The 56513-nt window shown below is 66.8% G+C and carries 51 protein-coding genes, 1 tRNA gene and 1 riboswitch (1 of these 53 running past the window's edge); of the genes, 13 read left to right on the top strand and 39 right to left on the bottom strand.

Translation table 11 applies throughout. From position 1 onward, the window contains the following. From argG to ACFFJ6_RS10155, 6 genes are all read right to left on the bottom strand, one after another. Positions 1-497, bottom strand: the start of a protein-coding gene (argG, locus tag ACFFJ6_RS10180; protein WP_378387171.1) for an argininosuccinate synthase. 841 nt of this gene lie to the left of the window's left edge; only the first 497 of its 1338 coding nucleotides appear in the window; the start codon lies at positions 495-497; the stop codon falls past the left edge of the window. 89 nt (positions 498-586) lie between these two features. Beyond that, positions 587-1363: a phosphatase PAP2 family protein gene (locus ACFFJ6_RS10175; RefSeq protein WP_378387169.1), complete on the bottom strand. Its 777-nt coding sequence runs from the start codon at positions 1361-1363 to the stop codon at positions 587-589. A 47-nt stretch (positions 1364-1410) separates the two neighbouring features. Beyond that, positions 1411-1941, bottom strand: coding sequence for a hypothetical protein (locus ACFFJ6_RS10170; RefSeq protein WP_378387167.1), 531 nt, complete (start codon positions 1939-1941; stop codon positions 1411-1413). Positions 1942-2140: 199 nt separating this feature from the next. Then, on the bottom strand, positions 2141-3334 hold the full coding sequence (gene rlmN / locus ACFFJ6_RS10165) for a dual-specificity RNA methyltransferase RlmN (protein ID WP_378387165.1): 1194 nt from the start codon (positions 3332-3334) through the stop codon (positions 2141-2143). A 249-nt stretch (positions 3335-3583) separates the two neighbouring features. Continuing rightward, positions 3584-4177: an invasion associated locus B family protein gene (locus tag ACFFJ6_RS10160; protein WP_378387163.1), complete on the bottom strand. Its 594-nt coding sequence runs from the start codon at positions 4175-4177 to the stop codon at positions 3584-3586. Between the two features lie 155 nt (positions 4178-4332). Further along, positions 4333-5169, bottom strand: a complete 837-nt coding sequence (locus ACFFJ6_RS10155; RefSeq protein WP_378387161.1) for an SDR family oxidoreductase — start codon at positions 5167-5169, stop codon at positions 4333-4335. 232 nt (positions 5170-5401) lie between these two features. Between ACFFJ6_RS10155 and ACFFJ6_RS10150 the strand changes: the two genes are divergently transcribed. Then, complete coding sequence (locus tag ACFFJ6_RS10150) at positions 5402-6376, top strand: NADPH:quinone oxidoreductase family protein (protein ID WP_378387159.1); 975 nt, start codon at positions 5402-5404, stop codon at positions 6374-6376. 144 nt (positions 6377-6520) lie between these two features. Here ACFFJ6_RS10150 and ACFFJ6_RS10145 read toward each other — a convergent pair whose 3' ends face one another. After that, positions 6521-8659 (bottom strand): FAD-dependent oxidoreductase, encoded by a 2139-nt coding sequence (locus ACFFJ6_RS10145; protein ID WP_378387157.1) that lies wholly within the window; start codon positions 8657-8659, stop codon positions 6521-6523. A gap of 196 nt (positions 8660-8855) precedes the next feature. Here ACFFJ6_RS10145 and ACFFJ6_RS10140 point away from each other — a divergent pair, with 196 nt between their 5' ends. Continuing rightward, positions 8856-9482, top strand: a complete 627-nt coding sequence (locus tag ACFFJ6_RS10140) for a TetR/AcrR family transcriptional regulator (RefSeq protein WP_378387155.1) — start codon at positions 8856-8858, stop codon at positions 9480-9482. 21 nt (positions 9483-9503) lie between these two features. On the opposite strand, the gene ACFFJ6_RS10135 is transcribed toward ACFFJ6_RS10140, so the two are convergent. Next, complete coding sequence (locus ACFFJ6_RS10135) at positions 9504-9878, bottom strand: YkvA family protein (protein WP_378387153.1); 375 nt, start codon at positions 9876-9878, stop codon at positions 9504-9506. An 80-nt stretch (positions 9879-9958) separates the two neighbouring features. Further along, positions 9959-10264, bottom strand: a complete 306-nt coding sequence (locus tag ACFFJ6_RS10130; RefSeq protein WP_378387714.1) for a 4a-hydroxytetrahydrobiopterin dehydratase — start codon at positions 10262-10264, stop codon at positions 9959-9961. 172 nt (positions 10265-10436) lie between these two features. On the opposite strand from ACFFJ6_RS10130, the gene ACFFJ6_RS10125 reads away from it, so the two are divergent. Then, positions 10437-11867 carry a TAXI family TRAP transporter solute-binding subunit gene (locus ACFFJ6_RS10125; protein ID WP_378387151.1) on the top strand — a complete coding sequence of 477 codons (1431 nt, stop codon included), beginning with the start codon at positions 10437-10439 and terminating at the stop codon, positions 11865-11867. Positions 11868-12080: 213 nt separating this feature from the next. Here ACFFJ6_RS10125 and ACFFJ6_RS10120 read toward each other — a convergent pair whose 3' ends face one another. Together ACFFJ6_RS10120 and ACFFJ6_RS10115 are read right to left on the bottom strand one after the other, a co-directional pair. Continuing rightward, the gene (locus ACFFJ6_RS10120) at positions 12081-13526 is read right to left on the bottom strand and encodes a PepSY domain-containing protein (protein ID WP_378387149.1); all 1446 of its coding nucleotides are present in this window, start codon (positions 13524-13526) and stop codon (positions 12081-12083) included. Between the two features lie 2 nt (positions 13527-13528). Then, positions 13529-15805, bottom strand: coding sequence for a TonB-dependent receptor (locus tag ACFFJ6_RS10115; RefSeq protein ID WP_378387147.1), 2277 nt, complete (start codon positions 15803-15805; stop codon positions 13529-13531). A 106-nt stretch (positions 15806-15911) separates the two neighbouring features. Continuing rightward, a riboswitch (cobalamin riboswitch) is annotated at positions 15912-16109 on the bottom strand. A 577-nt stretch (positions 16110-16686) separates the two neighbouring features. Between ACFFJ6_RS10115 and typA the strand changes: the two genes are divergently transcribed. The 5 genes from typA to ACFFJ6_RS10090 all read left to right on the top strand — a co-directional run bounded on the left by typA (position 16687) and on the right by ACFFJ6_RS10090 (position 22711). After that, positions 16687-18510: a translational GTPase TypA gene (gene typA / locus ACFFJ6_RS10110; protein WP_378387145.1), complete on the top strand. Its 1824-nt coding sequence runs from the start codon at positions 16687-16689 to the stop codon at positions 18508-18510. Positions 18511-18627: 117 nt separating this feature from the next. Further along, the gene (locus ACFFJ6_RS10105) at positions 18628-19881 is read left to right on the top strand and encodes a flavin monoamine oxidase family protein (protein ID WP_378387143.1); all 1254 of its coding nucleotides are present in this window, start codon (positions 18628-18630) and stop codon (positions 19879-19881) included. A 163-nt stretch (positions 19882-20044) separates the two neighbouring features. Beyond that, positions 20045-20554, top strand: coding sequence for a GNAT family N-acetyltransferase (locus ACFFJ6_RS10100; protein ID WP_054163022.1), 510 nt, complete (start codon positions 20045-20047; stop codon positions 20552-20554). 98 nt (positions 20555-20652) lie between these two features. Then, the gene (ppa, locus tag ACFFJ6_RS10095; RefSeq protein ID WP_378387141.1) at positions 20653-21198 is read left to right on the top strand and encodes an inorganic diphosphatase; all 546 of its coding nucleotides are present in this window, start codon (positions 20653-20655) and stop codon (positions 21196-21198) included. Positions 21199-21229: 31 nt separating this feature from the next. Next, positions 21230-22711, top strand: coding sequence for a M20 family peptidase (locus ACFFJ6_RS10090; RefSeq protein ID WP_378387139.1), 1482 nt, complete (start codon positions 21230-21232; stop codon positions 22709-22711). A gap of 115 nt (positions 22712-22826) precedes the next feature. Here the strand turns inward: ACFFJ6_RS10090 and folD are convergent, their stop codons facing one another. The 3 genes from folD to ACFFJ6_RS10075 all read right to left on the bottom strand — a co-directional run bounded on the left by folD (position 22827) and on the right by ACFFJ6_RS10075 (position 24446). Then, complete coding sequence (gene folD, locus ACFFJ6_RS10085; protein WP_378387137.1) at positions 22827-23714, bottom strand: bifunctional methylenetetrahydrofolate dehydrogenase/methenyltetrahydrofolate cyclohydrolase FolD; 888 nt, start codon at positions 23712-23714, stop codon at positions 22827-22829. Positions 23715-23802: 88 nt separating this feature from the next. Then, positions 23803-24126, bottom strand: coding sequence for a DUF167 domain-containing protein (locus tag ACFFJ6_RS10080; RefSeq protein WP_378387135.1), 324 nt, complete (start codon positions 24124-24126; stop codon positions 23803-23805). 29 nt (positions 24127-24155) lie between these two features. Beyond that, positions 24156-24446: a YggT family protein gene (locus tag ACFFJ6_RS10075; RefSeq protein ID WP_054163027.1), complete on the bottom strand. Its 291-nt coding sequence runs from the start codon at positions 24444-24446 to the stop codon at positions 24156-24158. Between the two features lie 201 nt (positions 24447-24647). Between ACFFJ6_RS10075 and ACFFJ6_RS10070 the strand changes: the two genes are divergently transcribed. Then, positions 24648-24723: transfer RNA gene (locus tag ACFFJ6_RS10070), tRNA-Ala, on the top strand. Between the two features lie 308 nt (positions 24724-25031). On the opposite strand, the gene ACFFJ6_RS10065 is transcribed toward ACFFJ6_RS10070, so the two are convergent. From ACFFJ6_RS10065 to ACFFJ6_RS10035, 7 genes are all read right to left on the bottom strand, one after another. Further along, positions 25032-25844, bottom strand: a complete 813-nt coding sequence (locus tag ACFFJ6_RS10065) for an enoyl-CoA hydratase (protein ID WP_378387132.1) — start codon at positions 25842-25844, stop codon at positions 25032-25034. A 72-nt stretch (positions 25845-25916) separates the two neighbouring features. Continuing rightward, a complete protein-coding gene (locus ACFFJ6_RS10060; RefSeq protein WP_378387130.1) occupies positions 25917-26417 on the bottom strand; it encodes a nuclear transport factor 2 family protein in 501 nt (166 codons plus the stop codon). A gap of 84 nt (positions 26418-26501) precedes the next feature. Continuing rightward, a complete protein-coding gene (locus ACFFJ6_RS10055) occupies positions 26502-27281 on the bottom strand; it encodes an SDR family NAD(P)-dependent oxidoreductase (protein WP_378387128.1) in 780 nt (259 codons plus the stop codon). 185 nt (positions 27282-27466) lie between these two features. Beyond that, positions 27467-27946, bottom strand: coding sequence for a tellurite resistance TerB family protein (locus ACFFJ6_RS10050; protein ID WP_378387126.1), 480 nt, complete (start codon positions 27944-27946; stop codon positions 27467-27469). Positions 27947-28066: 120 nt separating this feature from the next. Further along, complete coding sequence (locus ACFFJ6_RS10045; protein ID WP_378387124.1) at positions 28067-29476, bottom strand: adenylate/guanylate cyclase domain-containing protein; 1410 nt, start codon at positions 29474-29476, stop codon at positions 28067-28069. 50 nt (positions 29477-29526) lie between these two features. Beyond that, positions 29527-30906: a cytochrome P450 gene (locus ACFFJ6_RS10040; RefSeq protein WP_378387122.1), complete on the bottom strand. Its 1380-nt coding sequence runs from the start codon at positions 30904-30906 to the stop codon at positions 29527-29529. A gap of 84 nt (positions 30907-30990) precedes the next feature. Continuing rightward, positions 30991-32364, bottom strand: coding sequence for a hydrolase (locus ACFFJ6_RS10035; RefSeq protein ID WP_378387120.1), 1374 nt, complete (start codon positions 32362-32364; stop codon positions 30991-30993). Positions 32365-32517: 153 nt separating this feature from the next. On the opposite strand from ACFFJ6_RS10035, the gene ACFFJ6_RS10030 reads away from it, so the two are divergent. Then, the gene (locus ACFFJ6_RS10030; protein ID WP_378387118.1) at positions 32518-34206 is read left to right on the top strand and encodes an MFS transporter; all 1689 of its coding nucleotides are present in this window, start codon (positions 32518-32520) and stop codon (positions 34204-34206) included. A gap of 3 nt (positions 34207-34209) precedes the next feature. Here the strand turns inward: ACFFJ6_RS10030 and ACFFJ6_RS10025 are convergent, their stop codons facing one another. The 4 genes from ACFFJ6_RS10025 to ACFFJ6_RS10010 form a co-directional block, all read right to left on the bottom strand. After that, the gene (locus tag ACFFJ6_RS10025) at positions 34210-34428 is read right to left on the bottom strand and encodes a hypothetical protein (RefSeq protein WP_378387116.1); all 219 of its coding nucleotides are present in this window, start codon (positions 34426-34428) and stop codon (positions 34210-34212) included. Between the two features lie 142 nt (positions 34429-34570). Continuing rightward, entirely contained in the window at positions 34571-34912 is a 342-nt protein-coding gene (locus ACFFJ6_RS10020; RefSeq protein WP_378387114.1) for a phasin family protein, read from the bottom strand. Between the two features lie 119 nt (positions 34913-35031). After that, on the bottom strand, positions 35032-35436 hold the full coding sequence (locus ACFFJ6_RS10015) for a hypothetical protein (protein WP_378387112.1): 405 nt from the start codon (positions 35434-35436) through the stop codon (positions 35032-35034). An 81-nt stretch (positions 35437-35517) separates the two neighbouring features. Then, entirely contained in the window at positions 35518-35862 is a 345-nt protein-coding gene (locus tag ACFFJ6_RS10010; RefSeq protein ID WP_378387110.1) for a hypothetical protein, read from the bottom strand. A gap of 594 nt (positions 35863-36456) precedes the next feature. On the opposite strand from ACFFJ6_RS10010, the gene ACFFJ6_RS10005 reads away from it, so the two are divergent. Next, the gene (locus tag ACFFJ6_RS10005; protein WP_378387108.1) at positions 36457-37371 is read left to right on the top strand and encodes a PepSY domain-containing protein; all 915 of its coding nucleotides are present in this window, start codon (positions 36457-36459) and stop codon (positions 37369-37371) included. Between the two features lie 118 nt (positions 37372-37489). Then, on the top strand, positions 37490-37900 hold the full coding sequence (locus ACFFJ6_RS10000; protein WP_378387106.1) for a flagellar basal body rod protein FlgC: 411 nt from the start codon (positions 37490-37492) through the stop codon (positions 37898-37900). A 186-nt stretch (positions 37901-38086) separates the two neighbouring features. Here ACFFJ6_RS10000 and ACFFJ6_RS09995 read toward each other — a convergent pair whose 3' ends face one another. From ACFFJ6_RS09995 to ACFFJ6_RS09965, 7 genes are all read right to left on the bottom strand, one after another. Further along, a complete protein-coding gene (locus ACFFJ6_RS09995) occupies positions 38087-39142 on the bottom strand; it encodes an ABC transporter ATP-binding protein (protein ID WP_378387104.1) in 1056 nt (351 codons plus the stop codon). Continuing rightward, a complete protein-coding gene (locus tag ACFFJ6_RS09990; RefSeq protein WP_378387102.1) occupies positions 39139-40137 on the bottom strand; it encodes an ABC transporter ATP-binding protein in 999 nt (332 codons plus the stop codon). Before ACFFJ6_RS09990 ends, ACFFJ6_RS09995 begins: the two co-directional genes overlap by 4 nt. Before the next feature lie 2 nt (positions 40138-40139). Continuing rightward, positions 40140-41054, bottom strand: a complete 915-nt coding sequence (locus tag ACFFJ6_RS09985; protein ID WP_378387100.1) for an ABC transporter permease — start codon at positions 41052-41054, stop codon at positions 40140-40142. Continuing rightward, positions 41051-42031 (bottom strand): ABC transporter permease, encoded by a 981-nt coding sequence (locus ACFFJ6_RS09980; protein WP_378387098.1) that lies wholly within the window; start codon positions 42029-42031, stop codon positions 41051-41053. Before ACFFJ6_RS09980 ends, ACFFJ6_RS09985 begins: the two co-directional genes overlap by 4 nt. Positions 42032-42055: 24 nt before the next feature. Continuing rightward, entirely contained in the window at positions 42056-43603 is a 1548-nt protein-coding gene (locus ACFFJ6_RS09975) for an ABC transporter substrate-binding protein (protein WP_378387096.1), read from the bottom strand. 145 nt (positions 43604-43748) lie between these two features. Then, entirely contained in the window at positions 43749-44684 is a 936-nt protein-coding gene (locus ACFFJ6_RS09970) for a CobW family GTP-binding protein (protein ID WP_378387094.1), read from the bottom strand. Beyond that, positions 44681-46324, bottom strand: a complete 1644-nt coding sequence (locus ACFFJ6_RS09965; protein ID WP_378387092.1) for an amidohydrolase — start codon at positions 46322-46324, stop codon at positions 44681-44683. Before ACFFJ6_RS09965 ends, ACFFJ6_RS09970 begins: the two co-directional genes overlap by 4 nt. A gap of 326 nt (positions 46325-46650) precedes the next feature. On the opposite strand from ACFFJ6_RS09965, the gene pdxR reads away from it, so the two are divergent. Next, the gene (pdxR, locus tag ACFFJ6_RS09960; RefSeq protein ID WP_378387090.1) at positions 46651-48102 is read left to right on the top strand and encodes a MocR-like pyridoxine biosynthesis transcription factor PdxR; all 1452 of its coding nucleotides are present in this window, start codon (positions 46651-46653) and stop codon (positions 48100-48102) included. Between the two features lie 65 nt (positions 48103-48167). On the opposite strand, the gene ACFFJ6_RS09955 is transcribed toward pdxR, so the two are convergent. From ACFFJ6_RS09955 to ACFFJ6_RS09925, 7 genes are all read right to left on the bottom strand, one after another. Then, positions 48168-48563 carry a Na+/H+ antiporter subunit G gene (locus ACFFJ6_RS09955; RefSeq protein ID WP_378387088.1) on the bottom strand — a complete coding sequence of 132 codons (396 nt, stop codon included), beginning with the start codon at positions 48561-48563 and terminating at the stop codon, positions 48168-48170. 5 nt (positions 48564-48568) lie between these two features. Continuing rightward, a complete protein-coding gene (locus tag ACFFJ6_RS09950; protein WP_378387086.1) occupies positions 48569-48838 on the bottom strand; it encodes a K+/H+ antiporter subunit F in 270 nt (89 codons plus the stop codon). Beyond that, entirely contained in the window at positions 48835-49323 is a 489-nt protein-coding gene (locus ACFFJ6_RS09945; protein ID WP_378387083.1) for a Na+/H+ antiporter subunit E, read from the bottom strand. Before ACFFJ6_RS09945 ends, ACFFJ6_RS09950 begins: the two co-directional genes overlap by 4 nt. Beyond that, a complete protein-coding gene (locus ACFFJ6_RS09940; protein ID WP_378387081.1) occupies positions 49320-50861 on the bottom strand; it encodes a monovalent cation/H+ antiporter subunit D in 1542 nt (513 codons plus the stop codon). The genes ACFFJ6_RS09945 and ACFFJ6_RS09940 overlap by 4 nt, the downstream gene beginning before the upstream one ends. Continuing rightward, on the bottom strand, positions 50858-51205 hold the full coding sequence (locus ACFFJ6_RS09935; protein ID WP_378387079.1) for a Na(+)/H(+) antiporter subunit C: 348 nt from the start codon (positions 51203-51205) through the stop codon (positions 50858-50860). Before ACFFJ6_RS09935 ends, ACFFJ6_RS09940 begins: the two co-directional genes overlap by 4 nt. Next, on the bottom strand, positions 51206-54058 hold the full coding sequence (locus tag ACFFJ6_RS09930) for a monovalent cation/H+ antiporter subunit A (RefSeq protein WP_378387077.1): 2853 nt from the start codon (positions 54056-54058) through the stop codon (positions 51206-51208). A gap of 255 nt (positions 54059-54313) precedes the next feature. Next, entirely contained in the window at positions 54314-56233 is a 1920-nt protein-coding gene (locus ACFFJ6_RS09925) for an FAD-binding monooxygenase (RefSeq protein WP_378387075.1), read from the bottom strand. Positions 56234-56513 lie beyond the last annotated feature (280 nt).

Below are 56513 nucleotides of genomic sequence, written 5' to 3'. Positions count from 1 at the left end.
AGTTCGTCGATGAACTGCTGATCGAGCCACGGCTTGTAGATGCGTAGCGACGGATTGGTCAGCAGCCCGTAACGATAGAACCGCTCGATGTCGTTGCCCTTGTAGGTCGAGCCGTCGCCCCAGATGTTGACGCCGTCTTCCTGCATCGCCGATACCAGCATGGTGCCGGTGACGGCGCGGCCGAGCGGGGTCGTGTTGAAGTAAGCGATGCCGCCGGTCGAGACATGGAACGCGCCGGCCTGGATCGCCGCGATGCCCTCGTGGACGAGCTGGGTGCGGCAGTCGACCAGGCGGGCCTTCTCGGCGCCGAACTCCATCGCCTTGCGGGGGATCGCGTCGTAATCGGCCTCGTCGGGCTGCCCCAGGTTTGCCGTATAGGCGAACACCTTGGCGCCCTTCTGCTTCATCCACAGCAGCGCCGCGCTGGTGTCGAGCCCGCCCGAGAACGCGATACCGACGTTTTCGCCTTTGGGCAGGCTTTTCAGGATGGTGGTCATGGAGCTTCCAATCGACAGAGGCGGGTTTCGGCTGCGCGCATACCAAACTTCGTGCCGCCGGGCACGCGTTTAATCGCTGGTATCGCGGTCTAGACGGCCGGCGCGGGGCCGACGTCGTGGCCGCGGCGCTTTTGCCGCCAACGGTACAGCGGCCAGAATGCGCGCGTCAGGGCTGCATCGATCGCCGCATCGCTGGTCCGGCTCCAGGCCCAGCGGTAAATCAGGGCATAGAGCAGCCAGATCACCAGGAAGGTGACCAGCCCGGCGATCGCCACGTCGGTGAAAAAGTGCCCGCCGAACGCCATGCGCAGGCCGCTGGTGACGGTGCCGAACACGAAGGCGGCCGCATACGCATAGGGCCGGACCGAGGGCGGCGTCAGCGCCGCGGGCGCGAAGGTCCAGTAGGCGGTGGCGCCCTCGCCGGAGAAGAACGAGCAGTTCTTCGGGCAGGCGCCGCGCGGATCCCACCACGCCTTGAATGGCCACGGGCCGTTGAATTCGGCGACCGCGGCCGGGCGCGGCCGGCCCCAATGGGTCTTGAAGGTCAGATTGGTGAGGATCCCGGCCGCCAGAATGATGCTGATCAGCAGGAACGCCATGGTGCGGCCCTTGACCAGCAGCGGCCTGTCGGGCCGCACCATCTTGACCACGAAGGCGACCAGCGACGGCGCCGCGAACGCCCAGGCGATCCACATCGCGGCATCGCGCGAGAACGCCGCGAGGCCGACCGAGCTCATCGGGAAGCGCTTGGTGGCGGGATCGTAGAACAGCGCCGCCAGCTGCATGTCGAGCTCCGGATAGAGCCCGAACAGCAGGCCGATCACGGCGAACAACGCCAGCGCGATGAAAAGTCCGGTCCGGTTCATGGCGGGGGTTTAGCCGAGGCGGTGGGGGATGAAAAGCCGGCGCGACGCTACGCTGCAGGGGGCGGCGCGGCCGGCGGCGTCGGCTGCGAGGGCGCAGATTGGGAGCGCCCGGGGGGCGCCTGCAGCGGCGCGCGCGAACGCGGCGGATCGCGCCACAGCCCGGCATTGCGGCCCGCGATCAGCCAGTACACCAGGCCGCCGACGATGCCGGCGCCGGTCATGATTTCGAGATGCCGCCGGACGATGCCGTCGAAATGCAGCGTCGCCGGATCGAACGGCACCAGCCCGAGATAGCAGCCGACCCCGACCAGCCCGCCGCCGATCGCATAGGCCAGCGCGCTGCGGATCGAAAACGCCTCGGTGACCAGCACCACGATCAGGGCCGGCACCAGCGCGAAGCCGGACACGAAGATGAAGCCGAAGCCGAGCACGATGTTCATCGTGTCCTGATCGAGCGGCGCGTCGGTGACGGCGCTGATCTCGGGAAACAGCATCGCCCCGACCACGATGACTCCCGCGGCGATGCTCGCGAACAGGAAACCGAACGCGATCGCAAACAGATGGCCGATCAGGGACATGATGCACCTTCGCGTGTCGGCAAAACGTGGATGGCCGGGACGAGCCCGGCCATGACGGCGGTTATTAGTTGCCGCCAACGCCAAACAACCAGCGTCATTGCCGGGCTTGACCCGGCAATCCATCCTCTTCGAATTCGAAGGAGATGGATGCGCGGGTCAAGCCCGCGCACGACGGCCGGGGATGAGGCAAAGCCGCCCATCAGTCCGTCATCGCCATCGCGCGCAGCGCATCGCGCTCGCGGACCGACAGCTTCTCCGTCTCGGACTTCAGCTGCCCGCACGCCGCCAGAATATCGCGGCCGCGCGGGGTGCGGACCGGGGACGAATAGCCGGCGTTGAAGACGTATTCCGAGAACTTCTCGATCTGGTCCCAGTCCGAGCACTCGTATTTCGAGCCGGGCCACGGGTTGAACGGGATCAGATTGATCTTGGCCGGAATGCCCTTGAGCAGTTGCACCAGCCGCCGCGCATCGTCGAGCGAGTCGTTAACGCCCTTCAGCATCACGTATTCGAAGGTGATGCGGCGCGCGTTGGAGGCGCCCGGATAGTCGCGGCACGCCTGCAGCAGTTCCTTCAGCGGATATTTGCGGTTCAGCGGCACCAGTTCGTCGCGGAGCTCGTCGCGGACCGCATGTAGCGAGATCGCCAGCATCACGCCGATTTCGTCGCCGGTGCGCTTGATGTTCGGCACCACACCCGAGGTGGACAGCGTCACCCGCCGCCGCGAAATGCCGATGCCCTCGTTGTCGGTGACGATCAGCAGCGCGTCGCGCACCGCGTCGAAATTGTACAAGGGCTCGCCCATTCCCATCATCACGATGTTGGTGACGAGGCGGTTGCCGTTCGGCGTTTCGCGATCGACCCAATCATTGAGCCGGTCGCGCGCCACCATCACCTGACCGACGATCTCGCCGGGCGTGAGGTTGCGCACCAGCCGCTGGGTGCCGGTGTGACAGAACGAGCAGTTCAGCGTGCAGCCGACCTGGCTCGAGACGCACAGCGTGCCGCGGTCGGTCTCCGGGATGTAGACGCACTCGACCTCGTGGGCCTTCTGTAAGTCGTCGCCGCTCGGCAGCCGTAGCAGCCATTTGCGGGTGCCGTCGGCGGAGATCTGCTCGGCGACCACTTCGGGACGATCGACGGTGAAATGCTCGGCGAGCTGCGCACGCATGTCCTTGGAGACGTTGGTCATCTCCGCGAAATCCTTGGCGCCGCGGACATACATCCAGTGCCAGAGCTGCTGCGCCCGCATCTTGCGCTGCGGCGGTGCGACGCCGATGCTGCCGAGCTTGTCGGCGATCTCGGCCCGCGACAGCCCGACCAGCGAGGGCTTCGCCGGCGGCACGTAGGTTTCGAGCGGGGTCTTTTCGAGCGGCGCGGCGGCGAGGGTCATGGCGGTCCGGTTCAGGCGGGCCGGTCGGCCCGCAACAAGCACAGCATCCTCAGCCCGAGGAGCGGCCGAAGGCCGCGTCTCAAAGGATGAGGTCGGTCACACTCTCAGGGTATCGAGAAGCCCGCTCACGCGGGCTCCGCACCATGAGGTACCGACGCGGGGCATCCGCGTCTCAAAATCATCTGTCAGATAAGCGTTTTCGACCGTTCTGCAAAGCCGCGAATCGCAGCAGAAGCCGATCGGGCAGCCTCAGCCGCCGCAGTTCTGCGCGACTTTGTCGAGCGCCTGGGCAAGCCCCTTCAGCGAAAACACGTCGGTGGTCGCGGTTCCCTTGGCGGAAACGCCCTTCACGGTGACTTCCGGCGCCTTGCGCAGCGCCTCGACCAACCGGTCTTCCTCGGCGGCATTCTTGATCCAGATGCCGTCGCCCTGGGTGTACATCGCGAACGACGCGCCGCCGACTTCCATGGTGGATTCCGAGCCCGGCTTCAGCGGATAGCCGATCATCACCGAGACTTCGTTGACCACCTTCTCGGCCGGACGGGTCGAGATGAACGCATAGGCCGGGTCGCGTGGCCGGCCCGCAGGCGTGGTCTTGGACGACGACGGCTTGGCGAGCACGAAGCAGACCTTCTTGCCGTTGGGCGCCGCCATGTAGGCGCCCCAGGTGCCGAACTGCCCGATCAGGGTCGGCTCGGCCCCGACGACGCTGCCGGTGGCCGCGGGCCGGGCCTCGGAGGTCGACGACTTTCCCTTGGACGCAGGAGCCGCCATCGCAACGCTTGTCGCGCCGCAGCCCACCAGTCCCGCCATCGCGGCAATCAGCATTCGCCTCAGGTTCATGGGCAAGTCTGGTCCCTTATCATTGTGACTGCAAAATGGCTTGCGGCCAGGGGCTGTTCACACCATCCGGAATAGCCGGGCCGGACGATTCGGAAAAGCCGCCGAACCGCCGCTTTGCCGCGGTTTTGCGCCTCTCGCGGGTCGCTGCCGTACCTTCAGGACTTCACGCGGGCGGCGCGATGCGCGGACCAGTCGGCGTCGCTCCAGGCGAGCAGATCCTCGGCGCCGGACGAGCGCAGATGCGCGCCGCCGTCCTGCACGACCATCTCGCCGGTGATGAAGCCAGCGCGATCCGAGATCAGGAAGCTGGCGAGATCGGCAAGCTCGTCGTGGCTGCCGACACGGCCGACGGGTGCGCGCGAGGCCGGATCGGCACTCCGCCCCTGCGGCTGCAACTGCGCGGAAGCGCCGGGCGTCGGAAACGCGCCGGGCGCGATCGCCACCGTGCGGATGCGCTTCGGCCCCCATTCCACCGCGAGGCTCTTGGTCATCGCCAGCAGCGCCGACTTCGCCATCGCGGACGGCACCGTGAAGGCGCGGCCGGTGATGGTCGAGGTGGACAGAATGCTGAGCACTACGCCGGGCCGTTCCACGTCGATCCAGCGGCGACCGGCGCCGAGGGTGCAGTACAGCGCGCCGTGCAGCGTCGGCGCCAGAATCGCATCGGCGGCGCGCGCGGACAGATGCTCGGTCTGGGCGATGAAGGTCGCGGCCGCGTTGTTGACCAGCACGTCGAGCGGCGCCTCGCGCCAGATCGCATCGAGCATCGCCTCGACCGCGTCGGCATCGCGGACGTCGCAGCGATGCGTCGTCACATCGGTGCCGCGCGCGCGCAGCTCTGCGGCGACGTCCTGCAGCATCTGCTCGCGCCGCCCGCACAGCACCAGCGATGCGCCGAGCGCTGCGAACCGCCGCGCCATCGCGGCGCCGAGCCCCGAGCCACCACCGGTGATCAGAATGCGTTTGCCGGCGAGCAGACCTTCTTCGAACATCGAGCGCCTCCCTGATAAACCGCTTTGCGGAATTCGTGCGGACTTCGTCGCACTCGATGTTGTCATGCCCGGACTTGATCCGGGCATCCATCATCTTCGAAACCGGATGGATTGCCGGGTCAAGCCCGGCAATGACAGCACCGCAAATGGCGCGGCCCGAATCCGATTGTCCGTCGCCGCCAAATCCGGCAAGAACGACCGACAAACACAAACCTCGCACCCGGGTGGATACATGAAGGCAATTCTCTGCTCCCAATATTGCGGTCCCGACGAACTCGACTATGCCGAGGTTCCTGATCCGGTCGCGGGCCCCGGCGAAGCGGTGATCGCCATCAAGGCGGCGGCGTTGAATTTCTTCGACATCCTGATGATCCAGGGCAAGTACCAGATCAAGCCGCCGTTTCCGTTCTCGCCGGGCGCCGAGGTCGCGGGCGTGATCGAGAGCGTCGGCGAAGGCGTTACCGATCTAAAGCCCGGCGATCGCGTCGCCGCGTCCTGCGGCCACAACGGCGCGCGCGAGAAGATCGCGCTGCCGGCCGCGGCGATCGTCAAGATCCCCGACAATCTCGACTACGACCGCGCCGCCGGCATCTTCATCATCTACGGCACCGCGCTACATGCGCTGGAAGATCGCGCCAGCCCGAAGCCGGGTGAGGCGCTCGCGGTGCTCGGCGCCGCCGGCGGCACCGGCCTCGCCGCCTGCGAACTCGGCAAGCTGATGGGCCTCAAGGTGATCGCCTGCGCGTCGTCGGACGAGAAGCTGGAATTCGCCAAGCAGCACGGCGCCGAGCTGACGCTGAACTACGCGAAGGAAGACCTCAAGGAAGGCCTGAAGAAACTCACCGGTGGCAAGGGCGTCGACATCGTGTTCGATCCGGTCGGCGGCAGCTACGCCGAAGCGGCGCTGCGCTCGATCGCCTGGGAAGGCCGCTTCCTGGTGATCGGCTTTGCGGCCGGCGACATTCCGAAGATGCCGCTCAACCTCGCGCTGCTGAAGGGCTGCGACATTCGCGGCGTGTTCTGGGGTGCGTGGACGCGGATCAATCCGGAGAAGAACCGCGCCAATCTCGAGAAGCTGGTGAAGTGGGCCGCCGAGGGCAAGATCTCCTCGCACGTCGACCGCACCTTCCCGCTGGCGCAGACCGCCGACGCGCTCAAAGTCCTCGCCGGCCGTCAGGCGATGGGCAAGGTCATTCTGCATCCCTGAGTAACTAACCAGGACCGATCAGGAGGATGGGCGAAGACGCGCAGCGCCCGCGCCCCGAGTGATCGTCAGTCAAGGCTGAAGAGGGTGGGCACGGTTCGCCTTGCCCACCCTCCGGTTCCTACGAACGAACGACAAGACGCGGGCTCACGCCGGCGTCAGTTCTCGCCTCGCCGCGACGGCGGGAGTGCCGACATCGACCTTCGCCCGCGCCAGCAGTCCGGGCACCAGCGCCTCGGCCGCATGCGCGCCCGAGATCACTACCGCCTCAATACCGGCACCGATATTGCCGCCGCCGGCGATCACCAGATTGCGCAGCGGCGTCTTCGAGCCCTTGAGCTGGCCGGCCGTGGACATGCCGTAGATCGACCCGGCGCTCGCCCAGTCGTAGCGCGCGTAGGTCACCGGGCTGGCATCGGTGCGATACACGATGTGGTCCGACAGGTTCGGGATCACCCTCTCGGCCGCGGCGATCATGCGGTCGCCGAACTCGCGCTTGCGTCGCAGATAATCCTCCGACTGCCGCCACGCTTTATAGTCGCTGCCGCCGCCCTCCGGGGGAAACCAGCTCTGCGCCTCGGCGTGCGGCACCAGCGCGATCAGCGACAGGATCGCATGGCCTGGCGGCGCGGCGGAGGGATCACACTTCGACATCATCGCGATGCCGAGCTTCATCGGCGCGTGCAGATGCGTCGAAGGGCCGAGATCAGGCACGACATCGACGCCGAGGTGCACGCTGAAGCAGGAATTCGCCGGCGCCGCTTCGGCCATCCACGCGCGAACATCGCGCGGCAGCACCGTAGTCGGCACCAGGTCCAACAACGTACGCTTTAGATCCGCGTTCGCCACCACGGCGCGCGCCCGAACGGCTTCACCATTGGCAAGCACCACGCCGACCGCGCGGTCGTTCTCGACCAGGATCTGCTTCACCGCCGTCTTCAGCCGCACCTCGCCGCCGCGCGCTTCGATCGCCTCGACCAGCGCATCGGCGACCACGCCCGAGCCGCCGCGCGGATAGTAACCACCGTGGAAGTAATAGCCGAAGATCGGCACCATGCGGGCGCAGCTGAACGACTCGCTGCCGTCGCCGATATAACCGGACAGGCCGTTGATGAAAGCGAGCGCCGCCGGGTCCTGCACATGCGTGGCGACCAGCTCGGCGAACGGCCGGTTCATCCATTTGTAGGCATGCGGATGCTGCCGCGGAAACGCCAGCAGTTCGTCGAGCGTCGCCGGCGGACCGGGAATGCCGCCATTGGCATCGCCGGTCGCGAACATGTCGTCGAGGATCGCCTTGATCTCACCAAACAGCGCCGCGATGCCGGCCGCACTGTCCGGAAACCGCGCGCCGAGCGCGCGAACATAATCGCGCCAGTCCGGCGGCACGTCGATTGCCCCGGCTTCGGTGTGAAAGCTCTGCGTCACCCGCTCCCAGACGATGCGGTCGGCGACGCCCAGCCGCTGCAGCAGGCGATTGAACGGCCCGCCCGGCTGCACACCGGAGAAATCATGCGGACCGGCGTCGAAGCGATACAGCACCGGCTTGCCGAGGTGATGGGCCTTGCGCAGATAGCTGTGACAGTAACCGCCGGGGACGACGTGCTGTTCGAACACCCGCACCTTCAACCCTGCATCGGCAAGCAGCGCCGCCGCGGTCAGGCCGCCGATGCCGGCGCCGATCACCGCAACGTCGCAATCGGCTTCGCCCTTGGCGTCAAAGGACGGCGCCGGCCAGCGATAGCTTTCCCGCGACGCCGCCATCCGCTGCAGCACGAGGCGGATCGCGAGCTTCGGACCGAAGATCGAGATCAGCGCGCCGACCGTCACGATCGCGGTGATCACTTCACTCGGCGCGCCAATATAGCGACAAGCCGCGATCGCCCCGAACAGCACCGCCCACAGCGCGGTGATCGCAGCATTCACGACGAAGAATTGCGGGGTGGCGGCCGCCTCCGGATGCGCCGCGCGGGAGTAATCGGCCGTCCAAGGGCGCCGTGCCGCCAGGCTGAGCACACTGATCGCCGACAGACCCGCGAACGACAGCCACAACGCATGGGCGGCAGCGATCTCGGCGTCGATCAGCTGCAGCGCGGCGAGGCCGGCGAACAGCACCAACCCTCCGGCTTCCAGCACGAACAACTCACGACGCCGCGCTCGCCACAGATTGCCGATCAGCGAGAGCGCCAGCCCGCTCCAGATCGCGGCTTCCGGCCGATGCATAGCCAGCAGCGCCCAGAACAGCGCGAACGGCGCCAAAACGAGCTTCACCGTCAGAAAGGTTTTCATCGCAGCCTCGTCGCCTCGTCGCCTCGTCGCCTCGTCGCCTCGTCGCCTCGCCCAAGTAGCGGCCGACGGCTCCTCGCGGATCAGTGGGGTTGAAACGGGCCCCGCCGATCGGTACCATCGGGTACCAGTGCTTATAGCACAGTTGGTACCGTTTGGTACCAGATTCTTGCAACCTGCGGCGAACGAAGCCAGGACGTTGACGCAAAACGAAAAAACAGAAGATCCGCGGCGCGCCGCGATCCTGCAGGCGGCGTTCGACGTGTTCGTCGAGAAGGGGTTCGACGCCGCCACCACGGCCGAGATCGTGCGCCGCGCGCGGACCTCGAAGCGGACCCTCTACGCCTTCTTCGCCAGCAAGCAGGATATCCTGACGGCGCTGGTCCGCTACGGCAGCCAGAAGATGCAGCCCTCGCCGGACCTACCCGAGCCGCAGGACCGCGCGCAGTTTCTCGCCGTGCTGGAGCTGTTCGGCCGCGGCTTCCTGACGGAATTCCTGCATCCGGAGCGCACCGCGATGTATCGCCTGGCGATCGCCGAAGCCGGGCGTGGCGGCGCCAGCGTAGCCCGGGAGCTCGACGTCCACGGCCGTCAGCCGGTGATGCGGGCCGTGACGCGGTTCTTCGATCAGGCCGCGGCGCGCGGCATCATCCGCCACGACGACATCGCGACGCTGATCAGCGTGTTCTTTTCGGTACTGATCGGGTTCGCGCAGCTGCAGACGCTGCTCGGCACCGAGCCGCCGCTGACAGGCGATGCGATCGCCCAGCGCGCCGCGCTGGCGAGGCGCGCGACGGAACGGATGATGGAACCTGCCGGAACGTGAAGACGGACGCCGTCCGTCTGATCAGGCCTCGTCCTGCAGGCCGCGCTGAATTGCGGCGTGGGCCGCTTCGCGGTGGGCGGGGGTGATGTTGCTGGCAACCATGCGCAGCGCCGCCGCCAGGATCGCCGCGTCATCGGTGAAGCCGAGCACCGGCAGGATATCGGGCACGAAATCGAACGGCAGCACGAAATACGCGAGCGCGCCGAGCAGCGCGACCTGGACATGCCGCGGCGTCTGGCGGTCGAACGCGCAGTAATAGGCCGCGAGAATATCCTCGGCGAACGGTAGATGCGCCGCGACGCGCTTGATCTTGTGCCAGAACCGGCGGCGTAGCGTCTCTGGATCCTGCGCGAGCTTGTCGGCCGGCTCGAACCCCACACTATGTTCCGTCGTCATCGTGTCCCTCCGCCCCCGCGGAATTCACCTGAACGCTGCAGAATGTGGGGTTTGGCCGTGGCTCCCGCAAGCGGCCGCATTCAGGCGGCGCCGAGCTGCGCCGCGATCGCGTTCATGGCCTCCGCGAGCGCAATATCGCGGCGGGTGATGCCGCCCGCATCATGGGTGGCCAGCACAACCTCGACGGTCTTGTACACGTTGCGCCATTCGGGATGGTGATCGCTCTTCTCGGCGATGAGCGCGACCCGCGTCATGAAGCCGAAGGCTTCGTTGAAATCCCGAAAGGTGAACGTGCGGGAAATCGCCTCGCGCCCCTCGGTCTCGCGCCAGCCGCCCAGCGTTTGCAGCGCCGCCTGCCGCTCCGCCGTCGTCAATCGCTCCGTCATCTCGCCGCTCCTCACGCCAACGTTATCCGCCACGGCCCGGCCGTGCCGAGTTCGCCACAAATCCAAGGCCCAATGCATGGGCCGCGCCGCCGTTCACCATATCGCTGGTGACGCGCGGAACGGAACTGACACCAGCCGCATTGGAACTGCTAATATGGGGGTCTGACCGGGGATGGAGCACATGCGATTGTTCGCCCGGTCGACGGACGAGACCGAGCCGGTGGACCCTTTGCTGCACTCCGCTCCGCGCCCCGTGCGCCGGAGAATGACGCTGATTTCGCTGGCCGCGATTCTCGCGCTGGTGGGCGCTCTCAGCGCCGCCTATTACTTCGCGATGCGCCCGGCGACGTTGAAAATTGCGGTCGGGCCGCAAGGCAGCGACGATGTCCGTCTGATCCAGGCGCTGGCGCAGGTGTTCTCGCGCGAACGCAACACCGTACGGATGCGCTCGGTCGTCACCGACGGCCCGGCGGCCAGCGCGTCGACGCTGCGGACCGGCGGGGCCGACCTGGCGGTCATCCGCGGCGACCTGCCGGTGCCGCGCAACGCCCGCTCGGTGGCTGTGCTGCACAAGAACCTCGCCGTGCTATGGGCGCCCGGACGCGCCGGCGGCAAGCGCAAGACGGCGGCGGGCATCACTGAAATCACCCAGTTGGTCGGCAAGCGGGTCGGCGTGATCGGCCGCACCGAGGCCAATGCCGGGCTTTTGCGGGTGATCCTGCAGCAATACGGCGTCGATCCCGCCAAGGTGGAAAGCGTGCAGCTCGCGGTCAGCGACGTCGCGGACGCGGTGCAGAACCGCAAGGTCGACGCATTCCTGGCTGCCGGCCCGCTGAACAGCAAGGTGATCAGCGAGGCGCTGGCCGCGACGGCGGCGTCGGGCCGCGAGCCGGTGTTCCTCGGCCTCGACTCATCCGAAGCTCTCGCGGCCAATCATCCAACCTACGAGTCCGCGACGATTCCGGCCGGCGCCTTCGGCGGCGCGCCGGTGCGACCGAGCGACGACGTCAAGACGATCAGCTTCTCGCACTATATCGTGGCGCGCGACGGCGTGCCCGACAGTACGATCGCGACGTTCACCCAGCAGCTGTTCACGGCGCGGCAGACCGTGATGACCGAGAACCCGCTGGCCGCCAAGATCGAGACGCCGGACACCGACAAGGATGCGGTGATCCCGGTGCAGCCCGGCGCCGCCGCCTATGTGGACGGCGACGAGAAGAGCTTCCTCGACCGCTACAGCGACCTGATCTGGTTCTCGCTGATGGGCCTGTCGGCAACGGGTTCGATCGGCGCCTGGTTCGCCAGCTATCTGCGTAAGGACGAGCGCAACACCAACGTCTCGCAGCGCGACCGGCTGCTCGACATGCTGGCGACCGCGCGCCGCTGCGACTCCTGCGACGAGCTCGACGCGATGCAGACCGAGGCCGACGCCATCCTGCGCGACGCGCTGAACTGCTACGAGAACGGCGCGATCGACAGCGCGGCGCTGACCGCGTTCAGCATCGCGCTGGAGCAGTTCCACAACGCCGTGGCCGACCGCAAGATGCTGCTCGCCGCTCTACCGCCCGCGCCGATCCGCCCGGCGCGGCCGCAGGTCGTCTAAAGCGGTTCATCCAGTAATTGCAACAATCCGGCGTTTCGGCACTGAGCCCTCATCCCGAGAAGCCCGGCGAAGCCGGGCGTCTCGAAGCATGGGGCCACAGAGTGCCGATGGCCCATGGTTCGAGACGGCGCTGCGCGCCTCCCTCACCATGAGGTTTTCGTTGTGTCACGCGCAGCAACTCATCAAGCAGAAACGCTGTAGGACGACGCCGGCTCAGCGCACGAGCCTGCGCCATCCGATCACGATGCCGCTGGCCGACACCAGCAGCCCTGCCAGCGACAACACGATCACGACGACGTCCCACGCCGGCCGATGCGCGATCAGCGGCGGCAGGTCGAAGCTGTGCAGCGCGTTGAACAGCCAGCGGCGGACCCGGGCGCTGCGGTCGCTCCAGCCGAGGATCTCGCCGGTGGCCGGATCGACATAGACCCAGCTCTGCGCCGCGTCGTCGAAGCCTGCGCGCAGCACCGGCAGCACGCGCGTATGATGATGCGCGTACCAGTACAGGTCCGGTTGCTCCAGCCGCTGCTGCAGCGTCATGGCCGCGTCCGGCAGCAGCCGCGCGGCGGCCGCGAACAACCGGTCTTCCGACGGCGTTCGCGCCGCGCCGCTGAGCGGATCGACGGTGGTCTGCGATCCGTCGCGATGCGCCAGCAACATCAACGCCGAGCCGTCGACCCAGACAAAGCGGGCCTCGACCACGCCGGCCCGGTCGCGCGTCGGCAGGGTCACCTTGATGGTCGGCGCATCGTGACCGGCATAGCGCTGCAGCGCTTCGCTGCGATCGCCGCGACTGGCGAACCAGCCGAACGGATTCATCGATAGCCAGCCCGAGAACATCCAGGTCAGCACCACGACGCCTGCGACCAGGCCACCGACATGATGCCAGGCCATCCAGCCGCGATACGGCGTGACGCGGCCGGACGCGTAGCGCCGGCGCAGGCCGGCGCGGAGCAAGCCGATCCAGATGCCGCTGACCGCCGTCCCCATGCAGATGCCGGAGATCCACATCACCACCTGCCGCCACAGCGGCGCGTCCTGGCGCAGCAAGGTCAGATAGATCCAGTGCGGGATCGCGCCGAGCCAATTCCAGACCCGCTCGTGCCGCGTGGTGTCGAGCACGATTTCGCCGCTGCGCGACGACACGTAGAGTTCGGTGCCGGCCCCATCGCCGAGATCGACCAGATACAACGGCCGGTCCGGATCGAACCGCGCCGTCACGCTCCATTGGTCGCGCTCGACCGTGCCGAGCAGGCGCGGCGCCACCGCGGCGGGATGATGCCGCGCCACCGCGAGCGCCCGATCGGGCGTGACGTCGGTGATCGCCCGGCCGGTCACGGCCGAGATCGTCTGCCGCGGCCCCTTCCAGCCGGCGAGCCGATACACCGGCTCGTCGCCCAACATCGCGAGCCGCAGCTCGCGCGGATAGCGCGACAGCCCGGCCGCCGCCATCGCCTGGTCGGGCGACAGCAGGGCGCGTGACCAGGCGATATCGGGCAGCGCCGCGCGCCGTTCGGTCGTCGTCAGACTCGGGAAGGCGACGTACATCATCACCACGCCCGAGACGAACCAGATCGCGAACAGCACGCAGCTGGCGATACCCAGCCAGCGGTGGCCGAGATACAGCCACCGCTTCAGCCGCCGCACGGCGGAGCGCATCGTCAGAACTTCACGTTATACGACAGCTCCGCAGTGCGCGGCATGCCGAGCAACCACTGCGAGGTGTTGCCTGAGGTCGCATAGACCGTGTCGAACAGATTGTAGACGCGCAGCGCAAACGTCTGCTGCGCGTCCGGCTTCCACATCAGCCCGGCGTTGACGACATTGTAGGCCGGCCGCACCAGCGTGTTGGCATTGTCGGCCCAGGTATCACCGACGAGTTGCACGCCCGCGTTGGCCGACCAGCCCGGCGCGAACGCCCAGGTCGCCCAGATGTTGCTGACCACTTGCGGCACGTTGGCCGGCACGTTGCCGGCATAGTTCACCGCCTTGCCGCCGACGACCTGGACGAAGTCGTCGTATTTGGCGCGCAGCACCGCGACATTGGCGTCGAGCCGCAGCGTCTCCGTCACCTTGAAACCCGCCGAGGCCTCGATGCCGCGCGAGGATTGCTGGCCGATCTGCAGCGGGTTGGTGTTGGCCGGATTTTGCGGGTCGCGCGCCAAGAGGTTGTTCTTGACGATCTGATACGCCGCCAGCGTCCATTCGGCGCGGCCACCGGCGAGCTGCTGCTTGACGCCGATCTCCACCTGCTTGCCGGTCGACAGCGCGAAATCGCGGTTGACGCCCGTCATGGTGATCAGGTTGGTGACCGGATCGACCGCGGTCGAATACTGGCCGTAGAATGCCAGATCCTTGATCGGCGTGTACACCAGACCGGCCCGCCAGCTCGGAGCCGAGTAAGTCTTTTCGAAACTGTTGGAGGGCGTCAGGAAGTCGGTGCGCTCGACGGTCGGATGGTCCGATCGCACGCCGCCGACCACCGCCAACTGATCGGTGAGGCTGAGACGGTTTTCGGCGAACAGGCCGTACTGCATCGTCTGCGTATGGAAGCTCGGCCGCGTCGGGCTCACCGGCAGGAAATAGCCTGGATCGAAATTGTAAGGCGTGACCGAGGACGTGCCCGCATAGGGCGAGTTGTTGGTGTGGGTGAAGGTGATGCGATTGACGTCGAAGCCGGCGACGAACTCGTTGGCGAGGCCGAACAGATGGCCGCGCAGCGTGGTGTCGAAGCGGTTGCCGACCTGCTCCTGGTCGTGGAAGATCTCGATATAGGAGCTGCGGTTGATCTGCCCCGTCGCCGGATTGAACGCGTAGCTCTCGACGTCCTTCCAGTGCCGGTGTGTGCTGAGATAATAGGTGACGTTCTTCACCGAGACGCCTTCGGCGACGTCCCATTCGGTCTTGAGCTGGGTCCAGTTGTCGCGATAGCGGATCGACGCGTCGCCGACATTGTAGTTCTGGAAGCGCAGCGACTCGTCGAGCCGGCCGTTCACCAGCGGCGTGCCGAAATAGCGCGACGGGCTGCGGTCGGCGTAGTCCTCGCTCAGCGTGAAGGCGAGATTGTCGGCCGCCTGCACCCGGATCGAGCCGGACACCGCGACGTTCGAGGTCTTGTCACGATCGACCCAGCCGTCCGACATGTTGCCGATCGCGGCGAGCCGGTAGCTGACGTTCGGATTGATCGGGCCGGCCGAATCGACTGCAAGCCGCCGCGTCAGGTTGGTATCGAGCGAGAGCTCGGCCTCGTTGCGCGGCAGCCACGACGGCTTCTTCGGGATCACGTTGATGGCGCCGCCGATCGCGCCCTCGCCGTACATCACCGAGGCCGGGCCGCGCAGCACTTCGATGCGCTGCGCCGTCCAGGTGTCGAACGGGAACGTCATGGTGCCCGAGCCGACATACATCCGGGTGCCGTCGTACAGCGACATCACCGTGCCGTTGCCGGTGAAGCCGCGGGTGTTGAAGGCGAGCCCGCCATTGCCGGGCGCGGGGCTCGCGGTGAAGCCGGCCGCGTTCTGCGTCACCGCATCGATCACGTTGTGCTGGCCGCGCTCGGCGATGGTGTCGGCGGTGATGATCTCGACGCTGGCCGGCGTCTGCAGCGGCGTCAGATTGAGCCGGCTCGCACTGGAGGCCGGGGTGCCGAGATTGAAGGTCGGCGCCGCGGCGGTGCTGGCCGTGGCCGCCTGCGTTGGTGTGGGGGCCGGCGCCGGTGCCGCGGCGGAACGCGCGGCCGGGCGACGCTGGCGCGATGAGCCGGCATTGGCGGCCGCGCGCGGCTTCGACGGCTGGGCGCTCTGGCCTTCGACCACGATCGGATCGAGCCCGCGCGTGGCGGTCTGGGCATGGCCGGCAGCCGGCCAGATCAGGGAAATCAAGGCAACGGACGACAGGAGGCGCCGGTTACGCCCGGCGGCGTTGAGAACGGGAGTCATGAATTTGCTCGCGGCAAACGTGGCACGTCACCGCGAACGAGGTCTGACCGCAGCGTTGGACGCTGCAGCTCGACACCCATCAGGACACCCCGCCCGATGTGCTCGCGTGTGACCACGAACGACGGCAGGTCTCCTGGCTCGCGGGTCGCTGCCTTTCGCCGCCTTCCCGGGCTTTTGGCCCAGTGGCGCTTGGCGAAAGGCTCGCCGCTCACAGTTGCGGGGGCAGCCGCGGATTCGGATTCCTGAAAACCCTCACCGCATTCCCTATTGATCCCTTGCGGGAACCGTCGCCGGCTACCGTAGGGGGCGGCGTGGCGGGCTGTCAACGCGGACGCTGACGCGATCCCCATGCGGGCCCGCAGGAGCGCTGAGATTGATTTCGGTGGCGCGGGTGCGCGCGTGCGAGGGAGCTCGGACTTAACGGAGTCCGGCACAAGGTCGATCATGGGAAGCCTTCAGGAGAGGAATCCAGGGTATGTAATGTTATAACGTTACGTATTTTTCGGCAAGTCCCCACCACGAGTCGCCCCCGGAGCTGTCAGGAAAAGCGGGACTTCGGGTCAACGCAGAGCAGCGCGGCAATACCTTTGGAGCGCACCTCGATCAGCGCTCGGGGAATGGCCCGCAGGGGCCGCGCAAGCCTTGGACGGCGCACGAGAAATCATAAAAGTCCCGACCGTCATTGATTTTTCGCGATTTTTGAGTATATTGCGTCGCAACGCGTGCAAGTGCCCGGCCCTCATTTGGCCGGGCCTGTTTTTTGGAATTGCCCCGCGCGTTTCAGACATCGGCAGACTGCGGCGCGCCTCCGGCGCATCCCGTGGTGTGCCTGCAATCGCGCTGATGCTTGGCAACCGGCCGCAGGACCCGACAGAGAGCCCATGAACCTCCGTAACATCGCCATTATCGCCCACGTCGACCACGGCAAGACCACCCTCGTCGACAAGCTGCTGCAGCAGTCCGGCACCTATCGCGACAACCAGCGCCAGGTCGAACGGGCGATGGACTCGAACGATCTCGAGCGCGAGCGCGGTATCACCATTCTGGCCAAGTGCACCTCGGTGGTGTGGGGCGAGACGCATATCAACATCGTCGACACCCCCGGCCACGCCGATTTCGGCGGCGAGGTCGAACGCATCTTGTCGATGGTCGACGGCGTGATCGTGCTGGTCGACGCCGCCGAAGGCCCGATGCCGCAGACCAAGTTCGTGGTCGGCAAGGCGCTGAAGCTCGGCCTCAAGCCGATCGTCGCCATCAACAAGGTTGACCGCTCCGACGCGCGCGTCACCGAAGTCGTCAACGAAGTGTTCGACCTGTTCGCAGCGCTCGACGCCACCGACGAGCAGCTCGACTTCCCGATCCTGTACGGCTCGGGCAAGAACGGCTGGATGTCGGACAAGCCGGACGGCGATTCGAGCGAAGGCATGAAGCCGCTGTTCGAGCTCGTGCTCAAGCACGTCCACCCGCCGGTGGTGGAAGACGGCCCGTTCCGCCTGCTCGGTACCATCCTCGAAGCCAACCCCTACCTCGGCCGCATCATCACCGGCCGCATCGCGTCGGGCACGTTGAAGCCGAACCAGGCCGTCAAGGTGCTGTCGCGTGACGGCAAGCTGGTCGAACAGGGCCGCATCACCAAGATCCTCGCGTTCCGCGGCCTCGAGCGCGTGCCGCTCGACATCGCCGAAGCCGGCGACATCGTCGCAATCGCGGGCCTCACCAAGGGCACCGTCGCCGACACCTTCTGCGATCCGGCGGTCGACACCCCGATCCAGGCCCAGGCGATCGATCCGCCGACCGTCTCGATGTCGTTCATCGTCAACAACTCGCCGCTCGCCGGCACCGAAGGCGACAAGGTCACCAGCCGCCTGATCCGCGACCGCCTGATGCGCGAAGCCGAAGGCAACGTCGCGCTGCGCGTCGTCGAATCCGCCGACAAGGACGCGATGGAAGTGTCCGGCCGCGGCGAATTGCAGCTCGCGATCCTGATCGAGAACATGCGCCGCGAAGGCTTCGAGCTGTCGGTGTCGCGTCCGCGCGTCGTTCTGACCCGCGACGAAAACGGCCAGCTGCTCGAGCCGGTCGAGGAAGTCGTGATCGACGTCGACGAGGAATTCTCCGGCGTCGTCGTGCAGAAGATGAGCGAGCGCAAGGCCGAGATGATCGAGATGCGGCCGTCGGGCGGCAATCGTCTGCGCCTGGTGTTCTACGCGCCGACCCGCGGCCTGATCGGTTACCAGGGCGAACTGATGACCGACACCAAGGGTACGGCCATCATGAACCGGCTGTTCCACAACTACCTGCCGTATCGCGGCGAGATCCAGGGCCGGCGCAACGGCGTCCTGATCTCCAACGATCAGGGCGAGGCGGTCGCCTACGCGATGTTCAAGCTGGAAGATCGCGGCCCGATGATGATCGAGCCGGGCTGGAAGGTCTACAAGGGCATGATCGTCGGCGAGCACACCCGCGACAACGATCTCGAGATCAACGTGCTCAAGGGCAAGCAGCTCACCAACATCCGCACCACCTCGAAGGACGAGGCGGTCCGCCTGACCCCGCCGATCCGCATGACGCTGGAAAAGGCGCTGGCCTATATCGAGGACGACGAGCTGGTCGAGATCACGCCGAAGTCGATCCGGCTGCGCAAGCGCCTGCTCGACCCCAACGAGCGCAAGCGCGCCGAGAAGAGCAAGCAGGCGGTCGCCTGATCTTTAGGAACCTTCGCGACTTCCGAATACTCAATGCCCGGCCACGTGCCGGGCATTGTCGTTTCCGGCGCGTTCCACGACATCGAAGTGCCGTGACGCGCATGTTAAGATCGACCCATGTCTGAGCAGAATTTCCCTTCCTCCATCGACGTCGCCATCATCGGCGCCGGCGCCGCCGGGCTCGGCGCGGCGCGCGCGCTGGAGCAATCCGGCCTGTCGGTGATCGTGCTGGAAGCGCGTGACCGAATCGGCGGCCGCGCTTTCACCCGCATGGTGACGCCCGAGATCGCATTCGACGTCGGCTGCGGCTGGCTGCATTCGGCGAATGAGAACTCCTTCGTCGGCATCGCCAAGCAGCTCGGCATCGCCATCGACAAGACGCATCCGCCGTGGGGCGAAGCGAGCTTCGGCGACGTGTTTCCGAAGCGCGAGCGCGCCGCCTTCGGCAAGGCGATCGACAAGTTCTACGACCGCGTCTGGCGCGCGTCGAAGAAGAAGGCCGACGCACCGGCCGCCACCCTGCTCGTGCCAGGCGATCCCTGGAATCCGATGATCGACGCGGTGTCGACCTATGTGAACGGCGCCGAACTCGATCGCGTATCGATCCACGATCTCGAAGCCTATCGCGACACCGGGATCAACTGGCGGATCCGCGAGGGCTACGGCTCGCTGGTCGCCGCCTATGGGGCGCCCTGCCCCGTGGTGCTCAACTGCGCGGTCGAGCTGATCGACCACAGCGGACTGAGCATCAAACTCACAACCACGCAGGGCACGCTGACGGCCGGCAAAGTGATTATCACCGTGCCGACCAATCTGATCGCCGACGAGACGATCCGGTTCACACCCGAACTACCAACCAAGATCGAGGCTGCGCGCAACCTGCCGCTCGGCGTCGACGACAAGGTGATGCTGAAGCTGTCCGACCCCAACGGCTTTCCAGCCGACGGCAATCTGCGCGCCGCGACCATGCGCACCGCGATGGGGACCTATCACTTGCGGCCGTTCGGCCACGACTGCATCGAAGGATTCTTCGGCGGCCGCTTCGCCCGCGAGCTGGAAGACGCCGGCGACGGCGCCTTCGCGGCGCAGGCGATCGACGAGATCGCCGAGCTGCTCGGCAACGACATCCGCCGCAAGCTGACGCCGCTCGCGGAGTCGCGCTGGGCCCACGATCCATTCGCGCGCGGCGCTTGCTCCCACGCGCGGCCCGGCCATGCCGGTGCCCGCGCGGTGCTGGCCGCGCCGGTCGACGGCCGGCTGTTCTTCGCCGGCGAAGCCACGTCGCCGCAGTTCTTCTCCACGGCCCATGGCGCACGCGATTCGGGTGAACGGGCCGCGCGCGAACTGCTCGACCCGACACCGGTATCGTAGCGCATCACCGCATTGTTCATACTGCGGCGCGGCAATGCTCGCGGTTGTGCGGCTGTTCGATTTCGGAACAGATACGTCTCGTGTGGTGCAGAAAGTCCACATGTTAACCGATAATTAAGGTTGGACCTTGAAGCCGGGGCCCTGACTTGCTTTGATCGGCGTCATGAGCACAACGCTGATCGAGGTTCGGCCGGCCAGGGCTGCGGACGCTTCCGCGGTCGCGGCCACCCATGACGAGGCCTGGCGCTCCGCCTATCAGGGCATCATCCCTGGGGCCGAGCTGGAAAAGCTGATCAATCGCCGCGGCCCGACGTGGTGGGACTCGGCGATCCGGAAGGGCAGCCGTGTCAGCGTGCTGTGTTTCGGCGACAAGGTCGCCGGCTACGCCAATTACGGCCGCAACCGCGCCCGCAGCCTGCATTTCGACGGCGAGATCTACGAGCTTTATCTGCGGCCGGAATTCCAGGGTCTCGGTTTCGGCGGCCGGCTGTTTGCCGCCGCGCGCCGCGATCTGGTGCAGAGCGGCCTCAAGAGCATGGTGATCTGGGCCCTGTCCGAAAACGAGCCCGCGACCGAGTTCTACCGGGCGCTCGGCGGCCGGATGGTGGCGCGCTCGTCGGAGCGGTTCGGCGAGAAGTCGCTCGACAAGGTGGCGTTCGCCTGGAGCAACTGACGTTATTTTCGCCCGGCACCGGCGACGTTTGCGCTGGCGAACGGCCCGGGCTCGGGCTATTCGGGATGCCCCTGTAATCTTATCACCCGGAGTACCCGATGCGCCTCGACGCAATTCCCGTCGGCGTCAACCCGCCTCATGATGTCAATGTGATCATCGAGGTCCCCGTCGGCGGCGAGCCGATCAAATACGAAATGGACAAGGACGCCGGCACGCTGGTTGTCGACCGGTTTCTTTATACCGCCATGCGCTATCCGGGGAACTACGGCTTCATTCCGCACACCCTGTCGGACGACGGCGATCCCTGCGACGTGCTCGTCGCCAACACCCGCGGCATCGTGCCCGGCGCGATGATGAGCGTGCGCCCGGTCGGCGTGCTGTTCATGAGCGACGAGGCCGGCCACGACGAGAAGATCATCGCGGTGCCGTCATCGAAGCTGACCCAGCGCTACGACCGCATCAAGACCTATTCCGACCTGCCCGACATCACCCTGCAGCAGATCCAGCACTTCTTCGAGCACTACAAGGATCTCGAGCCGGGCAAATGGGTGAAGGTGCTGCGCTGGGGCGGCGCCGACGACGCCCACAAGCTGATCCTCGAAGGCATCGAGCGCGCCAAGGCCGCCAAAGCTTCCAAGGCTTGAGGCGCCTGCAGCGGACACCAGGGAGACTGCGATGCGCCGTCTGCTGAAATGGGTCCGCAATATCGTGGCGATCGCGCTGGTCGCGGTCGCCGCCCTCGCGGCGGTGCTGGCCTACAACGCCTACCGGCAACCCTCGCGCCAGATCGCGGTCGACGCCGTGCCGCCGATCGCCGTCGATGAATCTGGCGCGGCGCAGCGGCTGGCGGAGGCGATCCGCTTCCCGACCATCTCCAACTTCCTCAATCCCGAGCAGGACGCCGACGCGCTGCGCGGCCTGCAGGCGCATATCCAGAGCAGCTTCCCGGCGCTGCATGCCGCCGCCCGGCGCGAGGTCGTGAACGGCAAGAGCCTGCTCTACACTTGGCAGGGCACGGACCCGGATGCCAAACCGATCGCGCTGCTGGCGCACCAGGACGTGGTGCCGATCGCCCCGCGCACCGAACCCGACTGGGCGCACAAGCCGTTCGACGGCGTGATCGCCGACGGCTTCATCTGGGGCCGTGGCTCGTGGGACGACAAGGGCAACCTCTACGCGATCCTCGAAGCTGCCGAGCTGATGGCCAAGCAAGGCTTCAAACCGAAACGCACCATCTACTTTGCGTTCGGCCATGACGAGGAAGTCTCCGGCCTGCGCGGCGCGCGGCAGATCGCCGAGCTGCTGGCGTCCCGCAAGGTCCGGCTCGACTTCGTGCTCGACGAGGGCCTGCTGATCACCGAAGGCGTGATGAAGGGCCTCGACAGGCCGGCCGCGCTGATCGGCGTTTCGGAGAAGGGCTACGCCACGCTGGTGCTCACCGCCCGCGGCACGCCCGGCCATTCCTCGATGCCGCCGCGCGACACCGCAATCGGCATGCTGGCGGCGGGGCTGACGCATCTCGAGGACAACCGGCTGCCGATGCGGATTCGCGGCTCGGTGGCCGAGATGTTCGACACGCTGGCGCCGGAGATGCGCGGCTTCAACCGGGTGGTGCTGTCGAATCTCTGGCTGTTCCGACCGCTGCTGCTGCGCGAGTTCGCCAAGAGCGGCGCCACCGCCGCGATGGTGCAGACCTCGACGGCGCTCACCGTCTTCAACGCCGGCGACAAGGACAACGTGCTGCCCGGCGTCGCCGAGGCCAGCGTCAATTTCCGGCTGCTGCCGGGCGACACCCAGGCCAGCATCACCGACCATGTCCGCGCCACAGTCGCCAACGACCGGATCGACATCAAGCCGTTCGACGGCAATTTCGACCCGCCGCCGGTGACCGGCACCGCGAGCCGCTCCTACGCCACGCTGAACCGCACCATTCGCGAAACCTTCCCGGACGTCGTCGTGGCGCCGGGACTGATGATCGCGGCGACGGATTCGCGGCACTATGCCGACATCGCCGACAACATCTTCCGCTTCTCGCCCGTCCGCGCCAATTCCGAGGACCTCAAGCGCTTCCACGGCACCAACGAACGCCTGAGCATTCAGAACTACGCGGACATGATCCGGTTCTACGTCAGGCTGATGCAGGCGACGGCTGGCTGAGGCGGAAGCCTTTCCACGTCATTGCGAGCGAAGCGAAGCAATCCAGAGGCGGCCAGCGCGCGGCTCTGGATTGCTTCGCCGCTTCGCTCCTCGCAATGACGGAGTCGTTGTCGAGTTACACAGCCGGCTTCGGCAGGCCGTGGATCGCGCTCGCGGCGCGGACGGTGTTGACGAGCAGGCACGCCACCGTCATCAACCCGACGCCGCCCGGCACCGGCGTGATCGCGCCGACGACTTCCTTCGCCTCGTTGAACGCGACGTCGCCGAGCAGCTTGTCCTTGCCGCCGTCCGGCGACGGGGTGCGGTTGATGCCGACGTCGATCACGGTCGCGCCCGGCTTGATCCAGTCGCCCTTGACCATCTCGGCCTTGCCGACCGCAGCGAACACCAGATCGGCCTGGCGGCACAACGCCGGCAGATCGCGCGAGCGCGAATGCGCGATCGTCACCGTGGCGTTCTCGTTGAGCAGCAGCTGCACCAGCGGCTTGCCGACCAGATTGGAGCGGCCGATCACGATCGCATTCATGCCTTCGAGCGAGGCATGCACCTGCTTGGCCATGATGATGCAGCCGAGCGGCGTGCACGGCGTCAGCGCGAACAGGCCCGAAGCGAGCCGGCCAGCATTGGTAGGGTTGAGGCCATCGACGTCCTTTGCCGGATCGATCGCGTCGATCACCGCGGTCGAATCGAGGCCCTTCGGCAGCGGCAGTTGCACCAGGATGCCGTGCACCGCCGGATCGGCGTTGAGCTTGGCGATCAGCGCCAGCAGCTCGGCCTGCGGCACATCGGCCGGCAGCCGGTGCTCGAACGAGGCCATGCCGGCTTCCTGGGTCTGCTTGTGCTTGGAGCGGACATAGACCTCGGAGGCCGGGTCGCTGCCGACCAGCACCACCGCCAGACCCGGCGTGATGCCGTGATCGGTCTTAATCCGCGTCACCTCCGCGGCCACGCGGGCGCGCAGCTCGGCCGAGATGATTTTTCCGTCGATGATCCGAGCAGTCATTGTCGTCCCCCTCCGAGTCGAAACAAAAAGCCTCTCCGGCCGGAGAGGCGAATGCCTTGCGCCCTCGAGGGCCTCCCGTTCGATCGGCTCAGTCGGATTTTGCCGCCGTCAACTGGCGCAACGCCTCGCCGAGCTTCTTCGGATCGCCGTCGATCGCGATCTGCTTTTGCCGGGAGGTCGCCCCCGACAGCAACCGGACGTCGCGCTTGGCGACGCCGAGCGATTTGGCCAGCAGTTCGATCACCGCCCGGTTGGCCTCGCCGCCGTCGGCGATCGCCCGGACCCGGACCTTCACCACGCTGCGGCCATCCGACAGCGTCTCCAGCCCGTCGATATCGTCGCGGCCGCCCCGCGGCGTGACCCGTACCGCCACGGCCACGCCCTGAGCAGAATACCGCCAAGCCTCAGCCATGGAAACTCCAGAGCCGCCCGGTCAGCGGCTCAGAACACCGCCGGGTAGATGTAATAGGTGATCACCCGCTGCAGGAACATGATGATCAGGATCAGGATGATCGGCGAGATGTCGAGGCCGCCCAGCGAGGGCAGCAGGTTCCGAATCGGCGCCAGCAACGGCTCGGTGATCCGGTAGAGGAATTCGGACACCGCCGAGACGAACTGGTTGCGGGTGTTCACGACGTTGAAGGCGATCAGCCAGGACAGGATCGCCGAGGCGATCAGCAGCCAGATGTAGAGATCGAGAATGATGAGGATGATATCGAGAATGGCGCGCATGGCGGGGAAAAGCTCGCGGGTTCGAACGCGGAAAGGCTGTGCCGTAAATATCGGTTCGCACCCGCCCAAACAAGGGAACTCAGGGCAATAAAGCCCGATGACAATGACGTGTCAGAAGCTGCCGCACGTCCTTGACTTGGCGTTCGTCGGCACTGTAAATGGCGGCGTTCGCTGATCGGTGCTTCACGCACCGACCGCGGAGGGGCCATAGCTCAGCTGGGAGAGCGCGTCGTTCGCAATGACGAGGTCGGCGGTTCGATCCCGCCTGGCTCCACCAGCCTTCGCTGGCTTTGCCAGCTTCGGCTCGGCAAGCCTGCCCATCGTGGCGAAGGCTGCCGCGACGTAGCCCGTAGGGCGAAGAGGGGCCGCTGAACTAGCCGGCCGCGCGCAGCGACGATCCCAGCACCGTATCCATGCTATTTATTGGTCGACGAGGCCGTCACGTAGTCCGTCATGGCCGGGCTTGTCCCGGCCATCCACGTCTTGCGCGCCGCTGCCGTTGAAACGTGGATGCCCGGCACGAGGCCGGGCATGACGAGTGACGAAGAGGTTCCCTAATCTCAGGCGCCGCTTACGCGACGAGCTTCACGCGCTCCGGAATTGCGGCGGGCGCTTCTCGACGAAGCTGGCGACGCCTTCCTTGAAGTCTTCGCTGGCCAGCGACAGCGTCATCTCGCGGTTGGCCTCGATGGTGGCTTCGGCCAGCGTCTGGAACGGCACTTCGTAAAGCTGACGCTTGATCACCCGCATCGACGCCGGCGAGACGTTGTCGGCGAGGTCGCGCGCATACGCGTAGGTCTGCTCGCGCAACTGATCGACCGGATACAGCCGGTTGACGAGCCCGATCCGCAGTGCCTCGTCGGCCGAGACCCTTCGGGCCGACAGCAGCAGATCCAGCGCGTTGGCGTGGCCGACGATCCGCGGCAGCATCCACGAAATGCCGTGTTCGGCAATCAGGCCGCGGCGCGCGAAGGCGGTGGTGAACACCGCGCTGTCGGCGGCGAAGCGGACATCGCAATACAGCGCGTGCACCAGGCCGATGCCGGCGGTGGCGCCGTTGAGCATGCCGATAATCGGCTTGCCGATCGCCGGGTAGAACGCGTAGCGGGTCTGCCAGTCGGGCCGGCGGTTCATGTCGAAGGCCGGCAGCGCGGAGGCGCGACGGATGTCGGCGGGGTCGATCTTCTGCAGCACTTCCATGTCGGCGCCGGCGCAGAAGCCGCGTCCGGCGCCGGTCAGGACGATCACCCGCACCTGCGGATCCGCCGCCGCGCTCTCCATCGCCTCGCGCACCTCGCGCTCCATCACCGGCGTCCAGGCGTTCATCCGGTCCGGCCGGTTCAGCGTGATCGTGGCGATGCGGTCTGCGACCTCATAGAGAATGTGTTCGGTGCTCATCGGCGTGTCTCCCTTTCTTGCTATTTGTTGCGCCCTTGATGTGGGCCGTCTTGATGAAGTCGTGCGGGCTGGTCAGCCGAGGCGCGTTCCTTTCGGGCGTGCGAGATAAGCCTTGGTTTCCGGCCGCTCCCGCAACCATCCGGCCCAGCGCCCGAAGACTTTGGCCATGCGCTCCGGCGCGACGCCGAGCTGCTGCATCGCCACGCCGCCGTTCACCGACTCGCGATATTCGGCGATCAGCCCGTCGCGCAGCACGAACCGGCTCATGCCGTCGATCACCACGCGGCGCCCTGCGAACTCCGCGATGGTGGAGGTGAAGCTCGACAGCGACCAGGCGTAGCCCTGCGTGCCGTCGCACACCGGGTCGAACATCTCCCAGCGATAGTCGGCGGCGTCGCGGTGAAACAGGTCCTGCATCATGCGCGCGATCTCGGCGCGTCCAGTATGCGGACCGTAGATATAGTCGTGATACACCGCGTCTTCGGTGAAATGCGCTGCGAAGCGTGCGCCATCGCCGGATTCGGCCGAGCGCGTGAACTCTTCCAGCAGCCGCGCGAAATCCTCGCTGGTCATCCGGCCTCCCCTGCTGCGCCGGTCGTTAATGCCGACGCTTGCCGAGAGACTAAAGCAGATCGATGCCGGATTGGAAGGATCGGCTCAGCGCTGGCGCTGCTGATAGGCGCCGGCCGCCGCGAGGATGAAGCCGCGCGGGAAGAAGCGCAGCAGGAACGGCACGATCTTGACGCCGAACCCGGGCAGCACCAGCCGCTTGTTGTTCATCAGCCCCTGATAGCCCTGCCGCGCAACTTCCTTCGGCGAGACGTTGAGGACCGCCGAATCGAACCCCGGCTCGAAGCCGGCGCGAAGCTGGAACTCGGTCGGCACCGGTCCCGGGCAGATCGCGGTGACCCGAACGCCCTTCTTGCCGAGCTCCTGATGCAGCGCCTCGGATAGCGACAGCACATACGCCTTGGAAGCGTAGTACACCGCCATTCCGGGGCCCGGCAGAAAACTGGCGATCGAGGCGACGTTGAGGATACCGCCACGCAGCCTGGCGACGCTGTCGGCGAAGCGCAGCGACAGGTCGGTGAGCGCCCTCACATTGACATCGATGATGCCGAGCTGGTCGCAACGGTCCATCTCGGCGGCCCGGCCGAACAGTCCGTAGCCGGCGTTGTTGACCAGATACTCGACCTCGACTCCGGCCTCGGCCAGCTTCGCGACGATCTCGTCGACGCTCTCGGGCCGCGCCAGATCGCAGGCGATGATGATGGGTTCGGGGCCGCCTGCGGCCTTGATCTCGGCGGCCAGCGTTTCCAGCCGGTCCGCCCGCCGGGCCACCAGAGCGACCCGATGGGCATTCGCCGCGAAGATCCGCGCCAGTTCCGCACCGATACCGGCCGATGCGCCCGTAATCAAAGTCACCCGTTCAGTCACGTTCAGAACTCTTGCATAGGAGGCCGCATGGCCACCGGATCATCGCTAGGCCTTAGGCAAGATGCAAGCAGCGTGCAAGGCCGTTCGCTGGATCAGGGTCACTTCAGGGCCCGAGACGCAGCGAACTGCAGGCAATCAGCGCCAGTTCGGGCGATCATGACAATTCGGTAATAAGTAGCGGCGGGTTAGCTCGCCGGGTCGGTCTCGACCTGCTGCGCGGCAACCTGGCGCTTCAGGTTGATGCGGTCGCGGGAAGATACCGCGAGCAGGTCGGCCGCGCGCCACACCACGTTCTCCTCGAACTCGGTGACGTTGCCGTCCGCGAACACCAGCTCCCACATCATTTCAATGATGCGCAGCCGGCCTTCCTCGTTGACCGAGCGCATGATCACGCTGGTGAAGTGGTAAAGATCGACGGCCTCGCCTTCGACCAGCATGGCGGATTCGATCAGGCGGCTCGCGGTCGCGGCGTCGAGGTTGAAGCGCGTTTCCAATAACGAATGCAGCTTGCGGCGCTCGACGTCGGACGGTTCGCCGTCGAGCGAAATGACGTGGATCAGCAATGCGGTAGCAGCGAGACGATAGCCGCCATCGTCGAAATTCAGTTCGTCGGGCGCGGTCGGCGAGACCACGTCGGAAATGAATTGGCGCAGTTTATCCAGCATCGCTCTCGAACTTTCGCAGGGGGACGAGACCAGGCTCGTTCTATGACGCGGAATCGTAACGTCGGCAATCGGGGGCGGTTCCACTGGTCAAGATGACACTTTGTCAATGTCGCCAATGCGTTAAGGAATTTCATAGACCAGCACCTTGTCGGCAATGCCGCGTAGCGCCGCATGCTTCTCGATCGGCGCGATGGCCTGCTCATCAAGAATCCTGGTCACTGCCGGTGCGTCAATCACCGCCCCGGTGAGGTGGATCGCCTGCGTGGTGGCAAGACCGAGCACGCGCGCCGCGATATTGACGGTCTGGCCGAAGTAATCCTGCCGGTCGTTGAGCATCACCGCGAGGCAAGGTCCTTCGTGGATGCCGATCTTCACCACGAGATCCTTGGTGCCGCGCTCTTCGTTGAGCGCGTCCATCGCCTTGCGCATCCGCAACGCGGCGGCGAGCGCGTGCTCGGGGCGATTGAACGTCGCCATCACGGCGTCGCCGATGGTCTTCACCACCGCGCCCTTCTCGGCCGCGATGATCTCCAGCAGCGCGCGGAAATGCGCCCGCACCAGATCGAACGCGGCGAGATCGCCGACGCGCTGATACAAGGCGGTCGAGCCCTTGAGATCGGTGAACAGGAAGGTCAGCGAGGTGATCTTCAGCCGCTGATCGGCGGTGAGGTTGTCGGCCTTGAACACGTCGCGGAAGGTCTGGTTGGTCAGCATCCGCTTCGCCGTGAGGATCGGCTTGCGCTTGCCGAGCAGCGTATGCAGCGCGTCGGCCGCGACCCAGACGGCCGGCAGAACGCGGGTTTCGGCATTGTTGGTCAGCGTCAGCTTCACGGGCCCCGGCCGCAGCGACTGCGTCGGCGTCAGCGCATGGCTGCGGTCGTAACTGAGCGAGATCGACCGCACCTCGTCGGTGCGCTCGCCGGCGACATCGATGAACTGCGCCGCATGCGTCACCGGCTCGAACACGATGATGAATTCCGCCGGCAGCTCGAGCGACAGCTCGGCGGTCTGGCCGGGCGCGATTTCGACCGCGGCGAGCGTGTCCTGGTCCGACAGGCGCGCCAGCACCTGCTCGTCGATCTCGATGCCGGAGCTCCAGTACATCTGCCGTGTGTAATCCCACAGCGACAGCTTGTCGGGATCGTGGGCGCCGATGCGGCGCACCGAGGGATGCACCGTGAAGGCGGCCTCGACCTGATCGTCGAGCGAGGCCTCGTAGCCCTTGGCGCACAGCGCGCAGATGTATTCCTCGTGACGCAGCGCCTTCAGCGACGGATGGCTGTCGAGCACGCCGCTGCAGCCCGGGCACAGCACATTCCAGCTCATGTCGAACAGGCCGAGCTGGGCCGCGTGCAGAAAGCCGGAGATTACTTTCTCCTCGTCCAGCCCGGTGCGGCCGGCGAATTCCAGCAGGTTGATGCGGTTGAGATCGCGCTCCTCGCCGCTCGCGATCAGCTCGGCGATCGCATCCACGACGCGGGGATCTGTGGTCTGGCGCAGCACGGCGTAAAGCGGACGGACGTCGGTCATGGGCCTCATCTAGGTGACGTCCGGCCTGTGGCCAAGTGACGCCGGGTTGATCAGCGGCGGGTGAGCCGGAATGCCGGCGAGCGATCCGGCTGGGTGGTGACGACGCCGATCGGCATCACCGGGGCGCGGTCGATCAGCTCGACCCGGAAGGCAGAGACGATGCGCGACAGCGCCAGCGTCGCCTCCACCAACGCGAAATGTGCCCCGATGCAGACTCGCGGCCCGACGCCGAACGGCAGATAGGCGAAGCGGTCCGGCGGCGTCGCGCCGGGCAGGAAGCGCGCCGGCATGAAGGCGTTCGGATTGTCCCACAGCTTTTCGTGCCGGTGCAGCAGCCACGGCGCGATCAGGATCACGTCATGCTTGCGGATCGACTCGCCGGCCACCGTATCGGGTCCGGCCGCCGCGCGGGCGATCAGGAAGGCCGGCGGATACAGCCGCAGCGTCTCGTCGAGCACGGCGCGGGTCAACGGCAGCTTGTCGAGCGCGTCCGTCTGGCCGGCCGCGCGGGCCTCGTCGGCAACGTCGTTCTGCGTCTCCGGATCGAGCGCCAGCATGTACAGCGCCCAGAACAGCGCGGTCGCGGTGGTCTCGTGGCCGGCCAGAATCATGGTGGCGACCTGATCGCCGAGTTGATCATCCGAGAAGGCTTCGCCAGTTTCCGGGTCGCGCGCCGCGACCATCAGGTCGAACAGATCGCGCGGCGGTGCGCCTTCGCTTTTCCCGGCGGCGCGCCGCGCGGCGATCAGCTCGCGCACGAACTTCGTCCACCGGCGCCGGAAGAACGCACGCGAAACATCCTGCGGGCTCGGCCAGCCGAGCGGCAGCAGCAGATCGAGAAAGCGCGGGCTCGCCAGCTTCATGCCGTATTCGATGACGAAGTCGCGCAGCTGTTGCCCGTGCTGGCCCATCTCGAACGAGAACATGGTGCGCCCGGCGATCTCCAGCGCCAGCCGCTGCATCGCTTCGCGCAGATCGACCGGCGCGCCGGCGCCGCGCGCGAACTCGGCGATGATCTCCTCAGTCGCCGAGATCATATGCGGCACCAGCGTGCCGACTGCGCGCGGCGTGAACGCCGGCGCCAGCGCGCGGCGCTGATGCTTCCAGGCGCGGCCTTCGGCGAGCAACAAGCCCTGGCCCAAAATCGGCCGCAGCACGCGGATGCCCGCGGCGGTTCGGGTGTAGTTCTCGTAGTTGTCGATCAGCACATGCCGGATGTCGTCCGGCCGGTTGAGGATGTAGCTGGCGTGATTGAAGAACCGGCCCTTGATGACGTCGTCTTCGTAGGCGCGCTGGCCCCAGCTGGCGATCGCGTTGTGGCGGATCGCGGCGAGCCGGCCGAGCGCGGTCATGCCCTCCGGCGCGCGCGGCGGCGTCGGCGGCACCAAGGGCGCACGATCAGCGAGGTCGAAAGACTCGGCTAGGCTCACGGCGCACTCCTGACGTTCGGTTCCACCCCAAGGCTGAAGGTAGGATGCAATCCGGGCGCCGGAAAGGCCGGCAGCCTCGCGACCTCAACCGGTCAGTTCCGCCACCGTGACGCGATTTTCCGCCAGCGGCCACGCCCGCGCCACGATCCGCTCCTCGTTGAACAGGCCAGCCACCGCGCGGCCGACCTCGGTGGCCGGGATCGCCACTGTCGTGAGCGAGTCGGTCGGCACGCCGGGCTTGATATCGGTCGGCTGCTTGCCGTCGAGCAGCACGATATCGCGCGGCAGACCGAAGTAACCGCGCGGCCGCGACAGCATCACCACTGCGCCGACATCGCTTGCAGGTGCAGCCGCCGGCTTGGCGGCGCGCAGATGCACGACGTCGGACGAACGCGGGAACGGAGAGCGATAGATGTGGGTGGTGAGTTCGCCGGGCTGACTCAGCACGAATTCCAGCGGCCACGGCGGCTGGGTATCGACCGGCCCCCAGCGTCCATCGGGTCCGCTGCGGCCGTCATAGAGCGCGTCGCCGATCCGCTCGCCGCTGTCCGGCGCGACGCGATAGACCTCGACCCGCGCCCCCGCGACCGGCCGGTTGGTCGGCACGCCGCCGGGCGTCGCGGTGACGAGGCCGCTGAGCTGCACGGTCGCCTCGGGCGTAATTGCGATCACGCCCGGCTCGCGGCCGGCAATGAATTTGTAGATCTCGCGGAAGGCGCGCGGGTGGAAGGCCAGCTCGCGATGATCGAGCGTGCCGAGCACCAGATTGGTGGCGCCGCGCAGCTCCGGCCCCTCCGCGGTGATCCCTGTCGGCGTACCCGGCTTGCCGAGAAATCGGCCGTCCGGCTGCGCGTACTTGTCCTGGCCGTTGCTGCGCAGCGTCAGAAACGCGACGCCGGCCGTCACTTCGCTGTCGCCCTCGTTCAGGCCGCGCAAAAACGGTCCCTTGCCGTTGAACTCGTTGCCGAGCCCGGCATCCCAGGCGAAGACGCCGTGGTTCGGCGTGCCGCACAGCACCGCGTGGCTGACATCGCCGGCGCCACCGGCCTTGAGATAGCTGCGCACCGCATTGCCGCCGCGCGAGCTGGCGACCAGTGCGACCTTGTCGGCGCCGGTGCGCCGCTTCAGATCCGCGATCGCCATGCCGAGCTCGCGGCGCTGGTCCTCGGTCGAGGAATGATCCGGCTGGGCCACGGTGTCGTCGTTGCGCGCGAGCGGATCGGTGAAGTTCAGCGCCGCCAGCCGCCGGCGGGCAACGCCATTGGATTCCATGCGCCAGATCTGGCTCATCCAGAGGGCGGCGTGATCGCCATTGCCGTGGACGAACAGGATCGGCGGGATGGTCGCATCGGCCGCAGGCGTGGCCCCGGTTTGCGCCAGCGCACGCAGCGGCGGGACGCCGATCAGCAGCGGCAGGGCGCCGAGCGACTTCAAGATGGTCCGCCTGGTGGTCGGCAAATGCGTTTCTCCCCGGATTTTTACGAAGCCTAGCAGGCGCTTGGCCCGGTTCAAGCGGCCGTTTGGCACTGGACAGGCGCGGAGGTTCGCAGGCATCACTGCACCGGCTCCGCGCCGGGCATGGCGAGGATAACCCCCGAAGGGAAGGCTTTGATGACGGGCAGGTCGAAGGGAGGCGCTTTTTCCGCAGGCGGCGTCGCGGCGCCGCTGCGCTATGCGCTGTTCCGGCGGATCTGGCTGGCGAGCCTGCTGTCGAACCTCGGCCTGATGATCAACGGCGTCGGCGCCGCCTGGGCGATGACGCAGATGACGTCGTCGGCCGACAAGGTGGCGCTGGTGCAGACCGCCTTGATGCTGCCGATCATGCTGGCGGCGATGCCGGCCGGCGCGATCGCCGACATGTACGACCGCCGCCGCGTCGCGCTGGTGTCGCTGACGCTCGGCCTCGCTGGCGCCGTCGCGCTGTCGGTGCTGGCGCATTTCGGCCTGGTGACGCCGGAAATTCTGCTCGGCTTCTGCTTCGTGATCGGCCTCGGCATGGCCCTGTTCGGGCCGGCCTGGCAGGCGTCCGTTTCCGAACAGGTGCCGCCCGACGCGCTGCCGGCGGCGGTGGCGCTGAACGGCATCAGCTACAATATCGCCCGCAGCTTCGGCCCGGCGGTCGGCGGCATCATCGTGGCCGCGGCCGGTGCGGTGGCGGCGTTCGCCGCCAACACGGTGCTGTATCTGCCGCTGCTGCTGGTGCTGTTCCTGTGGCGGCGCGTCAGCGAGCCGCCGCGGCTGCCACCCGAGCGTCTCAACCGCGCGATCGTGTCCGGCGTCCGCTACATCGCCAATTCGCCCTCGATTCGGATCGTGCTGACGCGCACGCTGATTACCGGCATCGCCGGCTCCTCGGTGCTGGCGCTGATGCCGCTGGTGGCCCGCGACGTGCTCAAGAGCGGCGCCGAGACCTATGGCATCCTGCTCGGCGCTTTCGGCGTCGGCGCCGTGATCGGCGCGCTCAATGTCGGATCCGCGCGCGAGCGGCTCGGCAGCGAAGGCGCAATCCGCGCCTGCACGCTGATCATGGGCGTGGCGCTGGCGGCGATCGCGCTCAGCCATTCGGCAATCCTCACCGCGGCGGCGCTGGTGGTCGCGGGTGCGGTGTGGATGCTGGCGATCGCGCTGTTCAATATCGGCGTGCAGCTCTCGGCACCGCGCTGGGTGGCGGGGCGATCGCTCGCGGCCTTTCAGGCCTCGATCGCCGGCGGTGTCGCGATCGGAAGCTGGCTGTGGGGCCACGTCGCCGATCTGGCGGGCGTCGAGCTGTCGATGCTGATCTCCGCCGCCACGATGCTGGTGTCGACGCTGCTCGGCCTGTTCCTGCGGATGCCATCGGTCGGGACGCAGATCGCCGATGCCGATCTTCTGGCCGATCCGGAGGTCAAGCTGGCGGTGACGCCGCGCAGCGGGCCGGTGGTGATCGAGATCGAGTACCGGATCGCCGCCGAAGACGCCCGTTCGTTTTATGGCGTGATGCAGCAGGTGCAGCTCAGCCGGCAGCGCAACGGCGCTTATGATTGGTCGATCGCCCGCGATATCGGCGATCCGGAAGTGTGGACCGAGCGCTATCACTGCCCGACCTGGCTGGACTATCTGCGCCAGCGCAACCGTTCGACCCAGGATGACCGTGCGCTTCACCAGCGTGCGATGGCATTTCACCGCGGGCCGGAGGAAATCCGCGTCCGTCGCATGCTGGAGCGGCCGTTCGGTTCGGTGCGGTGGAAAGAAGAATCGCCGGATCGCGCGGCCGCGACCGAAGTGCTGCCGGTCGCCGGCGTCAGCGGCGGCTCGACCTGAGCCTTATTGGCCGTGGTCGGTCAGGACCTTGGCGCAGGTCTTGCTGAGCCGTGCGCGGTTCTTCTGCAGACACCCCAGGATCACGCCATCGCCCTGATCCATCACGGCGCGGCAGAAGCGCGACACGTCGCGGCCGCAGCCAGGGTCTGGCCGACCGGATTGCGCCTGAGCGGCGGAGACCAGCAGAAGCATGCAAACAATTGAACCAACGACCTTCAACATGGACCGAGTTCCGAACGGAAATTGACGAGGCGATGAGCAAGTCATCGCTGCGCTGTTTGTTCCCTTGCTCGAAAATTGCTGCGGCGCGGCCTTTTCCAGGCACCGTCCACTTCGCACACCGCCTCAGCGTTTCGGCGCTGACCTAACCATCGCCCGGAACGATCACGGTCGGCTTGGTCATCTCGACCACGTCCTTGGCCTGATCGGTGAGCACCCGAAACTGCGTCTGCAAAAATTCGGTCTGGATCCGCACGACGTCCTGGAAATCCTTGGCGTGCAGCAATTGCTGAGAGAAGTCGAAAGTCGCCTCGACGTTGCGCTCGACATAGCTCTTCAGCGCGTTGGCCTGGCTGCTGCTGCCGACCGGCGTCACCGACAGGCTCTTTTCGATGAACTGCAAATAGTTGTTCATCGCGCCGCGCGCCTGCTCGAGATTCTTCGACATCATGTTGAGAATGACATCGGACGATTTGGTATCTGCCATCGCAATCTCCTCCAGACTCGGCGCTTTGCATATTGATGTTCAAATCGCCGCCGCCGTCCAGCGGCGGCGGAGGCGATTTGCCAAGATGGCTAATCAGCAGATCGACCAGCCGGCAGCCGTCAGTTGAAGCGCGCCCGGTCGAGCTGATCGGTCGTCTTCTGGGCGCGGTAGATTTCGCTGACGTACCAGGCCAGCACGATCAGCGTGGCGATCCGAACCACCGACACCGGCAGCATCAGGCTGAACGCCACGATCAGCAGCGCCACCGCGGCAGCCTTCAGGACCTTCAGCCGGTCGTCGAAGATCGGCAGAAACCAAGCCTTGTTTTCCTCCGCCCAGAACGGCGGCTTGACGCGATGCAGGCCGTAGCGTGCCCAGGTATCCTTGAAGCCGAGCTCATAGGCCCACACCAGATACAGCGTGACCCAGAACGACAGGAAGGCGACGACGACGGACATCGGTCCGGCGGCGAAGCCGATGACGATCAGCACTGCGACGGCAAGTGCGACGAACCATTTTTGCATCGGTTTGACCCTTGATACTGCAGAGGGCTCCGCCGCCGGACAGCCGGCCGCGCAGCCCTCGATGAGACGTGCCGGCGGCGCTTATTTGCGGGCGCAGGACACCACGATGGCGGTCGAAGACGGGCCACAGCTTGCCGTGATCTGCCCGTTCTCCACCAGAAGACTTTCGCTGAACTTCGCGCCCGTCGAGCCGATGCAGATCGCCGAGATCAGCGCCTCATCGGCTTCGCAGGTGGTCGGGCAACCGTTCGCCGAGCACGACGACGACGTCACGGTTCGGAACGCAGGGGGCGGCGGCGGTGCCACCGGCGTCGCCGCAACGGCGGGCTCGATCAGCACGGCGCGCGGACCGCCGATGCGGTCGTTGACCGCGAGTGCAGCAACAAGGGCAACGGAGCCGAGCAGGATCATCGTTGAGGAGCGCATACTACCTCCATACCAATTTGGTTTGCACGATACCGGTCTTACCGAAGCATCGTAGCAACACGTGGAAAATTCAACAGGCACAAGTTTAGTCAGACTAAATGCCGGACCAACGAAGACGGTTCGCGGTTCATGAATTGATCGCAAACCTCGCACTGACTTTGCTCCAGCCGCCCCAGTGAGCGAGCCGATACCGATGCGTATTGATCTGAAGAAACGCGGAATTTCACCGCAGCGCGGCATGAAGCCAAGCCGCCCCGTGGGCAATCAATCATACTAAAACGAGTTCACGGAACTGAATGGAGGACGGCACTTAGTTGACTGGAGCTCGTCCGGCACATCCCGGACAAAGTGTAGTTCGGCCAATTGGAGATCCGCTCCGACGGCGCCGAACAGTCGTTTGTGATTCGCCACGGATCAAACCGGGCGTTTGATGTACTCTCGCGAGACCGTTACGCGCCGGCTTGTCATGCGACCGACAGCTTGGCAGGTCTAAGCAAGCGGAAGGTCGAGATATGGCGGGTCGGGTCCCGCTCTCCCGGCTGGCCGTGCCGCGGCCGGCCCGACACGCGGACGACGCTCCGACTGGATATTTCAATGAACAATGTTCTGCTTCTCAAGCTGCATCGCTGGACCACGTTCGTGTTCGCGCTGCCGCTGATCGCCCTGATCTTGACTGGCCTGATCCTGTCCGCCGAGCCGATCATTCAAAGCCGCGGACTGCCGGCCGGCATGGTCGACGCCGACCGCATGGTCGGGCTGCTGCAGCGCTACGATCCGGCCGGCCAGGCACGCGGACTGAGCATCAACGCCAGTGGTCAGCAGATGCGGCTACTCGGCGTCGATGCGCCGACGATCGATCTCGCCAGCGGCGAGGCGGCGGCGGCATCCGACCGGCTCGGCGACCTGCTGCTGTGGGCGCGGCGCACCCACGAGCATCTGCTCGGCTACGACTGGCTGGTGATCGGCTCGACCATCGCCATGGTGGTGATCATGGTGATCGGCATCCTGATGGGCCTGCCGCGGCTGCGCAACAGCCTCGCCGGCTGGCACAAGGGCGCGGCATGGTTCACGCTGCCGCTGCTGCTGCTCAGCCCGATCACCGGCCTGTTCATGGCGTTCGGCTGGACGCTGACCGGCCCGCCCCCTCCGCCGCTGCGGCCGTCACTGCCGCTCGCCCAGGCGGTCCGCGTGCTGGCTCAGGACCACGATTTGGCGCATCTGGCGATGCTCGCGCAGCGCGGCCAGCGGATGATGGCGCGGATCTATGAGAACGGCGAGCTGCGCTTCTACTCGTTCACGGCCGACGGCTTAGCGCCGATGCCGCGCAACTGGCCGCGGCTGCTGCACGAGGGCAATTGGTCGGCGCTGATCTCCGGCACGCTCAACGTGATCGTCTCGGTGGTGCTGGCGGGCCTGCTCGTCACCGGCCTGCTGCTATGGGCACGCCGCAAGCTGCGTCGACGGCCGGTTCGCCCGACCGACGCGACACCTGCGGCCGGAGCCGCGTGAAGCGGCCATCACGTTAACGAGTGGTTAAGCCGATGCGGCGAGTTCGTGCTGCGGGGTGAACGGATCGTTCCGGGCTGTCGGGGTTAGGTTCCGGGACATCCACCGCTGCGAGCGCGCCATGTCCAGCATCTCGTCGATCGCCGTGTCCGGCCTCAATGCCGCGACCCGGCGCCTGGAAGTCTCGGCCAGCAATGTCGCCAATCAGCAATCGACCGGCGCGTTGCCCGGCCCGAACGGCACCGTGCCGGCCGGTGCCCAGCAGGCCTACAAGCCCCTACAGGTGAACCAGACGGCCACTCCCGGCGGCGGCACCCAGACCAGCGTGACGGCCAGTTCCCCCGCCACCGTCCCGGTCTCCGACCCGCAGGCATCCTTCGCCAATGCGGACGGCCTGGTGGCGGCGCCGAATGTCGATCTGGCGCAGGAACTCATCGGCCAGATGGTCGCCAAATACAGCTACACCGCCAACCTCGCGACGCTCAAAGCCGACCGGGACATGAGCAAGGCCCTGCTCGACGCGAAGGTATGATCGGCTCCTTCGTCGCGGCGCCTGTGCTCCGGACGACAAGGAGACGTCTCTAACTACCCACGTTTCAAACTCCGTCATGCCCGGGCTCGTCCCGGGCATCCACGTCTTGCGGCAAGCACCTTGCCTGGGAACGTGGATGGCCGGGACGAGCCCGGCCATGACGGATGATTATAGGGAGCGTCGCAACTAACCGATCGGCCCGCTCGCCACGCGCGGCGTGAAGTCCGGGACGCCGAGTTCGTCCTTGCGGTGGCAGGCGACGAAGTGCTCCGGGCCGGTGGCATCGAGGAATGGCAGGTCGGCGCGGCAGCGTTCGATCACGAACGGGCAGCGGCCGGCGAAGCGGCAGCCGGGCGGCGGATCGACCGGCGACGGCGGCTCGCCCTTCACCAGGTACTTCGCTTTCAGCTCGTCGCGGAGCGGGCCCGGCGGCACTGCGGCCGACACCAGCGACCACGTGTACGGGTGGCGCGGCGCGGTGAACAGCGTCGAGGCCGGCGCCTGTTCCACCACCTTGCCGAGATACATCACGGCGATCTCGTCGCAGAACTGCTGAATGACGCCGAGATCGTGCGAGATGAAGATGTAGGTCAGCCCGCGCTCGCGCTGCAGCTTCTTCAGGAGATTGAGAATTTGCGCCTGGATGGCGACGTCGAGCGCCGACACCGCCTCGTCGCAGACGATCAGTTCGGGCTCCGGCGCCAGCGCGCGGGCGATACACAGCCGCTGGCGCTGGCCGCCGGAGAACTGATGCGGGAACAGGTCGGCCGCCTCGGGCGGAAGGCCGACTTCGGCGAGCAGTTGCTTGACCCGCGCGTCGCGCTCGCTGCGGGTGCCGATGTTCAAGAGGTCGAGCGGCTCGCGGATCTGGTCGCCGGCGCGGCGGCGCGGATCGAGCGCCGAGAACGGATCCTGAAACACGATCTGCAGATGTTTGCGCGCCTGCCGCAGCGGCTCGCCGGTCAGCGGCATGATGTCTTCGCCGCGAAACACGATCTGCCCGGAGGTCGACGGCACCAGCCGCATGATCGCCTGCGCGGTGGTCGATTTGCCCGAGCCGCTCTCGCCGACGATGCCGAAGGTGGTGCCGCGCTTGACGCGGAAGCTGACGCCGTCGACCGCGTGGACGAAAGACGGCTTGCCCCACGGCCGCTTCTTCCCGGCACGGAAATGTACCACGAGGTCGTTGACGTCGAGCAGATACGGATCGCCGTTCTGCGGCAGCGGATGGGGGTGCATCATGCGGCGATCTCCTCGGCACGCCAGCACGACACCGTGTGGCCCGGCGCGATGGGGCCGAGCGGCGGCTGCGGCCGCGAGCGGCAGACCTCGCGGGCGTTGGCGCAGCGCGCCAGGAAGGCGCAGTCCGGTCCGCGCTGGCCGAGCGACGGCACCATGCCGGGGATCTCGCCAAGATCGACCCAGTGGTCCGGCTTGGCGACGCCAACGGCGAGATGCGGCACGCAGCCGAGCAGCCCGCGGGTGTAGGGATGGCGCGGCGCTGCCGCGAGTTGGTGCGATGGGCCGGTCTCGATGCAGCGGCCGGCATACAGCACGGCGATATCATCGGCGAGTTCGGCGACCGCGCCGAGATCGTGCGTGATCAGCACGATCGCGGTCTCGGTCTCGTCCTGCAGCTTGGCCAGGAGATCGAAGATCTGCGCCTGCACGGTGACGTCGAGCGCCGTGGTCGGCTCGTCGGCAATCAGCAGCTTCGGCTTGCAGGCCAGCGCCATCGCGATCATCACCCGCTGCCGCATGCCGCCGGACAACTGGTGCGGATAGGCCTTGGCGCGCTGCTCGGCGGCCGGGATCTGCACCGCCTTGAGAAACTGCACGGCCTGCTCGGTTGCGTCCTTGCGGCTCATGCGGCGGTGATAATACAGCACCTCGGCGATCTGATCGCCGACGGTGTACAGCGGATTGAGGGCCGTCATCGGCTCCTGGAACACCATCGACACCGCGTCGCCGCGCAGCGCGCGCATCCGCTTGCTCCGCGCTGTCAGCAGATCCTCGCCCTCGAGCAGGATGCGGCCGCCGGTGACGACAAAGCCCTCCGGCAACAACCGCATGATCGCTAGCGCCGTCATGCTCTTGCCGCAGCCGCTCTCGCCGACCAGCGCGATGGTTTTGCCCTTCTCGACCGTGAACGACAGATTCTCCAGCACCGGTACCAGATCGCCGCGGCGATCGGTCATGCTGACGCTGAGCTTGTCGACTTCGAGCACCGGCGCCATCATCACCTCCGTCGCAGCCGCGGGTTGACCGCATCGTTGACGCCGTCGCCCACCAGGCTGATCGCCAGCACCGACAGGAAGATCGCGGCGCCGGGGAACGTCACCGCCCACCAGGCGTCGAGTACGTAGTTGCGGTTCTGGCCGATCATCAGGCCCCAGCTCATCGTGTTGGGATCGCCGAGGCCGAGGAAGCTCAGGCCGCCCTCGAACAGGATGGCGACGCCGATCGCCAGCGTCGCCGACACGATGATCGGCGGCAGCGCGTTCGGCAGCACTACCCGCAGGATCAGATGCAGATTTCCGGCACCGGCGGCGCGCGACGCCTTGATGAAATCGAGATCGCGCAGCCGCATGAACTCGGCGCGCGTCAGCCGCGCCGCCGACGTCCAGCTCACCGCGCCGATCGCCAGCGTGATGGTGGTCAGCTTGGGCCCGAACAGCGTCACCAGCACCATGGCGAACAATAGCGGCGGCAACACCTGGAAGAACTCGGCGATCTTCACCAGCAGGCTGTCGATCCAGCCGCCGAAGAAGCCGGCCAGCGCCCCGACGGTGACGCCGATCGCAATCGTGATCAGCGCCGCCACCGCGCCGACCGTCAGCGTCGCGCGGCCGCCATGCACCAGGCCGGCCAGCACGTCGCGGCCGAGATAGTCGGTGCCGAGCCACGCATCGGCCGACGGCGGCGTGAACGGCAGGCCGACGATCTCCAGCGGATCGATCGAATACACCCACGGCCCGACCAGCGTCATCGCTACCAGCAGGATCAGCAGCACCGCGCCGGCGACGCCGGACGGGCTCTTCATGAATTGGCGGAACGCCGCTTTCGCGGGGGACACCGCCGGCGTGGCGGGGATCGTCACCGGCGCGACGGGCGCAGGCGGGGTCACGATCAGGGTCTGGTCGAGCGTGCTCATCGGGCTCCCGCGCGGATCCGTGGATCGATCAGGCGGTACACCAGATCGGTGATGATGTTGGCGGCGATGACCATCACGGCCGAGAAGAACAGCACCGCCATCAGGGTCGGGTAGTCGCGGCGCAGGATCGAGTCGAACACCAGCCGCCCCATGCCGGGCCAGCTGAACACCGTCTCGACCAGCACGGCGCCGGCGAACAGATTGCCGAACTGCAGACCGACCACGGTTACGATCGGGATCAAGGCGTTGCGCAGCGCGTGCTTGAAGATCACCACGCTTTCCGGAAGGCCCTTGGCGCGCGCGGTGCGGACATAGTCGGCCGACAGCACGTCGATCATGTTGACCCGCGCCAGCCGGGAATATTGCGCCAGGAACACCAGCGCCAGCGTCAGCGACGGCAGCACCAGATGGGTCAACACGTCGGCCACGTAGGCGAAGCCGAATTTCGGATTGACCACGTCGGCCATGCCGCTGACCGGCAGCACCGGCCACACCGAGCCGAACAACAGCAGCAGCATCAGCCCGGTCCAGAACACCGGAGCGGCGTAACCGGCCAGCGACAGCACGGTGACGCCGTGGCTCAGCAGGCCGTTGGGCCGCCGCGCGCTGATCACGCCGAGCAGCGTGCCGATCGCCACCGCGGCGAACAGCGACGACAGTGCGAGATAAAGAGACGCCGGCAGCCGCTGGCCGATCAGCTGCAGCACCGGCTGGTTGAAGTAGTAGGAGTATCCGAAATCACCGTGCAGCACCTTGCCGAGGTAGGTGAAGAGCTGCGTCAGCAGGCTCTGATCGAGCCCGTATTTGGCGCGCAACTCGGCGATCACCTCGGCCGACGCCCCACCCATCTCGCCGGCGATCACTTGCACCGGGTCGCCCGGCGCCAGATGGATCAGGCAGAAATTCAGCACCAGCACCGCGAGCAGCAGCGCCGCGGCGTTGGCGAGTTTTCCGAACAGATGGGTGAGAAGCGTCATGGTGCTGGTTCGCGGCTGTCCGGATCAGGTCTTCGGCGGGGTTGCCCAGTAGATTTCGTCGAGCGGGGACGCGACACCCCAGATCGTGGTCGGCAGCGCGCTCAGCCCCTTGGCGAAGGCGTTGTAGTAGGGCGCGGCGTTGATGAAGTAGATCGGCACGTCAGACACCACGATCTTCTGGAACTCCGAATACAGCGCCTTGCGCTTCTCCGGCGAGGTTTCCTGCGCGGCCTTGCCGAGGATCTCGTCGACCTTCGGGTTGGAATACTGCTGGGTGTTCGACCAGATGATGCCCTTGCGGATGTTCGACGTCAGATAGGTGCGGTCGACGCCGATCACCGGGTCGCCCCAGTTGAACACCGTGTCCATCGTCAGGTCGAAGTCGAAATTGGCGACGCGCTGTGCCCAGGTCGGGAAGTCGGGTGCGGCGCGGACTTCGAGATTGATCCCGATCCGCTTCAGCGCCGAACGCAGATATTCGGCGATGTTGCGCTGCTGCTCGTCATTGCCCGGGATGTAATCGATGGTCAGCGTGGCGCGGGTGCCGTTGCCGTCCGGCTTCAGCCCGGCCTCGTCGAGCAGCTTGGTGGCCTTGGCGATGTCGAGCTTGTAGGTCTCGACCGCCTTCTCCTCGAGCGGCGATCCCGGCGCGATCGGGCCGGTCGCGGGCAGCGCCTTGCCGCCCATCAGCTTACTGACGATGAAGTCGCGATTGGCCGCATAGGCGATCGCCTGACGGACGCGGACGTCGTCGAGCGGCTTCTTCTTGGTGTTGAAGGCCAGCCAGTTCAGCGCGCCGAGACCGGCGAAGCCCTTGTCGGTCATGGTGATGTTCGGCGACTTCTGCAGCCGCTCGATGTCGCGCACGCCGGTGACATAAGGCACCGCGTGGACCTCGCCGCGCTCGGCCGACACCATCAGGGCGTTCGGATCGGAGATCAGCCGCACCACGATCTTGTCGAGCTTGGGCCGACCCGGGATGAAGAACTTGTCGAACTTCTCGAGCGTGTAGTACTCGCCCTGCTTGTACTCGGCGAGCTTGTAGGGACCGGAGCCGACCGGCTTGAGATTGGCCGGATGCGTCTTGACGTCCTGGCCGTCGCCATAGACGTGCTTGGGCAGGATCGGCATCAGCGCCGGCGACATCGCCAGCAGCAGCGCCGGATGCGGATGCGCCAGCTTGATCACCGCCGTTTGCGGATCCGGCGTCTCGACGCTATCGACCGCCGCCAGCATGGTCTTGAACGGGTGATTGGCCTTGATGGTCATGATCGAGAACGCGACGTCCTCGGAGGTGACCGGCTTGCCGTCGTGAAACAGCGCGTTGTCGACCAGTTTCAGCGTCACCGACAGCCCGTCGGGCGCAACCTCCCAGGACTTCGCCAGATAAGGCTGCGGATTCCAGTTGTCGTCGTAGCGCAACGGGCTGGCGAAGATCTGCGTGCTCGGCATCGCGGTGGCGATGCCCGACTGCACCGCGCCGTTGAAGTGACGCGGCACCTGCGTCGAGCCCATCACCAGCGTGCCGCCGCTGCCGGCGGACTGCGCGCGCGTTTCCAACGGCAAGCCCATCAGGGCCACGCCCCCGAGAGCTCCGACAACAAAGGACCGCTTCGTCAACATCATCGATTTGAACTCCGCCATGAGGGGTCGAGATTGCCAGCGATCGATACGCAGACGCTGCGCATCGAAGAAACAAACCAAGTGGGTGCGCCGCTCACGCGGCGGCTCCGGCCGCGAGCGCGCGGTCGAGGATCGCATCGAGCACTGCAGGTTCCGGCAGATCGGCCGTGCCGACGCCGACCAGGACGATGCCCGCCGTATCGGGCTGATCAGCCGGCGACAACGACCATACACCTTCGACCATCTGAAACACCTGCGGCGCATCCTCGCCGTCGAGCCGGCACGAGCCCTTCAGCCGCAGCAACTCCGGCGGCAGTGCCGCCACCGCGCCGGCGATCCGCCCGCGATCGAACGCGCCGTCCCGGCGATACGCAAAACTCCGGAACGTCGCGCTGTGATCGGAGGCCGCCGGCGAATCGGCGCGAAACGTCGAGGCTTTCGCCGGCGCGTCGAGCGTCGGCAGAGAATTGCGCGTCGTCGCGACGATGCGCAGGCTGGGGCGCAGCCCCAGCACCGCGGCGCTGGCGGCGCCAAGCGCGGCCGCGTCGACCAGATCGGTCTTGCTCAGCAGCACGACATCGCAGCGCTCGAACTGGCTGCGCACGGTGGCGCCGACACGCGCATCGTCGATCAGCGCGGCGATCCGGCTGGCGTCTGCCAGCACGATCACCCGGTCGAGCCGCAGCGTCGGTTCGATCAGCGCGATCTCGGCGATCTTCCACGGATCGCCGACCCCGCTGGCTTCGATCACGATGCGCTCGAACGGCACCTCGGCGTCGAGCACCTCGCACATCGTCTCGATGAAGCTGGTGCCGATGCTGCAGCAGATGCAGCCGTTGGTCAGCGTCATCGTGGTCCCGTCGTGGCCCTTGATCAGCGTCGCATCGACATTGATCTCGCCGAAATCGTTGACCAGCACCGCGGTGCGCGGTCCGCCGGTGGCGAGCAGATGGTTGACGAACGTGGTCTTGCCAGCGCCGAGGAAGCCGCCGATCACCGTGACTGGAATGGTCGCGGTCGCTTTCCTCATGCGCGGGGCGCCTCCCGGACCATGCCGCCGACCACGGTGCCCCAGATGGCGATGTCCTTCAGCGTCTCCGGCGCCACGCTGAGCGGATCGTCTTCCAGCACGACGAAGTCGGCGTATTTGCCGGTTTCGATGCTGCCGACCAGATGATCCATCTTCAGCGTGTAGGCGGCGTCGACCGTGATGGCGGCGAGCGCCTGCTCGACGGTCAACGCCTCGGTCTCACGGCCGAGCACACGGCCGCCCGAGGTGATGCGGTTGACCGCGCACCAGGCGGTGAACAGCGGCGCCAGCGGCGTCACCGGCGCGTCCGAATGGATCGCGAACGGCACACCGATGCGGCGCGCGGTGCCGGTAGCATCCATCCGCGACGCGCGCTCCGGCCCCATCGTCAGCTCGTAATGCGCGTCGCCCCAGTAGTAGATGTGGTTGGCGAACAGATTGGCGCAGACGCCGAGGTTCTTCATGCGCCGGAACTGCGCCGCGTCCGCCATCTGGCAGTGCTGCAGCGTGTGGCGATGATCCGGCCGCGGCGCCGCGATCTGCGCCGCCTCGATGGCATCGAGCGCGGCTTCGGTCGCTTCGTCGCCGTTGGTGTGAATGTGCAGCTGAGCGCCGGCCCGGTGATACTTGTCGACCAGCCGCGGCAATTCCTCCGGCGCGATGTACCACAGGCCGTTGGCAGCGCCGTTGTGATAGCCGGGCCAGCGCAGCCGCGCGGTGAAGCCCTGGATCGAGCCGTCGACCACCAGCTTGACGATACCGTAGTGCAGCTTGGGGCCGGCGTGCGCGCGCAGCGCCTCGAGCTTGGCGATCGCCTGCTCGGGCGTATGCGACACCGCGGCGAGCGCCGGCACCAGGCGGACACCGAAATCGTCCTGGCTGGCGACGCTGCGATAGACTTCGATGGTCGGATCGTTGAGGTCGTTGTGCAGGTCGGTGATGGTGGTGACGCCCTGCACGCAGGACGACGCCGCGTAGCGCCGCACATCCGCCTCGGTGATGGCGCCGGCCATCGGGTTGTGGCCGAGCGCGCGGAACAGCCGCATCCGCGCCGGGATGCCCTGCAGCTCACCGCTGGCAAGGCCATCGGCGCCGGCGACCACGCCGGAAATATCCGTCGCGTGCAGCAGGTCGGCAAGCTCGAGCGTCGCGGTGTTGACGTTGTTGATGTGGAACGAGGCGTGGACCACCAGCACCGGACGCTTGGTCGACACCCGGTCGAGGTCCTGCCGGCTCAGCATCTTGCCGCCGATATGCAGCGGATCGAAGCCCCATGCATACAGCGGCGAGCTATCATCCGGCATCTCGGCTTCGGCTTGCTGCAAGCGCGAAACGATCGCCTCGATGTCCGGCACGCCGGCGACCAGCTTGCCTTCCGGCGAGCGCCGATCGAATGCGCCCACATAGGGCTGCTTCCACATCAGGCCTTCCATGATGTGGGCATGGCCTTCGACGAAGCCCGGCATCAGCACCTTGTCGGCGAAACGATTATCGAGCCGCGCACCGCCGGCGCACAACTCATCCGCCGTTCCGGTCGCCACGATCCGTCCATCACGCACTGCAACATGCGTCGCGAACGGACGCATCGGATTCATGGTGATGATCTTGCGGGCCGAATAGACGACGGTATCGTGATTCACGCTGCTGAGCCTTTCGAACTTGCAGTTGCGAGCGTGGAGCGATCGACCGGACCGCACTAGCGCCAGATGCCCCGGACGAATGGAGCCAGCACCCATCCGCCCAGCGCCGGGCTCACTGGCAGACTTCTTGCTTCTTAATCGCAAACCGACATACTTGGATTCCAGCCGATGGGATCCGCCCGCGTTGAGTAGGTTATATCGTCTTGGGAAAACTCGCACAGCTCAGTTGCCAGGAAGCGCCGCGGACCAGCGCGCTTGATCCTTCAGCAAATGCCGCATCCTTAGGCAACAGCGATGCGTTATTCTGGGGCGCGTTGTTCCGCGGGATGGACCGCGGCGGCTCGTTTCTGCAACTGCAGATCCGCCAGATCATCGTGACGGCGATCGAGGACGGCCGGTTGCCCCTCGGCATGCGGATGCCGTCGAGCCGCGATCTCGCGGCGGTGCTGAAGGTGTCGCGCAACACCGTGGTGATCGCCTACGAACAGCTGGTCGATCAGAACTTCCTGGTGTCGCGGCAGCGCAGCGGTTACTTCGTCGCCGGCCTGTCCAAGAAGCTGGCCTCCGGCGGCGGCAAGCCTGTCGAGGTGGCGAGCCGGGGCGATGAACATTGGACGGCGCGCTACGCGGTGCAACCCTCCGCGCACCGCAACATCGTCAAGCCCGCCGACTGGCAGGCCCATCCTTATCCTTTCATCTTCGGCCAGTTCGATCCGAGCCTGTTTCCCACCAACGACTGGCGCGAATCGGCGCGTGCCGCGCTCAGCGTCCCGGAAATCAACAACTGGGCGCGCGATCTGATCGACGGAGACGATCCGGCGCTGATCGAGCAACTCCAGCTTCAGGTTCTGCCGCGCCGCGGTATTCATGCGCGCTCCGACGAAATCATGATGACGATCGGCGCGCAGCACGCGCTGTATCTGATCGCCACGCTGTTCATCAACGACCGCACCCGCGTCGGCATCGAGGAGCCGGGCTATCCGGACGCGCGCAACATCTTCCGGATGCTGACGCCCGACGTTCTGCCGCTGCGCTCCGACGCGCAGGGCCTGCTGCCGGACGAAACCTTCCAGAGCTGCGCGCTGGCTTACGTCACCGCCAGCCATCAATGCCCGACCGCCACCGTGATGCCGCTGCAGCGGCGGCTTGAACTGCTCAAGGCCGCCGAGACCGGCGACGTCGTGCTGGTGGAAGACGATTACGAAGGGGAGCTGATGCCGGAGGCGGCGACGCTGCCGCCGCTGAAGAGCCTCGATCACGCCAGCAACGTGCTCTATGTCGGCAGCCTGTCGAAGGCGCTCGCGCCGGGCCTGCGCCTCGGCTACGTGGTGGCGCCGGCGCCGGTGATCCGCGAACTCCGCGCGCTGCGCCGGCTGATGCTGCGCCATCCGCCGCTCAACAATCAGCGCGTCGCCGCGCTGTTCATCGGCCTCGGCCATTATCGCTCGCACCTGCAGCAGGTCGGCCGCGTGCTGCTGGAGCGTGCCAAGCTGCTCGACCGGCTGCTGCCGCAATATCTGCCGGACTGCACGTTCTCGCGCGGCCCCGGCAGCACCAATTACTGGATCGCCTGCCCGCCCGGCACCGACACCACCGCGCTGGCGCAGGCCGCGCTGGCGCAGGGCGTGGTGATCGAGCCCGGTGCGGTGTTCTCGATGGACGAGACCGCGAGCCGGCATTGCTTCCGCCTCGGCTTCTCCTCGATCCGCACCGATCGTATCGAAGTCGGCATCCAGCGCCTCGGCGACGTGATGACCCAGCATCTTCGCGCCAGGTAACCTCCACGGCCCACCACGCGCTGGCGGCTCGCCGATCCTTCCCGCCGAAGCGCGCAACGTTTGCCCTAAGGCTTCGGCACCTGATGGCGCTGCGCTTCGCGCCGCGCAGGGGCATCCAGCGTGGCCCAACCGCGCTCACCGGGCGGCTTTGGCAAATGCTGCTGCAGGGCGTTGTTGCGCAGGATGTGCGACTTCGAGATCATGTGGGCGGTGATCGGCGCGGTCAGGAACAGGAACAGCGTGATCAGCAATTCGTGCAGCGATACGTCGCCGCGGATCAGCGCGAAATACAGCAGCGAGGCGATCAGCAGCGCACCGATGCCGAGCGTGGTGGATTTGGTCGGCGCGTGCAGCCGCTGCATGATGTCGGGCAGCTTCACCAGCCCGAACGAGCCGACGAACAGAAACAGCGCGCCGATCAGGATCAGCGCCGACACCAGGAGTTCGCTGAGCCACGCCATCGCGCTTACTCGATCACGTTGCCGCGCAGCAAATATTTGCAGAACGCGACGGTGGACAGAAAGCCGACCGCGACGAACAGCAGCGCGATCTCGAAATACAGGCTGGTGCCGTACCAGATGCCGATGACTACGACGAGGCCGATCGTGTTGGTCGTCAGCGTCTCCAGCGACAGGATGCGGTCGAGCACGTCGGGGCCCTTGGCGAGCCGGTACAGGTTCATCAGCGCCGCGGCGGCGATGATGCAGACGGCGATCAGGCACGCGGTCGCGATCATCCGAAGATCTCCTTCAGCCGGCGTTCGTAGCGGGTTTTGATCTGCGCCACGGTGTCATCGGGATCTGTGGTGTGCAGGCAATGCACCAGGATAGCGCTGCCGTCGGCGGCCAGATCGGCGCTGACCGTGCCGGGCGTCATGGTGATGGTGCCGGCCAGGAGCGCGATCGCCTCGGGCGAGGTCAGCTCGATCGGCACCACGACGTAGCGGGTCTGCAGCCGCGCCGTCGGCCAGACCAACACCCAGACGGCGACCTGGATGTTCGACACCACGATGTCCCAGCCGACCACCGAGATGTATTCGACGATCTTGAGCGGCCGGCTGATCGACGGGCGCACCGGCCAATACGGGCCGGTGAACAGCGGGATGGCGACGCCCAGCATCAGGCCGAGCAGCGCGGTGCCGAGCGAGACCGAATTGATCAGCGCCACCCAGACCGCCGCGATCAGCAGCGTGAGGATCGGATGTGGCAGCAGGCGCGTCATCGCGCGCCCTCCTGCGACAGCACGGCGAGCGACGCCGGATCGACGGCGCGCACATAGGCGGACACGTCGAGTGCCTGTCGTGCGGTGGCGGCGAGATCGCGCGTCACCGGGCCGGCGAACAGCGCCAGCAGCACGGTGGCGCCGAGCAGCGCCGCAATCACGCCGGCCTGCAGCGCGATGCGTGGCGCCGGCGCCGTCATCTCTTCCGAAGGCTTCGGCGCGACCTTCCAAAACAGCGTGCTGCCGGCGCGGGCGAAGCCGATGATCACGATCAGGCTGGTGCCGAGCACGATGCACCAGCTCGCCACCGCCAGCGGGCTGCGCCAGGTGGCGTCGAGGATCAGCAGCTTGCCGAGGAAGCCCGACAGCGGCGGCATGCCGGTGATGGCGATCGCCGCGACGAAGAACAGGCCGGCGAGCAGATTGGCGTGCGGCATCGGCGGCGCCGGTGACAGACGGTCGCCGGGACGGCCGCGCTGCGCGATCACCAGATCGGCGAGCAGGAACAGCGCCGCGCCGCTCAGCGTCGAATGCAGCAGGTAGTACAAGCCCGCGGCCAGGCCGGCCTGATCGAACAACCCGAGCGCCAGCAGCAGCGAGCCCATCGACCACACGATCGCAAAGCACACCAGCCCGGTCAGCGACGCGCTTGCCAGCACGCCGACCGCGCCGAGCAGCAGCGTCGCCAGCGCCGCCGGCACCACCCAGGGCGTCGCGATATCGGCGACGCTTCCGGCATCGGCGCCGAACACCACGGTGTAGACCCGGACGATCGAATAGGCGCCGACCTTGGTCATCATCATGAACAGCGCCGCGACCGGCGCGGCCGCCGCCGCGTAGGCCGAGGGCAGCCACCATTGCAGCGGCACCAAAGCGGCCTTCAGGGCGAACACCAGCAGCAGCAGCAGCGCGCCGACCCGCAGCAGCGCCTCGTCGGCGGGCGCGACCTGCGCCACCTTGCCGGCGAGGTCCGCCATGTTGAGCGTGCCGGTGACGGCGTAGATCAGGCCGACCGCGAACAGGAACAGTGTCGAGCCGATCAGATTGATCGCCACGTAGTTGAACCCGGCGCGCAGCCGCCGCGGCCCGCCGCCGTGCAGCATCAGCCCGTAGGAGGCGATCAGCATCACCTCGAAGAACACGAACAGATTGAACACATCGCCGGTCAGGAACGCGCCGTTCAGGCCCATCAGCTGAAACTGAAACAGCGGATGGAAGTGCCGGCCGGCTCTGTCCCAGCCGGCCATCGCGTAGATCAGCACCAGGGTCGCGAGCACCGCGGTGAGCAGCAGCATGGTGGCGGCGAGCCGGTCCAGCACCAGCACAATGCCGAACGGCGCGCGCCAATTGCCGAGCAGATAAGGCTGCGGCGCGCCGTCCGATACCGTCGCGTACAATGCGATCGCGAGCGCCAGCAGCGCCAGCGTCGCCACGCCGGAAACGATGCGCTGGGCGATCAGATCGTGGCGCAGCGCCAGCACCAGGAACGCCGCGACGGCGGCAGGCAGCACGATCGGGGCGACGATCAGATGCGTCATCGGCCCGCCTCGTGCTCGCGCTCGTCGCCGGAATCGACGCGTTCGCTGCCGCTTTCGAGGAAGCCGCGCAGCGCCAGCACCACCACCAGCGCGGTCATGCCGAACGAGATCACGATCGCGGTCAGCACCAGCGCCTGCGGCAGCGGGTCGACATAATCGGTGGCGCCCTTGCCGATGATCGGCGCCTTGTCGATCGCCAGCCGTCCCATCGCGAACAGGAACAGGTTCACCGCATAGGACAGGAACGTCGTGCCGATGATCACCGGGAAGGCGTGCCGGCACAGGACGAGATACAGGCCCGCCATCGTCAGCACGCCGATGGCGCTCGCGACCAGGATTTCCATTCAGCCCTCCTGTGCGGGCGACGCGGCGCCGCGCGTCACCGTGATGTCGGAGGGGCCGACCGGCGCCGGCCCGCGCTTGGCGCGGCGCTCGACGCGCGAGATCTGCGACAGCGACAGCACCACGGTGCCGACCACGGTGAGGAACACGCCGGTGTCGAACAGCATCGCGGTGGCGAGTTCGATCTCGCCGATCAGCGGCAAATGGAAATAGCCGAACGAACTGGTGAGGAACGGCCGCCCGAACGCGAAGGCGCCGAACCCGGTGGCGGCGGCGATCAGCACGCCGGCGCCGATCAGGCGATGGCCGTCGATCCGCCGCTGCTCGGCGCTCCAGGCGTAGCCGCTGGCCATGAACTGCATGATGATGGCGATGGCCACGATCAGGCCGGCGATGAAGCCGCCGCCCGGCTGATTGTGGCCGCGGAAAAAAATGTAGGCGCCGACCGTGATCGCCAGCGGCAGCAGCACGCGCGCGGCGACCACCAGCGGCAGCGGATGCGCATCGGCCGAATCGTTGCGCTGGCGCATGGCGTCGAGCCGGCGCGCCGCGGCGCCTTCCAGCGCGCTGGCGAGCAGCGCGTAGATCACCAGCGCGGCGATGCACAGCACGATGATCTCGCCGAACGTGTCGAAGCCGCGGAAATCGACGAGGATGACGTTGACCACATTGGTGCCGCCGCCGCCGGGCTTGGATTGCGCCAAGTGATAGGCCGAGATCGAGCTGCCGTCGCGCGTCATCACCGCATAAGCCAGCGCCGCCGCTGCGATGCCGCCGACGCCGGCGATCAGGCCGCTCCGCAGCCGGTGCGACAGCGGCTCGGTCGGCGTCAGCTTCGGCAGCAGATTGAGCGCCAGCAGCAGCAGAATCACGGTGACGACTTCGACCGAGATCTGCGTCAGCGCCAGATCCGGCGCCGAGAACTGCATGAAGGTGAGCGACACGATCAGCCCGGCGACGCTGCTGAGGATCAGCACCAGCAGGCGGTGCACATGGAACGCCATCACGGCGATGCTGGCGGCAACCAGCAGCAGCCAGCCGACCAGCGCCGGCAGATTGACCGGCAGCATCGCCCGCGTGCCGGATTCATAACGGCCGCCGAGGAAGCCCGCGGCGCCGACGATCAGGATGGTCGCGGCAATCACCGCCAGATAGCGCGACAGCGAGTCGGTATGCAGCCGGCGGATCGCCCAGCGCGATGCGCGCACCACCGTGGCGATCACGGCATCGAACATCGCCTTGGCGTCGGGGCGCGGCAGCGCGCCGCGCAACGTCTCGAGCGGCGTATGAACCAGCAGAAGCGTGAGGCCGCCGGCCAGTGCGATCGCGCTCATCAGCAGCGGCCAGGTCAGGCCGTGCCAGATCGCCAGCGGATGAAAGTCGAGCGCTGCGGCGCCGACCACCGCCTGTGCGGTGCGTTCGACAATGTCGCCCGCGAGGACTTGCGGCGCGACGCCGATCGCCACCACCAGGATCACCAGCACGGCGACCGGTGCCCACATCCCGAACGGCGGATCGTGCGGATGGTGGTCCAATTCCGCGCGCGGGCGGCCCAAGTAAGTCCCGAACGCGAACCGCGCGGCGTACGCGACCGACAGCAGCGCGCCGAGCGTCGCCGCCGCCGGCACGATCCAGACGCTGCCGAACACGCTGGTATCGGTGGCGGCTTCCAGCATCATCTCCTTGGAGAGAAAGCCGTTGAGCAGCGGCACGCCGGCCATCGAGGCGGCGGCGATCAGCGCCAGCGCCGCGCTGATCGGCATCAGCCGCGCCAGCCCGCCGAGCCGGCGCAGGCTGCGCGTGCCGGTCTCGTGATCGACGATGCCGGCGCTCATGAACAACGCGGCCTTGAAGGTGGCGTGGTTGAGGATGTGAAACATGCAGGCGATCACGGCGAAGCGCGTGCCGAAGCCGAGCAGCATCGTCATCAGCCCGAGATGGCTGACGGTGGAATGCGCCAGGATGCCCTTGAGATCGTCCTTGAACAGCGCGATCCAGGCGCCGATCAGCATGGTGACGAGGCCGGTGGTGGCGACGATCGCGAACCAAGCTTCGGTGCCGGACAACACTGGCCACAGCCGCGCCAGCAGGAAGATGCCGGCTTTGACCATGGTGGCGGAGTGCAGATAGGCCGACACCGGCGTCGGCGCCGCCATCGCGTGCGGCAGCCAGAAGTGGAATGGAAACTGCGCCGACTTAGTGAAGGCCGCGCCGAGCACCAGCAGCAGGATCGGCAGATACAGCGGCGATGCCTTGATCGCGTCGCCACGCTGCAGGATCTCGGTGAGTTCGTAGGAGCCCGCCGCTTGACCGAGCAGCAGCATCCCGGCGATCAGCAGCAGCCCGCCGCCGCCGGTGACCACCAGCGCCATCCGGGCGCCCTGGCGCCCCTCCGGCAGATGACTCCAATAGCCGATCAGCAGGAACGAACTGAGGCTGGTCAGCTCCCAGAACACCACCAGCAGCAGGATGTTGTCGCTGAGCACGATGCCGAGCATCGCGCCCTGAAACAGCAGCAGGAACGCAAAGAACCGCCCCATCGGATCGTCGCGATGCAGATAGAACCGCGCGTAGATGATGATCAGAAGGCCGATGCCGAGGATCAGCGCGGCGAAGAACAGCCCGAGCCCGTCGAGAAAGAAGCCGAACGACAGCCCGAGCGTCGGCACCCATTCGGTGCTGTAGCGCACAGTTTGGCCGGCGATCACTGCGGGCGCCTGCGCCAACAACAGCAGCAGCGCCGCAAGGTTGATTCCGCCCGTCGTCAGCGCGCAGGCATTGCGGCCGGCCCGGATCGCGACCACGGGCAGCACGGCGCCGAGCAGCGGCATCAGAACGATCAGAGCGAGCTGCATCGACTCCCTGAGTGCAACGTGTGCAGAAAGCGACAATCGCCGAGCGTGATGTTCGGCCGACAGACGATAGCGTTTGCAGGATTGCATCGGCGATGCAAGGGCAAGGCCTCGCAGCGGCGGATCCGGCGAGGAAAGGGACGCGAGACGACCAACGCGCGCCAAGCCGGATGTCAACATTTTCGCCCGCTGCCCAAGCTCGTACAAGGCGGCATATCGGCGCGGCTGCGTACCGAATGCGGGTCTGCGCAGCTGGCGTTAGCTCACCAGGAAACCGTCAAAATACGCCGCGAGCTCTGCGGTGGCGCTCAGCGGCAGCACCTGCGCAATGTACTGGTCCGGCCGCACCACCACGATGCAGCCCGCGGTCCGGTCGATGCCGCGCAGCGTGAAGATGTCCGGGCCGGTCTTCAGATCCGGGCAGAACATCTTCTCGTAGTCAGTCAGGTCGAGCCTGCCCTTGGCGGGGAGCAGCAGCGCCGGCATCGCGCCGATCGACAGATCGCGATGATGTTGCTGAAACACCGCGCGCACGTCGATCGTCGCATCGATGTCGTCGCCAGCCCGCCGATACTTGCGCAGCGGCGAGGCATCGTCGTCGGCGAGCCATCCGCACAAACGATGGATCGCGGAGCCGGGATCGCCAGGGTCGTCCGCGTTGGCGAAGATGTAGAGCCTGAACCGGCCGTCGGCGCGGGCGACGTGGCCGAGCTGCAGCGGCTTGGCGTCGGCAAGCCGGATCACCGGCGCCGAGTGAAACCGGGTGCCGACCTTGAGGCCCGTGGCGAGGTGCTGATACGCGTCGCGGCCAGTGAGGAGTGACGGCGCGTAGTGGGTGGCGGTGCCGGCGGTGTAGCGGCCGTGTTGCACAAAGTAGCGCTGGGTCTCGGCCGGATCGGCCCTGGCGCCGTCGTGTTTGGCCGAGGCCAGCAGGGCCGCCCATTCGCGATCGAAATCGATCAGCTCCTTGGCGACGGCGCGGCGCTCGGCCGAGTAGCTGTGCAGCAGCGCCGGCGTGGCGCGGCCGCGCAGCACCGCGGCGAGCTTCCAGCCGAGGTTGAAGGCGTCCTGCATCGAGACGTTCATGCCCTGGCCGGCCTTCGGACTATGCGTGTGGCAGGCGTCGCCAGCGATGAAGACGCGCGGCAGCCGGGTGGCGATCTGGTCCTCCGCCACGTCGTCGAACTTGTCGGTGAGCCGCTGGCCTATTTCGTAGATCGACCACCACGGCACTTCCTTCACGTCCAGCCGATAGGGATGCAGAATGCGTTGCGCCTTGGCGACGAGGTCGTCGAGGCCGAGCTTGCGGTTGGCGACGCGCTCGGCGGCGTCGAGCCGGGTCAGCTCGACATAGAGCCGCACCAGATAGCCGCCCTCGCGCGGGATGATCAGCAGGCTGCCGTGCTCGGCCGATTGGATCAGCGCCTTGCAGCGGATGTCGGGAAAGTCGGTGACGGCGAGCACGTCCATCACGCCCCAGGCGTGATTGGCGGAATCGCCGCGAAGCTGGCGGCCGATCGCGCCGCGCACGGCGCTGCGCGCGCCGTCGCAGCCAACCACGATGCGGGCGCGGATCGTCTCGGTGATGCCCTGATGCATCGCGTCTTGCCGCTCCAGCGTCACCGTCACCCGCTGCGCCGGATCATGGCCGTCCTCCGGCGGCTGCAACGCGACCATGCGACGCGCGTAGTACGGCTCAAGCTTGGCGGCGGAGCGGCGCATCACGTCGAGGTAGAAATCGTGCACCCGCGCCTGGTTGAGCACGACGTGCGGGAATTCCGACAGCCCGTCCTCGACGTCCTGCACCCAGCCGCTGCGCGCGATGTGCGCCGGCTGCGCGTCGTCGGGCTTCCAGAACGTCGTCTCGTTGATCCAGCACGCTTCCTTGAGCACGCGCTCGCTGAAGCCGAACGCCTCGAACATCTCGACGGTGCGGCAGGCGATGCCGTCGGCCTGGCCGAACTGCAGCGGCCCTGTCTTCTGCTCGACGATGCAGGTGGTGATGTCGGGAAATTGCGCGAGCTGCGCCGCCAGCGTCAGTCCCGCCGGGCCGCAGCCGACGATCAGCACATCGACCTCGGCCGGCACGCTTCCATCGGCGCCGGGGCGGGGTGCACGCTCCGCCGCATCGGCGATCGACGGATCGCCCGGCACAAAGCCGTCGAGATGAAACTGCATGCATCCTCCGGTCGCCGCCGGGGTGGTGCCCGCGGCAATTCTTGGTGATTGAGTCGGCTGCCGGAACTTAACGCAATTTGTCGAGCGTCACCCGAGGTGTTCGACGTGCACTCGGCCAGGAGAGGGAGCACCGCCTCTCCACCCGTCATGCCCGGCCTTGTGCCGGGCATCCACGTCTTGCTGACGGAAATGCAGGAAAGACGTGGATGGCCGGGACAAGTGTTCAGCCCGGAGACATAGTCGACGCCTGTTCGGAGACATCACCGACACTTTTCCCGCC

The organism is Rhodopseudomonas telluris, from assembly GCF_042432815.1.
GTDB classification, from domain to species: domain Bacteria; phylum Pseudomonadota; class Alphaproteobacteria; order Rhizobiales; family Xanthobacteraceae; genus Rhodopseudomonas; species Rhodopseudomonas telluris.
The sequence above is the reverse complement of the archived record's forward strand: the minus strand, read 5'-3'. Positions and strand labels throughout refer to the sequence as shown.

Bases quoted from the DNA above. Each gene is read 5' to 3' on its own strand.
- ACFFJ6_RS10175 (WP_378387169.1), bottom strand. From the start codon at position 1,363: ATGAACCGGACCGGACTTTTCATCGCGCTGGCGTTGTTCGCCGTGATC.
- ACFFJ6_RS10170 (WP_378387167.1), bottom strand. From the start codon at position 1,941: ATGTCCCTGATCGGCCATCTGTTTGCGATCGCGTTCGGTTTCCTGTTC.
- rlmN (WP_378387165.1), bottom strand. From the start codon at position 3,334: ATGACCCTCGCCGCCGCGCCGCTCGAAAAGACCCCGCTCGAAACCTAC.
- ACFFJ6_RS10160 (WP_378387163.1), bottom strand. From the start codon at position 4,177: ATGAACCTGAGGCGAATGCTGATTGCCGCGATGGCGGGACTGGTGGGC.
- ACFFJ6_RS10155 (WP_378387161.1), bottom strand. From the start codon at position 5,169: ATGTTCGAAGAAGGTCTGCTCGCCGGCAAACGCATTCTGATCACCGGT.
- ACFFJ6_RS10150 (WP_378387159.1), top strand. From the start codon at position 5,402: ATGAAGGCAATTCTCTGCTCCCAATATTGCGGTCCCGACGAACTCGAC.
- ACFFJ6_RS10145 (WP_378387157.1), bottom strand. From the start codon at position 8,659: ATGAAAACCTTTCTGACGGTGAAGCTCGTTTTGGCGCCGTTCGCGCTG.
- ACFFJ6_RS10135 (WP_378387153.1), bottom strand. From the start codon at position 9,878: ATGACGACGGAACATAGTGTGGGGTTCGAGCCGGCCGACAAGCTCGCG.
- ACFFJ6_RS10130 (WP_378387714.1), bottom strand. From the start codon at position 10,264: ATGACGGAGCGATTGACGACGGCGGAGCGGCAGGCGGCGCTGCAAACG.
- ACFFJ6_RS10125 (WP_378387151.1), top strand. From the start codon at position 10,437: ATGGAGCACATGCGATTGTTCGCCCGGTCGACGGACGAGACCGAGCCG.
- ACFFJ6_RS10120 (WP_378387149.1), bottom strand. From the start codon at position 13,526: ATGCGCTCCGCCGTGCGGCGGCTGAAGCGGTGGCTGTATCTCGGCCAC.
- ACFFJ6_RS10115 (WP_378387147.1), bottom strand. From the start codon at position 15,805: ATGACTCCCGTTCTCAACGCCGCCGGGCGTAACCGGCGCCTCCTGTCG.
- typA (WP_378387145.1), top strand. From the start codon at position 16,687: ATGAACCTCCGTAACATCGCCATTATCGCCCACGTCGACCACGGCAAG.
- ACFFJ6_RS10105 (WP_378387143.1), top strand. From the start codon at position 18,628: ATGTCTGAGCAGAATTTCCCTTCCTCCATCGACGTCGCCATCATCGGC.
- ACFFJ6_RS10100 (WP_054163022.1), top strand. From the start codon at position 20,045: ATGAGCACAACGCTGATCGAGGTTCGGCCGGCCAGGGCTGCGGACGCT.
- ppa (WP_378387141.1), top strand. From the start codon at position 20,653: ATGCGCCTCGACGCAATTCCCGTCGGCGTCAACCCGCCTCATGATGTC.
- ACFFJ6_RS10090 (WP_378387139.1), top strand. From the start codon at position 21,230: ATGCGCCGTCTGCTGAAATGGGTCCGCAATATCGTGGCGATCGCGCTG.
- folD (WP_378387137.1), bottom strand. From the start codon at position 23,714: ATGACTGCTCGGATCATCGACGGAAAAATCATCTCGGCCGAGCTGCGC.
- ACFFJ6_RS10080 (WP_378387135.1), bottom strand. From the start codon at position 24,126: ATGGCTGAGGCTTGGCGGTATTCTGCTCAGGGCGTGGCCGTGGCGGTA.
- ACFFJ6_RS10075 (WP_054163027.1), bottom strand. From the start codon at position 24,446: ATGCGCGCCATTCTCGATATCATCCTCATCATTCTCGATCTCTACATC.
- ACFFJ6_RS10065 (WP_378387132.1), bottom strand. From the start codon at position 25,844: ATGAGCACCGAACACATTCTCTATGAGGTCGCAGACCGCATCGCCACG.
- ACFFJ6_RS10060 (WP_378387130.1), bottom strand. From the start codon at position 26,417: ATGACCAGCGAGGATTTCGCGCGGCTGCTGGAAGAGTTCACGCGCTCG.
- ACFFJ6_RS10050 (WP_378387126.1), bottom strand. From the start codon at position 27,946: ATGCTGGATAAACTGCGCCAATTCATTTCCGACGTGGTCTCGCCGACC.
- ACFFJ6_RS10045 (WP_378387124.1), bottom strand. From the start codon at position 29,476: ATGACCGACGTCCGTCCGCTTTACGCCGTGCTGCGCCAGACCACAGAT.
- ACFFJ6_RS10030 (WP_378387118.1), top strand. From the start codon at position 32,518: ATGACGGGCAGGTCGAAGGGAGGCGCTTTTTCCGCAGGCGGCGTCGCG.
- ACFFJ6_RS10025 (WP_378387116.1), bottom strand. From the start codon at position 34,428: ATGTTGAAGGTCGTTGGTTCAATTGTTTGCATGCTTCTGCTGGTCTCC.
- ACFFJ6_RS10020 (WP_378387114.1), bottom strand. From the start codon at position 34,912: ATGGCAGATACCAAATCGTCCGATGTCATTCTCAACATGATGTCGAAG.
- ACFFJ6_RS10015 (WP_378387112.1), bottom strand. From the start codon at position 35,436: ATGCAAAAATGGTTCGTCGCACTTGCCGTCGCAGTGCTGATCGTCATC.
- ACFFJ6_RS10010 (WP_378387110.1), bottom strand. From the start codon at position 35,862: ATGCGCTCCTCAACGATGATCCTGCTCGGCTCCGTTGCCCTTGTTGCT.
- ACFFJ6_RS10005 (WP_378387108.1), top strand. From the start codon at position 36,457: ATGAACAATGTTCTGCTTCTCAAGCTGCATCGCTGGACCACGTTCGTG.
- ACFFJ6_RS10000 (WP_378387106.1), top strand. From the start codon at position 37,490: ATGTCCAGCATCTCGTCGATCGCCGTGTCCGGCCTCAATGCCGCGACC.
- ACFFJ6_RS09995 (WP_378387104.1), bottom strand. From the start codon at position 39,142: ATGATGCACCCCCATCCGCTGCCGCAGAACGGCGATCCGTATCTGCTC.
- ACFFJ6_RS09990 (WP_378387102.1), bottom strand. From the start codon at position 40,137: ATGGCGCCGGTGCTCGAAGTCGACAAGCTCAGCGTCAGCATGACCGAT.
- ACFFJ6_RS09985 (WP_378387100.1), bottom strand. From the start codon at position 41,054: ATGAGCACGCTCGACCAGACCCTGATCGTGACCCCGCCTGCGCCCGTC.
- ACFFJ6_RS09980 (WP_378387098.1), bottom strand. From the start codon at position 42,031: ATGACGCTTCTCACCCATCTGTTCGGAAAACTCGCCAACGCCGCGGCG.
- ACFFJ6_RS09975 (WP_378387096.1), bottom strand. From the start codon at position 43,603: ATGGGCTTGCCGTTGGAAACGCGCGCGCAGTCCGCCGGCAGCGGCGGC.
- ACFFJ6_RS09970 (WP_378387094.1), bottom strand. From the start codon at position 44,684: ATGAGGAAAGCGACCGCGACCATTCCAGTCACGGTGATCGGCGGCTTC.
- pdxR (WP_378387090.1), top strand. From the start codon at position 46,651: ATGGACCGCGGCGGCTCGTTTCTGCAACTGCAGATCCGCCAGATCATC.
- ACFFJ6_RS09955 (WP_378387088.1), bottom strand. From the start codon at position 48,563: ATGGCGTGGCTCAGCGAACTCCTGGTGTCGGCGCTGATCCTGATCGGC.
- ACFFJ6_RS09950 (WP_378387086.1), bottom strand. From the start codon at position 48,838: ATGATCGCGACCGCGTGCCTGATCGCCGTCTGCATCATCGCCGCCGCG.
- ACFFJ6_RS09945 (WP_378387083.1), bottom strand. From the start codon at position 49,323: ATGACGCGCCTGCTGCCACATCCGATCCTCACGCTGCTGATCGCGGCG.
- ACFFJ6_RS09940 (WP_378387081.1), bottom strand. From the start codon at position 50,861: ATGACGCATCTGATCGTCGCCCCGATCGTGCTGCCTGCCGCCGTCGCG.
- ACFFJ6_RS09935 (WP_378387079.1), bottom strand. From the start codon at position 51,205: ATGGAAATCCTGGTCGCGAGCGCCATCGGCGTGCTGACGATGGCGGGC.
- ACFFJ6_RS09930 (WP_378387077.1), bottom strand. From the start codon at position 54,058: ATGCAGCTCGCTCTGATCGTTCTGATGCCGCTGCTCGGCGCCGTGCTG.
- ACFFJ6_RS09925 (WP_378387075.1), bottom strand. From the start codon at position 56,233: ATGCAGTTTCATCTCGACGGCTTTGTGCCGGGCGATCCGTCGATCGCC.